This window comes from Terasakiella sediminum (genome assembly GCF_033100395.1).
In the GTDB taxonomy this organism is placed as follows: Bacteria; Pseudomonadota; Alphaproteobacteria; order Rhodospirillales; family Terasakiellaceae; genus Terasakiella.
Genome location: NZ_JAWLVJ010000016.1, coordinates 57,672 through 103,382, shown reverse-complemented (window position 1 = coordinate 103,382; position 45,711 = coordinate 57,672). Strand labels below are relative to the sequence as shown.

Below are 45,711 nucleotides of genomic sequence, written 5' to 3'. Positions count from 1 at the left end.
AAACCATGCTCGATACCGTGCATCTGCAATACTTTAATAAACGCTTCTTCTGTTGTCATTTTAACCATGACGTGTGGTCTCCTGTGTGAAATTTAGGTCGTTGTCAGGCGCACCACGCCTGTGATGTGCCAAATTCGTTTTAGGGTTGGCCGGGCTGGGAGGCGCCCGACCGATTGAGTTAAAGGTAGTCGTCGCGCATTGCATACCAGACGTAGAGAAAACGCTGACCAATCCGGCGGAAAGGTGCAAAAATCTCGTAAGGCAGCGGGCTGTTGTAGATTGGAAGATCTTTTGGAACTTCCTTACCTGCGACCAATTGGGCCATCCGGCGGCCCGCATGTGCCGATGACATCACCCCATTGCCGCCATAACCAAAGGCGTAATAGATGGTTTCATCGGAATTGGGTTGGAAGACGCGTGGCATCATGTCGTGGCTGACATCCACCCATCCCCACCAGGAATAATCAATATCAATTCCTTTTAGCGCAGGGAATTTCGCATCTTTACCTGCCACAAGACGTTCAAAATGCTTGCGGTTGGCTGCATCTGCGCCTGTGATGGCGCTGCGACTGCCAATCTGCAGACGATTGTCGGGCAGCAGGCGGTAATAGTGACGCAATGTGCGTGTATCTGTCAGGATCAGGTTGGTTTTGAAACCGCAGGCTTCAATTTCTTCATCCGTCAAGGTACGGGTCACCATGTTGTTTGACATGATCGGCATAAAACGGTTTTTCAGTGTTTTATGCAGGCTCTGTGTTGTATAGCCACCTGTCGCAACAGCAACTGCACGGGCACGCACGATCCCGCCAGGGGTTTTCAGGTGATGGACACCATTGATGGTTTCCCACCCTTCAACCGGGCTGGAGGTATGGATTTTTGCGCCAAGTGCACGGGCTTTTTTGTGATAGCCATAAGCCACTTTGACAGGTTGAACGCCTGTGCCTGTGGGTTCCAGCATGGCGCCAAAACCGCTTGCATCTTTTACAAAATCAGAATGCAGTTCCTCTTGGGACACAATTCTGGATTTGTAGCCGAAGTGCTTGTTCATCACATCGATTTCCGCTTCCAGGGTCTTCATGACCTTGGGACGATGCGCGATGTAAAGGTGACCGCCATCAACCGCATCACAATCGATATCCTTGATCAGGTCTTCGAACGTCTCAAAGCCTTCCTGGATGTCTTTGTGAAGCTGTTTGGCTGTATCCAAGCCCCATTTTTTGATCCACTGGGATCGTTTGAGGCGGCCGGAATTCAGCTGTGCCTGACCGCCGTTACGGCTGGTACAGCCCCAGCTGGACTGATTGGCTTCCAGAACATGGGCTTTGATGCCATGTTCCTGTGCCAAAAAGATCGCACAAGCCAGACCTGTAAAGCCCGCCCCGATGATGGCAACATCTACATCAACATCTTGTGTGATGGGACCGTCATCTTCGGGTGTCTCACCGCCATGGGCCACCCAGTAGGTGGGGGCGTAATCCTGATTGTGACCTGGTGTTTTCTGGACGAGGGGGTCAAAGTGTGGATCGTAAGCGTTGGTGCTTTTCTGTGCTTTATGCATTGTATCCATGACTTCCTCCCTTTCAACGAGTTAGAATTTGTAAAAAGGCTGAACTTATTTGGTGCTCAGTAAAGGACGGTCTTTGCGGAAAGCGCGTTTGGATGCGATCTTGCCGTCACGGAAGGTGAAAAGGTCAACGCCTTCAGCTTCAACGCGCGAGCCATCATCTTTGGTGCCTTTAAAAGTCCATTCGGAAATGCCGCGATCACCGGAAGCGAAATGTACGCAGTCGGCCCATTCAACATCTTTGAATGTGGCAAATACACCGCGAAACGCATCGCCGACTTCTTGCTGGCCACTAAAGCGAACGCCATAAACTTCTGGACCGCCTGCACCGTCAAAAACGATGTCATCTGTCATATGCGCCATTACGCCATCTGCATCGTGGCGGTTAAATGCATCAAAAACAGCTGCCAGTGTGTCAACGTTTGCTTGATCTTCTTTTGTCATTTTTTTGTTTCTCCAACAATGTATGCTGCACCAAGGGGCGCAATGAACCGTTATCAGAGCGCCAGTTCCGAAAAGACGGGTTTGTCGTTCTGTTGGCTATACGTTACGTGTTGGAAAAAAATCTCGGTAGCACCAGTTCATTTCTACTGATGAGACCAGCCGGACCAGATTGGAAAAGCCAATGAGACCAGTTAGATATGACTAGGCCTGAACCGCGATGGTGATGGCCGAAAAGATCAATAAAATTGCTGCAATGCGGCGAAGTGTCAGGTCACTGATTTTGGGCGGAAAATTCTTGGCGAGCCAGGTAAAGCCATAGGCGATAGGCAGCGCCAGCAGCACGGTGGTCCAGACGGTTTCTGAAAGACCTTCCACAGCGACCCCGAGACCAAGTCGGGTAGAGGCCAGGACAATAAAAATGGTCAACAGGCAATCGCGGATGGTTTTAACAGGCAGGTTCTGGCGGTAAAATTGGAAGATGAGTGGCGGGCCGGAGATGGCAAAAAGTCCCCCCAACAGTCCGGCCAGTCCGCCAAAGAAACCGAAGACAGGCAGACTGGAAATACTTTTTCCCTGTTTTGGCGGGACAAACAGCAGAAGGCTTGCCAAAATAATGATGATGCTGAGGATGTATTTAATCAACGTGATGTTATTGGCATCCAGAAAGGCAAGAAGCTGATAGCCGACAAAGAGAAAAGGCAGGCCACAAATCAGAATAAGCAGGACCAACTTTTTATCCGCATGACGTTCTCTATTCAGCAAGGCGGTCGTTGTGTTGACAACGGCCAGAGCGCTGGAAATCAAAGTGGCGGATTGAAGGTCGAGCAGGTTAAAGACCGTGATAAAGCTGATAAAGACAAGACCGAAGGCAAAGCCAGTGATGGTCTGAATATAGCACCCCAACGCGACGCCTGCGAGCAAGGGGAGGATGTGGAAGATGTCGGATAACACGTTAAAACCTGCAATGGGGACTCTAAAGCGCTCAGATAATGCCTTTGGGTGAGAAAGAAAAGAGAATAATTTTAAAATTCGCAAAAAATCATCAGGGCTGAAATTTACGTAATAGTTGGTATATCAGACTACAGTTAAGTGCGTAAAAGTGATTTACTTACAAATGCTTATGTCGGTATTACGGCGTAATATGTCGAGATTTCGACATAGATAATCCTTTGATTTGTAATGATTTTTTCTGACCAATTGGTTAAGTCCGATATGTGTTGGGTTTTCGACACAATCTGGATTCTTAAATGTCGTGAATTTCGACGTATTTTATCATAATTATTTGAAAATAAACAATAAATGTAAACTGGCACGCTCCTTGTTATATGGGGCCCTAACGCATCAACAACAAAAATAATGCGTTACGGGAGGAATGAACCAATTATTCAGCCACGACATCAAATTTGATGTTGGGTGGGTGCCTCCCTCTTACGTTCCTCAGGGTTCTGGGGTGATTTTAAATTGACGTTAGAGGTTTTTATAAATGTCAAATCGCAAAACACAGATTTCACGCATTAAGACAACATGTGCCGCCCTTGCACTAGGCGCCATGAGCATGACAGTGACTGCAACCGCACAAGCCGCAGATAAAGTTCTTTTGAAAACACCAATCGCTTTTGGGTCTCATCTGCCCGGTCTGGGCACGCCGATCAAGCGCGTGGCAGATCAGCTAAAAGCCATGTCTGGCGGTTCCATCAAGATGAAGGTTTATGAACCGAAAAAACTGATCGCCCCGTTTGAAATTCTGGATGCTGTATCTACTGGCAAGATTAATTCAGGTTATGCAACGGCGGGTTATTGGTCCGGTAAAATGAAGGCAGCAGCTTTGTTTTCCGCGGTACCTTTTGGTCCGGAAGCGGGTGAATATATGGCGTGGCTTTACTATGGCAATGGTCTGAAACTTTATCAGGAAATGTATGACAATGGCGGCTATAACGTCAAAGTCCTGCCTTGTGCCATTATCGCACCTGAAACATCCGGCTGGTTCCCGAAACCGATTGAAAAGCCTGAAGACCTGAAAGGCATGAAAATGCGCTTCTTCGGTCTGGGGGGGGAAGTGATGTCCAAAATGGGCGTTTCTGTTTCTCTGTTGCCAGGTGGCGAGATTTTCCCGGCCCTTGAAAAGCAGGCGATTGATGCAACGGAATTCTCAATGCCAGCTATCGACAAGCTTTTGGGCTTCCACAAACTGGTGAAATACAACTACTTCCCAGGCTGGCACCAGCAAGCCACTGTTTTTGAACTGCTGATCAATGGCGATACCTGGAAAGGCATGGATGCATCACAACAGGCTGTCGTTGAAAATGCATGTAAAGCATCCATGGCAGAATCCTTTGCAGAAGGCGAAGCCATTCAGTTTACCCAAATGCAGGAAAATGTTGAGAAAAACGGCGTGAAAATTATGCGTTGGAACGACGAAATGCTCGCCGCCTTTAAAGGTGCGTGGGATGAAGTTGCAACCGAACAGTCACAGGATGCCGGCTTTAAAAAGGTCTATGACGATCTCACAACATTCCGCAATGGCTATGCGATCTGGAAAGAGAACGCTTTCTTGCCACGCAAATAAGTTGATCACGTAAGTCGCTTTCCTCTGCAACTTACCGGGCCGCGGGTTTACACGACCATCCAAGGAGCTCGCGGTCCTAAACTTGATGGGGTGTTATGCATCTCCCTAGTTATAACACCCCCTTTTTCTCATCAGACCAGAAGAAATCACTTCCTCGATAAGAGGGGGAGAGACGGGGTTTATCCCTCTTATCGAATAAGTGAAAAATAATCAGGAGGCTTAAGCCATGGGACAACCGAACGATCTGCCGCATCCACATGTGGCGGAAAAGGTCGATGAGCTCAAGATGCATGAGGATGCGGTTCGTGTAGCGCTGCCAGATGCCATCGACACATTCATCCGTTATATCGGCAATGGGGTTTGCGGGATCAATGCGCTGTTGATCGCTGCCATTATCGGCAATGTGGGATTGAGATATGGCTTTGCCAACGGACAGATCTGGCTGGAAGAACTGCAATGGCACTTTTATGCCATAGGCGTGATGATGGGATTGTCCTATGCGCAGGTGAATGACAGTCACATCCGTGTAGATATTCTGCATGCGCGCTTTTCTGACAAGACCAAACGCATCATCGAAATTGTCGGGGTTATCCTCTTGGTGCTGCCGTTCATCTGGGTTGTTTTTTATCACAGTCTTGATTTCGTTTCTGACGCCTGGCGTACGAACGAACGGTCAGATGCGCCTTTGGGTCTGCCATTTCGCTGGGCCATCAAGGCGGTGATCCCGTTGTCCTTTGGTCTGCTGGGGCTTGCCATTCTTTCAAGGCTTTATCGTGACATCTATATTCTGGTGAAAGGGCGCTAGACCATGGAAAACGAAATTCTCGTGGCGGCGATGTTCGCCAGTTTTATTATTTTCTTATTTATGGGCATTCCGGTTGCTTATGTTCTGGGCGGTGTCGGTGTGCTGTTTGCCGGAATTGGTTATTTCGCCGATATTTATCTGGATACCCTGACCGGGCTTGATTTCTTGACGCTTGGCCTTGTGGTCAACAGGGTCTTCAAGATCATGGACAACTGGGTTCTGGTTGCATTGCCGATGTTTATCTTTATGGGCCTGATGCTGGATGAATCGGGCATTGCGGAACGCTTGATGAAATCCATGCAGGAACTGTTTGGCAAGGTCCGTGGTGGGCTTGCTATTACGGTCACCTGTATCGGGATTATCCTTGCAGCCTCTACCGGGATTATCGGGGCATCCGTCGTTTTGTTGGGTCTACTTTCCCTGCAGCCCATGTTGCAACAGGGCTACAACAAGCAGCTGGCGGTTGGGACCGTTGCAGCATCTGGCTGTTTGGGTATTCTGATCCCGCCATCCATCATGTTGGTGATTATGGCGGATCAGTTGGCCCTAAGCGTGGGTGATTTGTTCATGGGCGCGGTCTTCCCGGGGCTTTTGCTGGGCGCGCTTTATATCATCTATATCCTGATCTATGGCTTTGTGAACCCGAAGGGGGCACCGCTTTCTGATGAACGCCGTGATCTGGAATTGCATGTTCTTTGGGATGTGGCAAAGGCTGTGCTGCCTGCCTTATTGCTGATCTTTGCTGTCTTAGGGTCTATTTTTGGCGGACTGGCGACACCGACGGAAGCATCCGGTGTGGGGGCGTTAGGCGCAACACTGCTGGCGGGTTTTTATCGCAATCTGAGCTTTAAAGTCTTTTTTGAAGTCTTAAAAGCAACCTTTAATACGACTTCTTACATTTTTGCGATTTTCCTGGGCGCAACTTGTTTTGCACTGGTTCTTCGTGAATTGGGTGGGGACGAGATTATTGAAGGAATGATCACCGGGCTGCCTTTCGGACCCTATGGCATCATCTTTGTAATCCTTGGGTTTGTGTTCCTGCTGGGCTTCATTCTGGATTGGATCGAAATCACCCTGATCGTTCTGCCCTTGCTGGCCCCTGTGATTTCAGCGCTGGGTATGGATGTCCCCGGTTACGGCGTTGTGGATAATCCTGATCTGGTCTGGTTCGTTATGTTGGTTGCGATCACGCTTCAGACCAGTTTTTTAACCCCGCCTGTTGGATTTGCGCTCTTTTACCTGAAAGGGGTGTGTCCGCCCAGTATCAAGCTGATGGACATTTATAAGGGTGTGGTTCCATTCATTATCCTGCAGTTGATCGGTCTGTTTATCGTGGCTTTCTGGCCTGTGATTGTGACCTGGCTGCCAAGCGTTGCCTATAATTAAGGAGGGGATGATGACTGATAAAATTGTTTCTCTGACCAATGCGATTTCCAAGATCAAAAATGGCGATACCATCTGTACGTCGGGTTTTGTGGGGATCGGCACGCCGGATTATCTGATTTCCGGGCTGGAACTGCGCTATATCGAAACGGCACGCCCGCAAAATCTGTCGCTTGTCTTTGCAGCAGGTCAGGGCGATGGCAACAAGCTGGGGCTGAACCGTTTGGGTCATGAAGGCTTGTTAAAGCGTGTCATCGGTGGGCATTGGGGGCTGATCCCGAAGATTGGGCAGTTGGCCCTGGATAATAAGGTGGAAGCGTACAACCTGCCGCAGGGCTGTATCTCTCATCTGTTTCGCGATATTGCGGGTAATAAGCCGGGCACTTTTTCCAAAGTCGGTTTACAGACTTTCGTTGATCCCCGTTTTGAAGGCGGCAAAATGAACACACTGACCAAGCAGGACTTGGTCGAGGTTCAGGAAATCGCCGGGGAAGAATGGCTGTTCTATAAATCCTTCCCCATTGATGTGGCCCTGATCCGTGGCACTATTGCGGATGAAGCGGGTAACCTGACCATGAGCAAGGAAGCCCTGACACTGGACAACCTTGCCATGGCGATGGCGGCGAAAAATTCCGGCGGGATCGTGATTGCGCAGGTGGAACAGGTGGCCGAAAAAGGATCGCTCAACCCACGCGAAGTCGAAGTTCCCGGTATCTTGGTCGATTATGTGGTGCAGGCCCCGGAAGAACTGCATGACCAAACCTATGCCACCCATTATAACCCGGCCTTTTCCGGTCAGGTACGTGTACCCGCGAACAACGGGGCTGCCATGAAACTGGATGCCCGCAAGATCATTGCCCGACGTGCGGTGGAAGAATTGCCACAAACAGGGGTGATCAATCTGGGCATTGGGATGCCGGAAGGCTTGGCATCTGTTGCCAATGAAAAAGGCGTGCTGGATGGTCTGACGCTGACAACAGAACCGGGCACCATCGGCGGTATCCCACAAAGTGGCTTGAATTTTGGCGCGGCTGTCAATCTGGAAGCCTTGGTTGATCAGAACCAGCAATTTGATTTCTATGATGGCGGCGGGCTGGATATGGCGTGCCTGGGCATGGCCGAAGTTGATGGCGCTGGCAATGTGAATGTCAGTCGCTTTAATGGATGTTTGGCCGGATGCGGCGGGTTCATCAATATCTCGCAAAATTCAAAAAAGGTTGTGTTCGTCGGCACCTTTACCGCAGGTGGCTTGCAAATTGATATTCGCGATGAGGCCTTAAGCATCTTGCAGGAAGGTCGCGCGCGCAAGTTCGTGGAAACGGTGGAACAAACCACCTTTAACGGTGGCTTTGCCAAGGTTAATGACCAAACCGTCATCTATATCACGGAGCGCTGCGTCTTTGAGATGACCCGAAATGGTCTGAAATTGACTGAGATTGCACCGGGCATTGACCTTGAAAAAGACATTCTCAGCCAAATGAATTTTACCCCGATTATCGACAATCCAAAAACAATGGATGCGCAGCATTTTTGCTGAAGCTGAAACCCAAGTTACGTACAGAAACAACGTCCATAAAACATATAGACTGGGAGTTTTTACGACATGCACAAGATTTACAAACGCTTGTTTGGGGCAGCCTTTCTTGCCCTCACCGTTGTGGCTTTGCCCATCGGGCAGGCGATGGCTGAAAAGGTTGATTTACTGACAGAAAAGCAAGTATTCAGCCTTGGTGACTACAAGACTGTGAGCGGTGAGACCATCAAGGACGTCAAAGTCGGTTATGAAACCTATGGCACGCTGAACAAGGATAAAAGCAACGCCATCCTGATTGCCCATTTCTTTTCCGGCAATTCTCATGCGGCAGGGAAATATGCAGCCGAAGACGCCAAGCCCGGATACTGGGACAATGTCATTGGTGCTGGCAAGATCATTGATACCAATAAGTATTTTGTCATCAGTTCTGACACATTGGTGAATTTGGGTGTACATAACCCCAAGGTCATCACAACAGGGCCAGCCTCCATCAATCCAGAAACAGGCAAGCCCTATGGCCTGTCTTTCCCGCTGGTGACCATGGAAGATTTTGTTCATGTGCAAAAGGCACTGGTTGACAGCCTTGGCATCAAAAAACTGCACGGTGTGGCAGGCGCATCCATGGGATCGTTGCAAACCATGACATGGGCAGCGACTTATCCCGATATGGTTCCCCGGGCCATGGCGGTGATTTCACCCGGTGCCAGTGGTCATCCTTATCTGATCAGCATGCTGAAACGCTGGGCTGATGTGATTAAGTTGGACCCGAACTGGCAGGGTGGGAACTATTATGGCAAGGACCGTCCGCTGAAAGGTCTGAGCCTTGCGTTACAGTCCGTAACTTTGGATGCCTTCCAACGCCCCTGGGTACAAAAGCATGATGTGAAATGGGCGGATGAAAAAGCCAATCCGGCCGTGGAGATGAAAGCACGCTATGCAGTTGAAAAAATGCTGGATGATCGCGGTGATGCGCGTGCTAAAGGATCAGATTCCAATCACTTCCTCTATCTGGTCAAGGCCAACCAAAGCTATGATATTCGCGAAAAAATTGCCGATATCAAAGCCAAGTTTCTGTTTCTGCCAGCTGAAGGCGATTTGATCTTTCCACCGTCTGAAGCTGAAGCTTTTGCCGAGACACTGAAAAAGCAGGGTAATGAGGTTGATCTGCAGGTCCTGAAAGGCCCGCTGGGTCATATCAACGGTATTGTCTTTATGCCGCAGGCCGAAGCCAAAATTAAGAAATGGCTTGAGTAATCCGACGACAGACAGAGGGGCTGAGATGTTTTATCAGATTTTTCAGCCCCTTCTACTCAGTAACCCTGATTTATTTCAATTGAAACTTTGGGCATACTTCAAAGATAGTGACGAGAAATCATGAGATATCCTTTGATCACACCGGACCATAAATTTGAGGACTTTATCGAAGAATTTAAACAGCGCGGCATGCAGTCGTTGTTTGAAGTCTTTGAAAGTGCCTGCATGGGGGCGGTGGCTGTTGATCTGGATGGCAAGATCATCTGGATTAGTGACCAGTATCGCGACCTTTTGCATAAGCATAATAAAAATACCGTGATTGATCTGGGCGCACCCATTCAGGATCTGGTGCCCAACAGCCTGTTGCAGGAAACCGCACGCAAAGAAAAACCCATGCTGCTGGACCTGATGCGTCTGGGCAAGGAGTGGGTGATCGTCACGCGTGTGCCGCTGTTTGATGAAAAGAACGTCTGTTTCGGGGCCATGGGCTTTATTCTGATGAACAATCAGGAAAGCCTGAAACCACTGTTATCCAAGGTCGAACGACTGCAAAAAGAACTGACCCAGACCCGTCATCAACTGGCAAACAGTTCACGTCAGGCCAAATATACCTTTTCCAGCTTTATCGGATCATCCCGTGTGGTGCGTGAAACCAAGCTGTTGGCGCGAAAAGCAGCCCAAGTTGAAAGCCCGGTTTTATTGTTGGGTGAAACGGGCACAGGTAAAGAACTGCTGGCCCATTCCATCCATTCTACTTCCCTTCGTGCAGGTGCGCCGTTTGTCTCCATCAATGTGGCGGCCATTCCGGAAAATCTGCTGGAATCAGAATTTTTCGGCACAGCGCCCGGGGCCTATACCGGGGCGGAACGAAAAGGGCGTGATGGCAAATTAAAGCTGGTGGAAGGCGGCAGTCTGTTTCTGGATGAAATTGGCGATATGCCCCTAAGTCTGCAATCCAAGTTGCTGCGCGTCTTGCAGGAAAAAGAATTTGAACCGGTCGGGTCGAACAAGGTGATCAAGGCAGATTTCCGCGTGATTGCTGCGACTAGCCGGGATTTGGCCGAAATGGTCCATAATGGGGAATTTCGTGCTGACCTTTATTATCGTCTGAACGTCCTGCCCATCAATATCCCGCCATTGCGTCAACGCCCGGGTGATCTTGCCTTGCTGTGCGCGCATTTTCTGGAAGAAGCCGCCCATACCATCGGGGATGACCCGTTTGATATGAGTAAGGAAGCGCTGGAAGTCTGTTCTGCCTATGACTGGCCGGGCAATGTGCGTGAATTGCAAAATGTGATGGAACGTCTGACAACGGTTGCGACCAGCCACGTATTTTCGGCCAAGGACATCATTTCCGTTCTACCCATCAGTCAGAAGGTGGCACAGGATGCAACCCGCGACGTGGCAGAGGTCGGGCCACTGGATCAATTGATTGAAGAAACCGAACGTACAGCCATTTTGCGCGCGCTGACCCTTTGTAATTACAACAAACAACAAGCGGCCAAGCAGCTGCAGATTTCCCGGGGGCGTCTTTATGACAAGATGAAAGCGCTGAATATCCCGGTTGATAAAACGTAAAAAAAGGGGAAGGTTTATCATGCCACATATTGCCCGTTTGATTGAACGTCATGCAACTTATCGCCCTGACTACGAAGCCATTGTCTTTGAAGGTCAGCGTCTGACCTATCAACAGTTTTTCGCCCGGATCAACAAGCTCAGTCACGCATTAAAGGCGGACGGGTTTGTCAAAGGCGACAAGATCGCAAGTGTCCTGCCCAACAAGCTGGAACTGCTGGATTTCTATTGGGCCTGTGCCCAGTCTGGCTTGGTTATGGTGCCGCTCAGCCCCTTGATGCAGGCAACGGGACTTGCCAAGCTTTTGGACGGGGCTGGGGCAAAGATGGTTGTGACGTGCCAGACCTATCTGCCCCTGGTTCTGGAAGCCGCAAAGATTTATCAGATTGAACGCATCCTTGTTGTGGATGGGGATGCACCAGCTGGCACGCAGGCTTATGGCGAATATGTTTCAGACGCACCGGATCACGCATTCGATGGCGTCGAAATTGATGATGATGATCTCTACAATATCATCTATTCCAGCGGCACCACAGGGGAGCCCAAAGGCATCCAGCACACCCATTTTATCCGGGCGATGTATTGCACGCTCTTTTCCCAAAGCTTTCGCTTTACGCCTGAAAGTGTCTGTCTTCATACAGGGGCCATCATCTTTAACGGGGCCTTTGTGCCCCTGATGCCGACTTTTTATAATGGTGCGAAATATATTATGCATCCGGCCTTTGACATCGAAAAGGTGGTGGCAACAATTGAGCGGGAAAAAGTCACCCATATCATGATGGTGCCCGCGCAAATTCAGGCGTTACTGGACTATCCTGACATCAAAACAGAGATGCTGGAAAGTCTGGAAATGATTATGTCGTTGGGCGCACCCTTGCCGCTGGAACATAAAGAAGCGCTGGACCGCCTATTGCCCGGTCGTTTTTATGAACTTTATGGGCTGACCGAAGGGTTTGTCACCATTCTGGACAAGACGGACTTCCATAAGAAATCAGGCTCCGTCGGGTCCTGTCCACCGTTTTTTGAAATCCGTATTTGTGATGAAGACGGACAAGATGTGCCAATAGGCGAGGTTGGTGAAATCGTCGGGCGATCCCCCATCATGACGCCAGGCTATTACAACAAGCCGGACCTGACCGCAGATACCATCAAGGATGGCTGGCTCTTTACTGGGGATCTGGGGCGGCTGGATGAAGAGGGCTATCTCTATCTGGTGGACCGCAAGAAAGATATGATTATTTCCGGTGGAGTGAATGTGTACCCCAAAGATATTGAAGAGGTCGTCGCTTGCCACCCTATGGTCAATGAGGTCGCAGTCTTCGGGACTGCGGATGACAAATGGGGAGAAACGCCGGTTTGCGCCGTGATTTTAAAACGTGATCAGTCCATAGCTGCTGAGGCTCTGAAAGAATGGGTCAATGTGCGGGTGGATGCCAAATTCCAACGGGTCAAAGAAGTCCGGATTTTCGAAGACTTCCCCCGCTCGGTTGCAGGGAAAACACTAAAACGGGAAATGAAAGAGGCTTGGTAAAGCCTATCCCCCACTAAATCCATCGGAGAATTGAAACATGCAGAATGTTTATATTTTGTCTGCTGTACGCACGGCTATTGGCGCGTATAGCGGCAGCTTGAAAAATGTCCCCACCTGTGATCTGGCAACAACGGTGATTGCAGAAGCGATTGATCGGGCCAAACTTGATCCTAAAACGGTGGAACAATGCGTGCTCGGCAGTGTGCTGCACGGTGAAGCACGCGATATGTATATCTCCCGCGTGGCGGCCATCAATGCCGGGATGGCTGAAAGTTCGCGCAGCCTGACGGTTAATCGTTTGTGTGGCAGTGGCCTGCAGGCCGTCCTCACCGCAACTCAGCAGATCCAGCTGGATGATGTCAATATTGCCGTTGCAGGTGGTGCAGAGAGTATGAGCCGTGCCGGTTACCTGATGTCGGCACATCGCTGGGGCAAGCGCATGGGCGATGATGCGATCATTGATATGATGGTTGGTGTGCTGACTGATCCATTTGGTCACGGTCATATGGGGGTGACGGCAGAAAATATCGCTAAGGCTGATGAGATTGGGCGGGACCGTCAGGATGCTTTTTCCCTTGAAAGCCATCATCGGGCTGAACGTGCGATTAAGGAAGGACGTTTCAAGGATCAGATTGTCGATGTGGTAGCCGATCAACGCAAAGGCACGATCTTTAATGTGGATGAACATACCCGCCTGGGTGCGCAACTTGCGGATTTTGAAAAATTGCGCCCGGTCTTTCAAAAAGACGGCACGGTCACCGCAGGCAACGCGTCTGGCATTAACGACGGGGCTGCGGCAATCACGCTGGCTTCTGAAAAAATGGTGAAAGACCAGGGACTGACCCCAGAAGGGCGGATTGTGTCTTATGGCAATGCTGGTGTGAAGCCGGAAGTGATGGGACTGGGACCCGTCGAAGCGGTACAGCAGGCATTAGCGCGTGCTGATCTCAGCTTGTCTGACATTGATGTGATTGAATCAAATGAAGCTTTCGCTGTGCAGGCATTAGCCGTCAGTGACCAGCTGGGCTTTGATTCGGAAAAGGTCAATATCAATGGCGGGGCCGTGGCCCTTGGTCATCCGGTTGGCGCAACAGGGGCGATTTTGCTGGTGAAAGCCCTTTATGAATTGAAACGCACAGGCGGCCGATATGGGCTGATTACCATGTGTATTGGTGGCGGTCAGGGCATTTGTCTGATCATTGAAAACTGTTAAGGAAAGAAGAGAATGACACAAGTTTCAGAACAAAAAACAGCCTTTGTTACGGGTGGTGCGCGCGGTATTGGTGCAAAATGCGCCCATGATTTAAAGGCGGCTGGTTTTCAGGTGGTGATCGGTGATATCGACCCGGATCAGATACATGCCTTTGAAAAGGAAACAGGTATTCCTGGCGTCGTTGTTGATGTGGCGTCTTTTGAAAGTGTAGTAGCAGCACAAAAAGAGATTGAAGAAAAATGGGGTCGTGTGGAAGTGCTGGTCAATAATGCCGGGATCACGCGCGATGGTTTTATGCATAAGATGGATCCAAAGCAATGGCAGTCCGTAATTGATGTCAATCTGGGCGGCGTGTTCAACACATCGCGCGTTTTTAGCCCATCCATGCGTGATGCAGGCTGGGGTCGGATCATTAACATCAGTTCCATGAACGGGCAGCGTGGCCAGTTTGGACAGGGGAATTATGCGGCGGCAAAGGCAGGCATTCTGGGCTTTACCCGATCGGTTGCGCAGGAATTGGCTAATAAAGGCATTACCGTCAATGCCATCTGTCCCGGTTTTATTGAAACCGAAATGACACAAGCCATGCCCGCAGATATTCTGGAAGCTGAGGTCAAGAAAATCCCCTGTGGACGTATGGGCGTGCCCAATGACATTGCCGCCGCCGTGGTTTTCCTTGCATCCGACAATGCTTCCTTCATCAATGGGGCGACTTTTTCGATCAACGGTGGGCAGTATATGGCTGCCTAAATCGATTTCACCCAATCCATGAAGGCAGCGACTTTCTGCATGTCTTTCTTTTTGGGTGTGGTCACCAGATAATACCCCCTTTGGCTCTGGATTGCTGGGCCGAAGGGGGAGAGCAGCTGCCCGCTTGCCAATTCATCCCGGATATACATGTCCGGGATGATGGCAACGCCAAGGCCGGAAAGGGCTGCGCGGATCATCATGGAAAAAGTTTCAAAATTCGGCCCGCTGACCATGGTTTTGGGCGTGATGTTCTGTGCCTCAATCCATTCCGGCCAGGCGTACTGGCGGGTCTGAAGGTTTAAGAGTGTGTAGTTTAATGCGGTTTCCGGAGTGATCTCTGTCTCCTTCAAAATCAGGGTAGGAGAACAGACAGCTACCACGGTTTCTTCAACCAGTTTTGTGGCTTCCACATCGTCCCAGTTGCCATCGCCATGCTGAATGGCAATGTCTATATCCTGCGCCTTGAAATCAAAAGGGCCGAGACCCGTCACCATATTAAACTGAATTTCCGGATGCTTTTGTGTGAAATCATGTAAATGCGGGATCAGCCATCGCGACCCGAAAGTAGGGAAGGTGCCGACATTTAACCGCGTGTCATTCTGATCTTTGGTCAGGATTTTTAATGTTTCCTGCTCTAACCCGGTTAGATGTTCCTCAATAGCCTTGGCATATTTGCTTCCTTCATCGGTCAAAACCAATCGTTTTTTCACGCGGTGAAACAAGTCTGTCTGCACGAATTCTTCCAGATTGCGCACCTGTCGGCTGACCGCACTTTGGGTGAGGTTCAATTCTTCAGCTGCACGGGTGAAGTTTAGATGACGTGCCGAAGCATCAAAACAGATGAGGGAGGTGAAACTGGGCAAATGGCGTCGCATGATAAAATTAGCCTTGTCATTCATAAAATGAATGAAGTTGTGAAAAAATGTCGCTTTTAATACAGGTTATCATCATCTAAATGAATGATAAATGATTTCTCTTCCAAGGATGTAAAAGATGGCAAGCAAAGTTGCTTTTAAGTGGGATGACCCGTTTCTGTTTGATGATCAGATCAGCGAAGAAGAACGCATGGTGCGTGATAGTGCGCGTGCGTTTTGTGACGACAAACTGATGCCGCGCATCCTGGAAGCCAACCGTAACGAAAGCTTTGATCGCGAGATCATGAATGAATTTGGCGAGCTGGGCTTACTTGGTTGCACCATCCCGGAAAAATATGGCTGTGCTGGCATGAGCAATGTTTGCTACGGGTTGATTGCACGCGAAGTTGAGCGGGTGGATTCCGGCTATCGTTCTGCCATGTCGGTTCAATCCTCGCTGGTGATGCATCCCATCCATGCTTACGGATCAGAAGAACAGCGCGAAAAGTATTTGCCGAAACTGGCGACCGGGGAATATGTCGGCTGTTTCGGCCTGACAGAACCGGATCACGGATCGGACCCCGGCAGTATGAAGACGCGCGCGGTCAAGGTTGATGGTGGCTACAAGCTGACCGGAAACAAAATGTGGATTACCAATTCCCCCATTGCCGATATCGCCATTGTCTGGGCCAAGCTGGATGGCGTTATCCGTGGCTTTATTGTGGAACGTGGCACCGAAGGTTTCTCCACCCCAAAGATTGAAGGCAAGATGAGCCTGCGTGCGTCCATTACGGGGGAGATTGTGCTGGATGACGCCTTTGTACCCGAAGAAAACTTGTTACCGAATGTCAGAGGTCTGGCAGGTCCCTTTGGCTGTTTGAATAAGGCACGTTTCGGGATTGCCTGGGGTGCGTTGGGGGCAGCAGAATTCTGCTGGCACGCGGCTCTGCAATATGGGCTGGACCGTAAACAGTTTGATCGCCCGCTGGCACAGAACCAGCTTTATCAGAACAAGCTGGCCGGCATGCAGGTGGAAATCACTCTGGGTCTTCAGGCCGCCCTTCGTGTTGGTCGCTTGATGGATGAAGATAACTGCGCAGTTGAAAATATCTCCATCATCAAAAGCAATAACGTCAACAAGGCGTTGGAGATCGCACGGATGGCGCGTGACATGCATGGCGGCAACGGGATTTCAGATGAATTTCATGTCATCCGCCATATGGTCAATCTGGAAACGGTCAATACCTACGAAGGCACCTATGATATTCACCGCCTGATTTTGGGTCGGGCACAAACAGGTTTGCAGGCGTTCTTTTAATGGCAGGCCCACTATCACATATCCGCGTGCTTGATCTGTCACGCATTCTGGCTGGCCCATGGGCATCCCAAACGCTGGGCGATATGGGGGCGGAGATCATCAAGATTGAACGTCCCCATGCCGGTGATGATACCCGGCGATGGGGGCCACCTTATGTGAAAGATCAGAACGGGCAAGATACGGATGATGCAGCCTATTTCATGTCGGCTAATCGCAATAAACGGTCCGTTGCGATTGATATGGCAACCGAGGAAGGCCAGAAGCTGATCCATCAGCTGGTGGCGGAATGCGATGTGGTGATTGAAAATTTTAAGGTCGGTGGTCTGAAAAAATACAAGCTGGACTATGAAAGCCTGAAGCAGGTCAAACCGGATATTGTCTACTGTTCTATCACAGGGTTTGGGCAAACAGGTCCTTATGCCAACCGGGCAGGCTATGATTTCCTGATCCAGGGAATGGGCGGGTTGATGAGTGTGACGGGCGAAGCCGACGGCGGACCAGTCAAGGTCGGTGTGGCTTTGTCGGATGTAATGACCGGACTTTATGCGGTGATCGGCATTCAGGCGGCCCTTGCACATAGGAACCGCACAGGGGAAGGCCAGCATGTGGATTTGTCTTTGCTGGACGTGCAGGTGGCAACGCTGGCCAATCAGTCCATGAATTATCTGACAGGGGGGATCGTTCCGGGCCGGATGGGCAATGCGCATCCCAATATCGTGCCCTATCAGGCATTTGCCACATCGGACGGGCATATGATTTTGGCTGTGGGCAATGATAGCCAGTTTGCAAAATTTTGCGAAGTTGCCGGACTGGATGATGTGGGCGGTGATAACCGTTTTAAAACCAATGCAGGAAGGGTGGAGCATCGCGAGACCCTGATCCCGTTGTTACAGACGCGGATTGCCAAAGATAAGCTTGATTGGTGGATTGCTGAACTTGAAACGGCGCAAGTTCCGTGCGGTCCCATCAACACTATCGACCGCGTGTTTGCTGACCCGCAGGTGCAGGCCCGTGATATGCTGGTGGAACTGGATCATCCCGTTGCAGGGAAAGTCCCACAGGTCGGTTCACCCCTGAAGTTTTCAGAAACGCCTGTGGTGTATGAAGAAGCCCCGCCCGTTCTGGCTCATGATACAGCCGATGTGTTGCGTGAAATTCTGGATTTAAGCGATGCCGAGTTGGATGAGCTTGCGGTGAATAATGTGGTTCAGCTGAAAACCAGATAAGCACTCAGGCCGATGGACATGACGGTTTGCGATGCCGCCGTGATAACCAGACATTTGTTCAGTTCTGTTTTTTCAACCACGCTCAGTATTTTCTTGATAGCGATGATGGCGATGATCATACCTGCAAAGGGCAGGATCATCAGTTCACTGACCGGGGTGATGGAAACCAGAACCGGGTAGGGCAACAGGATCAGCAGGACGTATAGCCATCGCGCACCCGTTGATCCGATCATAATCGCCAGTGTCTTGCGCCCGGCAGTGGTGTCATTTTCCAGATCACGATAGTTGTTGAGCAAAAGAACCGCACAGGCCGGGCTGCCGACAATCAGGCCGTAGGTGAGTGTGCCCTGAGACCATATTCCTGTGATTAAATAGTAACTGACAGACACCGCAATCAGCCCGAAAAAGACCAGCACGAATACTTCGCCAAAGGGACTGCGTGAAATGGGATAGGGGCCGCTGGAATATCCATAGGCCGCAAGCAGCGAGACAATTCCGATCATCATAATCGAGATACCACCCACAAAGACCAGATAGGCCCCACAAAGGGCAGCAATCGCAATAAACAGATGGGCGGCGTTTTTGGTTTCTTCAGCTGTTGCCAGTCCGGCTTGCGTGATGCGAAGGGGGCCGATACGGGCCGACGTATCGGTTTTGTTGATAAAATCCTGTGCATCATTATGCAGGTTAGTGGCAATCTGAATGGCACAGGCCGACAGGATAATCGTGGCCAAGGCCAGATAATTAATGCTGAGTTGTTCAGACAAAGCAAGGGCAAAGGCCACCAGAACAGGCATCAGCGACATGGTCAGGGTTTTGGGCCTGATACCCAGCCAGAGGACGGATGCTTTTGGGAGATGCATTGTTTTTCTTCTTCTTTTCAGGACCCTTTGCGCGACAGGGTGAACACCATAACCGATAACACCGCACAGCCAAAGATAATATAGGCCATGGGCATTTGTGTGCCATCATTCAGCAAGGAAACCAGAAATCCGCTTAGGCTGCCAAGCCCAAACTGGAACAGGCCGAAGATGGAAGAAGCGGTCCCAGCAAATTTCCCAAACGGTTCCAGCGTGCCGGAAATGCCGTTGGCCGCCATGGGGCTCAAGCACCCGACGAAGAAAAACAACGGGATCGCCAGACCCCAGACGCCACCAATCCCCATAATGCTGTTGAAGAGCAGGACGACCGCACTGATAATCAGCACCCAGATATTATAAATCATCAGTTTGGGCAGGGGCGTGTGGCTTGCAATGCGGCGATTGAAGAAAGAAAAGATCGCCATGGACAGAATATTGGCCGCAAAAAACAGGGCATATCCGCTGGGCTTGATGCCGAAGATGTTCATGTAAATAAAGGGCGTCGCTGTGATATAGGCAAACATGCCTGCAAAGCCGAGACTTGCACTCAGGATATAACCCATTGCTTGTTTATGGCTCAGGACCTCGCGGGTGGCCGTGATCAGAAACGACAGGTTCAGCGTGACCCGTTTGTCTTTTGCAAGGGTTTCAGGCACAAACAGAATAATCAGAAAACACCACAGGCACGCATAGGCACTGAGCGTCCAGAAGATGGCGCGCCAATCCCAGATATCCAGTACTGCAGCCCCGATCAGGGGGGCGGCCATGGGCGCAGCGGTCAGGACCAGCATCAGCAGAGAAAGAGCCTTGGTCAGTTCCGGTCCGTGATAGACATCGCGGATAACGGCCCGACCCAGAACGGAACCGGATGCGCCAGCCAATCCTTGGATCAGGCGGTAGAATGTCAGATCGTGAATGTCCGTGCTTAAAGCACAGAAGGTGCTGATCAGCCCGTATAAAGTCAGACCGATCAAAATGACCGTGCGGCGTCCCAGACTGTCTGAAAGCGGGCCATAGATCATTTGTCCAAAGGCAAACCCGAAAAGAAAGGTCGCCATGGTTTGTTGCACAGCGCTTTCCGCCACGCCAAGGTCATTGGCGATGGACGGAAAGGCGGGCAGATACATATCCAGTGATAAAGCGGCATTCCCCGTCATCACAGCCAGAATTGGGATGGCGAGTACGCTCAAACGAGGAGATGCCGACATTAAATTATCCCTGATTACTGTTGAGCGCGGACCACATTTCCTGATCGCGTTCATCAGTCCAGATGGTCGGGCGTTCCATGCCACCGGCTTCGTCGTAAGCACGCGAAACGTCAAACGGCATGCAGTGTTCGTAGATCACCCAGTCACCGTATTTCGGATCCATACGTTCTTTACACAGGTTGAAGGCACCTTGCAGGTCTTTCCCGGCTTCGCGTGCTTCTTTTGCGCTTTCGTACAAATCTGTGATGAAAGCCTGTGTTTCAGACATGGCTTCTTCGCACAGCTCTGGCGTATCCAAAGCGTCACCACGACCCGGAACCAGTTTTTGTGGTTTTAGCGCACGAAGGGCGTCAAGTGTTGTCGGCCAGTCACGAAGGTGCGCATCACCTGTGTAAGGGGTTGCGCCAAATTCGACCAGATCACCTGCATATAGGATTTTCTGTTCCGGTAGCCAGGCGATGGTGTCACCTTGTGTGTGACCACGACCAGGCGACCAGATTTCCACTGGGCAGTTACCCAAATCGATGGTGATCTTGCCATCAAAGACGATGGATGGCCATGTCAGACCAGGGATGGTTTCAGCACCCTGGAACAGACGCGGGAAACGACCCAGTTCGCTGTCATAGTCAAACTGGCCACGCTCTTCGATCATTTCGTAGGTGGCACGCGATGCAATGATGTTTTCAGCCTCATAAGCTGCTGCACCCAATACGCGAACTGCGTGATAGTGGCTCATCAGGATGTATTTGATCGGCTTGTCTGTAACTTCACGGATGCGTTTAACAACATCCTGGGCCATGAAAGGTGTGGCCTGTGTGTCGATTACCATGACCCCGTCATCACCGATGATGACACCAGTGTTGGGGTCACCTTCGGCAGTGTAGGCATAGGCACCTTCGCCCAGTTTGGCAAAAGTTACTTTCTTTTCACCAAGATCGCCTGTGGAGGCAAATGTTTTCGTCATTTTATTCTTACTCCAGATAAGAGTGTTTGAGGGGTTTATGCAGCAGAAACGTCTTTTGCTGCGATTTGCATGGCTTCGCTCAAAACTTCCATGTCACCAATATGATTGGCGAGAAGAAGGATGAGCTTGGCATTTAAAGAACGGCTTTGTTCGTCGCTCAGGTCACGATGAAGGTCGATCAGTTCCTGATAAAAATCATCCGGGCGGGCGATATTTGCTTTTGTGTTCAATGGCATGTTTCTATTCCTTCCTTAAGCTTGGGCTGTTGCGCGTTTAACGGCAGCTTCGATGTAGCCCTGGTCGAAGGTGCGCCAGCGTGCAGCCACATGCTGGTCGGGACGGATCAGATAAGTTGTGCTGTCTTTACCGTCATAACGTTCTTTCAACAGGCCTTTCGGATCTTCGATGTCATGGCCGACAACCACAACATCACATTCGATGCCCGCAACATTCATGGTGTCCATACGCAGATTTTCATCAAAGCTTAGGACAACAAAGCGGGAATTGCCGATGTGGTTCAGGAACCAGCCCTCAATGCCATTCACCTTGATCGGTGCATCGGTACAGTTGGTGCCCGGTGACATCTTGCCAGTGAATTCATCGCTATCCGGTGTGTTCAGAGAGCTGTTTTCATAAGGCGTTGGCATGGACAGACGACCGGAATTTACCAGTGGACGGGCAAATTCATAGTCTTCGGCCAGATCAAGTGTGGCATCACGAAAAGCACGTGAGACACCGCTTTTCGGTGAAATGAAGTCAGTGGAACGTGATGAATTCATCAGGTTATCCGCTGCAGCAAAGACACGTTCTTCGCTGTAGGTATCCAGCAGGCTGTCAGGTGCTTTACCGTCCATGACCAGTTTCAGCTTCCAGGTCAGGTTATCGATATCCTGCACTCCGGTGTTTGCCCCGCGTGCCCCGAAGGGGGAAACCTGGTGGGCGGCATCACCTGCGATAAAGACGCGGCCACAGCGGAAGTCGTTTAGCTGGCGACAGGCAAACTGGTAAACAGAGACCCATTCCAGTTCAAACTCTTTATCCTCACCCAGCATGGCTTTTAGACGCGGGATAACTTTTTCCGGTTTCTTTTCTTCTTCCGGGTCGCAATCCCAACCTAGCTGGAAGTCGATGCGCCAGACATCATCAGATTGCATATGCAGCAGGACAGATTGTTCCGGGTGGAAAGGTGGGTTGAACCAGAACCAGCGTTCCGCCGGGAAGTCTGCTTTCATCACGATATCGGCGATGAGGAAACGGTCTTCGAAGAAACGGCCTTCAAAGTTCATGTCCAGCATGTCGCGGATTTTGGAATTGGCACCATCACAGGCCACTACATATTCCGCTTCCATGGGGTAGACACCATCTTCGGTTTCCACCTGCATCTTCACATGATCATCATTGTTTTTGATGCTGATGACGCGGGAATTCCAGCGGAACTCGATCAGGTCGCCATATTGACGCTTACATTCATCAATCATGTATTCTTCAAGGTAATACTGTTGCAGATTGATAAAGGCCGGGATTTTGTGGTCATCTTCGGGCAACAGGTCAAATTGATAGACCAGGTCTTCTTCGCGAAAGACCTTGCCGACTTTCCAGACAACGGATTTGTCGATCATGCGTTCGCCCACATTCAGGCGGTCCCAGATTTCAAGCGGGCGTTTGGCGTAACAAACCGCGCGTGAACCAACGGAAACGGTGTTGCTGCGGGTCAGAACCACAACCGGAATGCCTTGCTTGGCGAAATCAAGCGCGGTGGTCAGGCCAACTGGCCCTGTCCCGATAACAACAGCCTTGTGGCGTTTTACGTTGCCTGTCTTTTGTTCTTCAGACTGGGTGTATTCAAATTCTTTATATTCATATGTATTGAACATTTTTTCATACTCTTTCGACTGCTTATTCAGGGCTGTACTGGACGACTTTCTGGTCGATGGCACCAAAGATGCTGTCACCGTTATCGTCTTTCATCTCGATGCGGATGGTGTCGCCAAACTTCATGAAAGAAGTGCTCGGCGCGCCTGAATTAATGGTTTCAATCATGCGGATTTCAGCGATGCAGGAATAGCCTACGCCGCCTTCGTCAACAGGTTTTCCCGGGCCATCATCCAGTTTGTTGGAAATGGTACCCGACCCGATGATCGCACCGGCACCCAAGGGCCGCGTTTTGGCGGCATGTGCCACAATCGTCGGGAAGTCGAAAGTCATATCAACGCCACAGTTTGCTTTACCAAACAGATTGCCGTTTAAAGTTGTCAGCATGGGCAGATGCACCATGCCGTCTTTCCAGTTGTCGCCCAGCTCGTCCGGTGTAATGGCAACCGGGGAAAAGGCGCTGGAGGGTTTGGACTGGAAGAAGCCGAAGCCTTTTGCCAGTTCCCCCGGAATAAGCCCACGAAGGGACACATCATTGACCAGCATGATCAGTTTGATGTGATCAGCGGCTTTTTCCGGTGTGACAGCCATAGGCGTATCATTGGTGATGACAGCTACCTCGGCTTCGAAATCAATGCCGAAATCTTCGCTTGCCAGCGGGATATCTTTGCGTGGACCGATAAAGCTGTCGGAACCGCCCTGATACATCAGCGGGTCGGTCCAGAAACTGTCTGGCAGTTCTGCATTACGGGCTTTGCGCACCAGTTCAACGTGGTTGACGTAAGCAGACCCGTCCGCCCATTGGTAGGCACGTGGCAGCGGAGATTCGCAGTCGTTCTGGTCAAAAGTCTGGCCTTCAACCTTCCCTGCGTTCAAATCTTCATAAAGCGCCTGAAGCTTGGGGGAAGTTTCGTCCCAGTCATCAAGGGCAATCTGCATGGTCGCAGCAATGTCGCCAGCAGAAACATAAGAGGCCAAGTCTTTGGAGACCACAACCAGTTGTCCGTCACGTTTGCCGTTGGATAATGTTGCAAGTTTCATTGTCAGTAGCCCTTATTTCTCGCTGAATTCTTTTTCGTGCATCCATTTGGCATGCTCGGGCGCACGTTTTGTTTTTGCCCATTCGTTCAGCATGTCCCATTTCACGTCATCCAGACGTTTGCTCATATCCGGTGTGCCTGTGTTGGCGGCCAGTTCCAGACGGTGACCGTTCGGGTCAAAGAAATAGATGGATTTAAAGATGGTGTGATCGGTCGGGCCAACGACATCAATGCCGTTAGCTTCCAGCTTTTCTTTGGCAGCCATCAGTTCGTCCATCGAATCAACCTGCAGGGCCAGGTGCTGGCACCATGCAGGGGTGTTGGGGTCACGGCCCATTTCCGGGGAGTTTGGTAGTTCGAAGAAAGCCAGGATGTTGCCTGCGCCTGCATCCAGGAAGATATGCATATAAGGATCAGGGGCCTTGGTGGATGGAACTTCGTTTTCCGCAATGGCCAGAACAAAGTCCATATCCAGGTACTTGCCATACCATTCAACGGTCTCTTTGGCATCTTTGCAACGATAGGCAACGTGGTGAATTTTTTGAATAGTCATAAGAAACTCTTTTCGCAATGTGGGTTTTACGAAAATCAGATCATTTGCAGACGATTTCCCGCGATCTGCTTTTGTGCGCTCTTTAATAATAGTTACATGTGAAACTAAATCAAGCTTTATTTTCATCTGAAACAAATAATTTTTATTTCCTTATTTTGTAATGGTTTAGGTGTCAATCGGACAGGGAAGGCAAAAAAATACCTTGATTTTAGTTTCAGTTGAAATTAAATTAGTTTCAAATGAAATGAATTAAGAAGTTTCAGAGAATAACCACACACAAGAAAATTGGATTTCGTGCGCAAAATGATTTCCTTTTTGAACTTACAGGTCACTCCAAGAGTTGAGGTTTTATACACATGAGACGCCTATTTATCGCCGCTATGGCTGCTGCCAGTGTTTTCAGTTTTTCTGCACAGGCAGACGTCATCAAATTGAAGCTGAGCCATTTCCTGCCATCCTCCCATCCGACACAAAAAGATTTTCTGGAACCATGGGCGGCAGAACTTGAAAAACGCACAAACGGTAAAGTTAAAGTTCAAATCTATCCAGCAGGTTCTGCTTTCGGTCATGTTGCCAAGCAGTTTGATCAAGTCCGCGCCGGCGTTGTTGATATCGCCCACGGTCTGACAGGTTTCCCCCGTGGTCGTCTGCCTCGCACATTGGTAACGGACCTTCCGTTCCTGGTAAAATCTTCTGATGCGGCGTCTAAGACGCTTTGGGATCTGTATCCAACATATCTCGCGCCTGAATATAAAGGCATGAAGATGCTGGCCATGCACGCTCATAACGCTGGCTTGATCCACACAAAAGGCAAGAAGGTAGAAAGCATTGAAGACCTGAAGGGGCTGCGTCTTCGCACACCTAGTCTTGCCATTTCAAACATGCTGAAGCACCTGGGCGCGATGCCTGTTGGTCTACCACCTACCCAGGTATATGAAAACCTGTCCAAAGGCGTGATTGACGGTAACGTGTTCCCATATGAAGCAGTAAATAGCTTCAAGCTTTTTGAAGTGCTGGATCACCACCTTGATGCCAAGGCTTATACAACGTCTTTCTACTTCGCGATGAACGAGAAAAAATATAACTCCCTTCCAGAAGACGTGCGCAAAGTGATTGACGAGCTTTCCGGTCAAACACTGGTGAACAAGTTTGGCCCATGGTGGACCAAGTGGGACCAGCCTGGCATTCAGGCCATTAAAGAAAAAGGTAACTCTGTAACGGTTCTGAGTGACGAACAACGTGCTGCATGGCGCAAAGAGCTGGAGCCAATGATCGACGCTTACCTGGCTGACATGGAGAAAAAGGGCGTATCCAACGCACGTGAAATCTATGCCAAGGCCCAGGAGCTGGTCGCCAAATACGAAAAATAATCAACTTCTCCTGCGATTATTTTTCAAGAAAGTGAGAGCCTTTGACGGCTTGTCCCCTTCCAAAGGCTCTCACACCTTATTTTTAAGGAAAAGGCAAATCCATTATGATTATGCTGTTTAACAAAATCCTTTTTCTCACCACCAAATATGTTGCCTATATCGGGATGCTGTTTTTACTGGCCGCTGTCCTGATCACGACGACCGATGTGGTGATGAGAAAAGTGGACGGCCAGGGCGTCTATGGCGCGATTGATTTGATCCAGTTGATGGTTCTGTCTGCCGCCTATCTTTCCATCCCCTATACCTTCATGACCCGCGCCCATGTGGCGGTCTCGATGATTACAGACCGGCTGTCGCGTCGCGGTCAGGCCATGACGCAAGTGTTGGCCATGGTTCTTGCTTGTCTGTTCATGTGTGCCATTGCCTATTACGGCTATCTGTGCGCTTTGGAACAGGCGGAATATGGCGATGTCTCCATGATCTTTGGATTGCCGATGATTTATTACTGGCTCCCGCTGATTGTCGGTAGTGCCTTGTCTACGGTTGTGACGCTGCATATTGCAGTGGAAAGCCTTTACGTTGTCATCACAGGCCATAGCGGCCACTTCACGGTGGAGGAATAATCATGTCTGCTGGTGCAATTGGTTTTATCGCTTTTGTCGCCTTGTTCGGCCTGATGGCCTTGCGGGTGCCCATCGCCATCGCCATGGGCGTTGTCGGCGTGGTTGGTGGCTGGGCCATCAACGGGTTTGAAAGTGCGGCCTTCATTATGGGGTCTGTCCCGTTTGAAGCGGTCTTTCCTTATTCCTTATCTGTTATACCCCTCTTTATTCTGATGGGTGTGTTTGCCGCACGCGCCGGATTGTCGCGTGCCTTGTTTGATGCGGTTCATGCCTTTATCGGTCATTATCGCGGCGGTCTTGCCATGGCCTCTGTTGGCGCGTGTGCGGCTTTCGGGGCGATCTGTGGATCATCTTTGGCGACAGCGGCCACCATGTGCCGCGTTGCCATGCCGGAAATGCGTCGTCGCAAGTATGATGATGGTCTGGCAAGTGCGACTATTGCAGCGGGTGGTACGTTGGGTGTGTTGATCCCACCCAGTGTGATCATGGTGATCTATGCGCTTTTGACCGAACAATCTATCGGGCGCATGTTTGCAGCCTCCCTGATCCCCGGTATCCTTGCAACGCTTCTATATATGCTGGCGATTTGGGTCAAGACGGTCCGTAAACCTGAACTGGGTCCGGCGGACGATAAAGTTGACTGGTCTGGCCGGATCAAAGCCATGATGAATGTCTGGTCCGTAGTTTTGTTGTTCGGTGTTGTGATCGGCGGGATTTACATGGGCTGGTTTTCTCCCACGGAAGCTGCGGCCATCGGGGCGGCGGGTGCTTTCTTCCTTGCCCTTGCGCGCAGACAGCTGAACATCAAAGTGATCTTTGAATGTATGGGTGAAACAGCCACCACCAGCGGTATGATCTTTATGATTTTGGTGGGCACTGCCGTCTTCAATTACTTTGTTGAAACCACAGGCCTGCCTCAGGCATTGGTGGCAACGGTGAGTGATTTGGGATGGAACCCCTATATTATCCTGATCTTGCTGGTGATCTTCTACATCATTCTGGGCTGTTTCATGGATGCTTTGTCCATGATCCTGCTGACCCTGCCGTTTGTCTATCCAATGATCACCGCCCTTGGGTTCGACCCCATCTGGTTTGGTGTGATCATGGTATCGGTTGTGGAAGTCGGCCTGATCACCCCGCCTGTCGGCATGAACCTGTTTGTCATCATGGCAAGCACACCGGGCCTGCGCCTGCAAACCATCAGCCGGGGCGTTGTTGCCTTCCTGCTGGCCGATGTGATGCGCCTTGCCCTGCTGATCCTGTTTCCGGCCCTGTCGTTGTGGCTGCCAACTCTGATTATGGATTGATCCCATGGAAGTTATTGAATGGAAAGAGGAATACAACATCGGTATTCCCCAGATCGACAAGCAGCACAAAAAGCTGGTGGCCTTGATCAACCGTTTGTCAAAAGCTGAAACCGAAGGCGGCATGATCGCTTATGTGTTTGATGACCTTGATCTCTACGTCAAAGAACATTTCCGCGCTGAAGAAGAACTGCTGCGCGCCTTTGAATATGAAGATTTTGACGCCCACAAGGAAGAACACCGCACGTTTGAAGGCTGGCTGTCAGCTGTGCGCCAGTCGTTCAATCTGGGCGGGTCATCTTCCCATCTGATCGCAGAAAGCATGAATGCGTATCTGCGCAACTGGTTGATCAATCATATCCTGGAATCGGACATGGCTTATCGCGACACACTTACAATCACTGAAAAGAAATAAACTAAAGAGAGTGACAATGAAATTATTTACCTACTGGCGCTCTTCTGCAGCCTACCGCGTTCGCATCGGGCTGAACCTGAAAGAAACCGATTTTGAATCGATCTATGTTCATTTGGTGAAAGATGGCGGTGAACAGCTAACAGAAGCCTATCGCGCGATCAATCCCCAGGCGCTGGTCCCATCGATTGAACTGCCAGACGGGCAATATCTGACCCAGTCCATGGCTATTCTGGAATATCTGGATGAAACTCTGGGTGGGCATGATTTATTGCCCGCTGATGCGCTGGATCGTGCCTATGTGCGCGCCCTGTCACAATCGGTTGCCTGTGAAATTCATCCACTGAATAACCTGAGGGTGCTTAAGTATCTGAGCACCAGCCTGAAGGTGACAGATGAAGATAAGTCTGCCTGGTATCGTCATTGGGTGGAAGTCGGCCTGCATGCTTTTGAAGAAACGTTGATCAGAACCGACAAGATGGGAGATTTCTGTTTCGGTGATAAACCGAGCCTGGCGGACATCTGTTTGGTTCCGCAGGTATACAACGCGCGTCGTTTTAATGTTGATTTAACCCCATATCCGCATATCATCCGCATCGATAAAAATTGCCAGTCTCTGGAAGCCTTTGCAAAAGCGGCACCGGAACAACAAGGCGATGCAGTTTAAAATGATATAAATGGGATTAAATATGTTCAAAGGTAAAACGGCGCTGGTGACAGGATCAACAGCGGGGATCGGACTAGGGATCGCAGAAGTGCTGGCAAAAGCTGGCTGTAATGTGATCCTGAATGGGCGCAAAAAAACAGATGACGTCGAAGGTCATGTTGAAAGGTTCAACAAGGAATATGGCGGCAAAACAATCTTTTTAGGCGCAGACCTGTCTGACGTTTCTGCCATTGAAAAATTGATGCTGGAGGCGACCAAAGAATTTGGTGGCGTAGATATTCTGGTCAATAACGCTGGTATCCAGCACGTATCACCTTTGGAAGAATTCGCTCCTGAAAAATGGGATCAGGTGATTGCTTTGAACCTGTCTTCCTGCTTCCACACCATGCGTCTGGCCCTGCCTTATATGAAAGAACAAAACTGGGGGCGTATCATCAATGTGGCCTCTGCCCATGGTCTGGTGGGGTCGGCCAATAAAGCAGCTTATGTGGCGGCAAAACACGGTGTGCTGGGAATGACCAAGGTTTGTGCGTTGGAAACGGCTGAAACAGGCATCACCGCCAACAGCATCTGCCCGGGATGGGTGCGCACCGAACTGGTGGAAAACCAGATCAAGCAACGGGCCGATAACAGCGGGCGAACCATCGAAGAAGAAGCCCATGATCTTCTGTCTGAAAAGCAACCCTCCAAACAGTTTGTAACGACCGAACAACTGGGTGAAGCGGCCAAATTCCTGGTGTCTGATGCCGCAAGTCAGATGACGGGCACAACCATGACCATGGATGGTGGCTGGACGTCGCAGTGATATCGGACTAGGTTCTTACTTTGATGAAAGGACCTGATCTGAATGTCTGAAGCTGTATTCCTGCAAGGTAACCTGATGCGCCATATCGCTGTGATGTCATTCACAGCATCCGTTGGTATTCTTGCGCTTTTTGCTGTCGATTTTGTGGATGTGATGTTCATTTCCATGCTGGGGCAGAAAGAACTGGCCGCAGCAGTGGGCTATGCCGGGTCTTTGTTGTTTTTTACCAATGCGATCTGTATCGGACTTTCCATTGCTGCCGTGTCGCTGGTGGCGCGTACACTTGGGGCAGGTCAGCCTGGAAAAGCAAAAGAATATGCCACATCGGTTGCCTTGTTGACCGTTGGTGTATCCATTTTGATTCCGTCCTTTGCCGTGCCAAACCTGCCATTTCTGTTAGGCGTTTTGGGGGCAGAGGGTGAAACGCTTGAATTCGCCATCAGCTATAGCCAGATCATCATGCCGACCATGTGCTTTATGGGTATGGCGATGACGACCATGGCGATCCTGCGTGCCCATGGGGCAGCGCGGGTATCCATGAATGTGACCTTGCTGGGTGGGGCGGTAAATGCGTTTCTGGACCCCATCCTGATCTTCTGGGCGGGCTTTGGGCTGGAAGGGGCGGCTTATGCGTCTGTGATTGCGCGCGCCTGTATGATGGTCTATGGCGTCTGGGCGGTGACGTCCAAATATAACGGATTTGCTAAACCTTCCCTTGCGACCTTCAAAAGTGATTTTAAACCTGTTTGGGCGATTGCCGCGCCTGCGGTCATGACCAACCTTGCCACCCCTGTGGGCAATGCGATTGTGACGCGGGAAATGGCGCAGTTTGGATCAGAAGCGGTTGCAGCCATGGCGGTGATCGGGCGGTTAACGCCACTGGCCTTTGCCGTTGTGCTGGCATTATCCGGGGCCATCGGGCCGATTGTGGGGCAGAATTTTGGGGCGAAGAAATATGATCGGGTGCGTAAATCCTTCATCAATGGTCTGATCTTTGTCGCGGGCTATGTCGCTATTGTCTCCGTCATCCTCTATGTCCTTCGTCAACCCATCGGATATATGTTTGATGCAACGGGCGAGATGGCGATGCTGATCTATCTCTTCTGCGGGCCGCTTGCATTGCTGCAGTTTTTCAACGGGGCGATCTTTGTCTGTAATGCAAGCTTCAACAATCTGGGCTATCCGCTGAATTCCACCTATCTGAACTGGGGACGCCATACGCTGGGCACCTGGCCGTTTGTTCTGATCGGGGCAAGCTTTATGGGGTCAGCGGGTGTGTTGATTGGGCAGGCCGTTGGCGGTGTCTTTTTCGCATTGGTTGGAATGTTCGTCACATGGCGTTTGATGGGCAAACTGATCCCGGCATGCGAAGAAGATGAACTATGTGATGAAAAGCGCCTGCATCAGGTGACGGGTCAGCGGAGTTGGTAGTCTGAAAGTGAGCGCCCAAAGCCGCGGAAAAACTCCCGTGATTTCCACGACTTTGGGGCTTTTGATCCGGCCATGTACCTATGGCACGGAAACCACGGCGGATCAACAAATAAAGATGCTCAAAGGTAGCGGGAGGAACCGGATCAGTGCCACCTTTGAGCACCTGGTAACGTCTGCCTTGGGTCAGACGTTACTTATTCTAGGCAGCATCAGTTTCCTTGATCTGAAAGGTCGGGATGCGCGAATTATCCATGGGCAGAACGCGCGATTTCAACGCATCATTGCACATCAACCCGCTTTGCGTATCCAGCGTTGCCGCAACGGCTGAGGCATTGACCGCAGCCATGCTAAGTGCTGTCCAGACCGTCTTTTTATCGGCCAACGCATAGGCAATCGTTGCGTTAAACGCATCCCCTGCGCCAATGGTGGCTTCGACCACGCATGGGATAGCCGGGCGAAACAGGATGGCATTGTCGCTTGCCAGATACGCGCCTTCTGATCCATTGGTGATGACCACATATTTGCAGCCCATCCCCATGATCTTTTCAGTAAAATCAGGAAGCGAAACCTTGGATGATTTTTCTCCCAGTCCTTCGCGATAAAGAACGGGATCACCGGTGTTACAATCGGGAAAATGCGGGGAGGGGGTGAGAAAACCTTCTGCCAATGCTTCCGATTCTTCCTTGTTGATCGCCAACAGATCTACCCATTTCAGGGCTTCGATCAGTTTTTCTTTACGTCTTCTGATTTGGCGAATGCCGGGGTTACAGGCCACAAAGGCCCCAGATTTTTTGGCAAGTTCGACAATCTTTGGAAAGACGGCGGCAGAGGCTGCGCTTAGGGTCGAGACATAGACCATATCAATCCCGTCAAACATGCTTTGTGTGATCTCCTGATCTTTCAGGGACGTGTTGGCCCCGCGATTGACGAATATCCCGGCGTTGCGGTCGTGGGAGCAGACAACGACGGATTTACCCGTTGATTGATCAGGTTCTTTCACGACAAAATCCGTGTTGATGCCTTCTGAATTCAACCGGGAAAGAATGGATTGCCCATCCAGATCATCCCCGATTTTCAGAACTGCCGAGACTTCCCCGCCCAATCGCGCCATACAGACGGCAGCATTGGTTGCGCCACCGCCAACATGGGTGTCGATGCGGCTGGCTTCGACCTTTTTTCCCTGTTCCATCATCAAGAAGGAATTGGTGGCGTTTTTCATGCTGATACATTCAATGTCGTCAGGCTCAATTGATGTGATTACATCAATGGTGGCCCCGCCGATTACCAAGGCTTTCATGTGATAAATCCTTCTTTGACATCGCGGTTGATATATTTCTGCCAGTTTTTTTCCTGACTTTCTGGTGTGCGCGACGCTATGCGGAAGAAATCAGGATTGGTGATGATCAGGTCTGCTGTCGCGGGATTGCAGGCCAGGGCCACGTCATAAAGGGTGGACATGCGCACCAGAGCTTTCACATCCACATCATGGGGTTGGGCTGTCATGGGGTCCTGAAAGAAGACCAGCGCATCCAGCTTGCCCTCGCAAATCAAGGCGCCGAGCTGTTGATCTCCACCCAGTGGGCCGGATTTAAGTGCGGTGATTTCAAGGTCTGCATGGGCATCGCTCAGGATGCGTGATGTGGTCCCGGTTGCAAAAAGATTGTTGGGGCGCAGGTGGTTTTTGTTTTTATCCACCCAGCCTGCCAGCAAGTCCTTCATCGCATCATGGGCGACCAGACCGATATTTAACGGACGAACGATCATGCGGCTGCCCCCACCTTGGCGATGCGCAAGATGTTGGTCGATCCGGCGTTACCGAACGGCACACCTGCAGTAATCACGACAGTATCGCCTTTGGATACCACATCTTTGCTTTGGGCGACTTCAAGCGCGGTCTGCACCATCTCACGCATATCGGTTGCGTCCGGGCAAACGATGGCATGCACCCCCCAGACGAGGCAGAGCGCACGCGCGATCTGTACATCGGCGGTGAGGGCTGCGATCTGTGCTTCCGGGCGTTCGCGGGCGGCACGCAGGGCCGTTTTACCGGATGTGGAATAACAGATGATCGCTTTTGCATCCATGGTGGCTGCCACCTGACGGGCAGCCGCACTGATGGCATCGGTGTTGTTATGTTCCGTGCCTTTGCGGGAAGCTTCCATCAGCCGACGGTGCAGCGGGTCGGCTTCGACCTCTGCCACAATGCGCGCCATTAAGGATACGGCTTCCACCGGATAATCCCCGGCGGCTGTTTCCGCCGACAACATCACAGCATCCACCCCGTCATAGATGGCGGTTGCCACATCGGATGCTTCGGCCCGTGTTGGGGTGGGGGCGCTGATCATGGTTTCCAGCATCTGGGTTGCGACAATCACTGGGCGACCACGATTTCGCGCGGCTGAAACGATTTTTTTCTGAATGGCTGGAACTTTTTCTGGTGGTAGTTCTACGCCTAAGTCTCCACGCGCCACCATGACCGCATCGGATTGTTCAATGATATTATCCAGATGAACTAGGGCGGTTGGTTTCTCAATCTTGGAAATGATCTGGATGCGCGGACCAGTGAGTTCGCGCAGTTCCTTTAAATCATCCGGGCGCTGTACGAAGGATAAGGCCACACTGCCGATCCCTTGGTCTAGACCAAAGGCCAGATCGTCTTTGTCTTTATCGGTCATGGCGGACACATTGATTTCTGCATCGGGCAGGCTGACACCTTTGCGGTCTGACAGCACACCTTCAACTTCGGCCACAGCGATAATGTGATCCTCGGCAACTTCGGTCACCTGCATGATCATTTTGCCATCATCAATTAACAGACGATGACCAACGGAGACAGCCTGAATAATTTCCGGATGCGGCAGGCAGACCCGTTCATGATCACCGGGCTGATCGGCCGTCAAATCGAATTTAAAGGGATCTCCCGCTTTTAAGTGGACTTTGTCATATTCAAAGGTGCCCAGACGGAATTTTGGGCCTTGCAAGTCCATGAATAGACCAAGTGGACGGCCCAGTTCTTTTTCGGCCAGGCGTACGGCTTTGATGCGTGCGCCATGTTCTTCATAGCTGCCGTGGGAAAAATTCAGGCGAAAGACGTTGGCACCTGCCTTGGCGAGGTCCAGAATTTTTTCAACGGTGCTGGTTGAAGGGCCTAATGTGGCAATGATTTTGGCTTGTTTGGTGAGTTGATAACTCATGTGTTACTTCCCAATGCGTTGCAATGTGCGCACGGACTTGGACTTCACCCAGTCCGTAACCAATGCGTCAAAGGCGATAAAATGGTTGGAGGCCAGATGCACATCAAAGGCTGCCCGGTCTGTGTAAATCTCATACAAAAAGAAGGTGGATGAACTTTCCGGGTCACGACAGACATCAAAGATATGACAACCGGGTTCTTTCAATATTGAATTTTCAGCTTGTTCGAGCATGGCGTGATGGAACTGATCTTCCAATCCGGGTTTGATTTCAAAATCGACGAGAACGACGAACATGATTATGCCTCTTCTTTTGTGACAAAAGCTTTACCGCTTCCGTACCCTTTATTGAACTTTGCAAGGGCTTCTTCCATATGGCCCTCGCCCAAAACGACCGCACCGCCTGCGACCATGGTGCGCCAGTAGACGTCACACAGGGTTTCGACTTCCAATGCCATGGACAGCGCCTGTTTCAGGTTGCCGCCTACCGCGATTTGCCCATGATTGGCCAAAAGGCAGGCTTTGCGCCCGTCCAGTGCTTTCACCGCGACATCGGATAAAGCTTGTGTGGCGAAGGTTTCATATGGGGCACAGCGGATGGTGTCACCGCCCGTTACCCCGATCATGTAATGAAAAGGCGGCACGTCTTTCTGCATGCAGGCAATCGTCATCACTGCCTTGCCATGGGTATGGACGATGGCGTTGACTTCGGGGCGGGCTGCAAAGATATCTTCGTGAAAGCGCCATTCGCTGGACGGTTTGCGCAATCCATTGAGGCTTTCATGAGAACCATCGGGGCGTTTAAGCACCACATCTTCTGGTGTGATGTCTTCATAGGCCATGCCGGACGGGGTAATGAGGAAGCCTTCATCCACCCGCACTGCTGCATTACCGGACGTTCCCTGATTGATGCCCATCTCGTTCATTTTCAAAACGGTCTGGATCAGCTCGTTTCGTAAATCTAGATATTGCATCACGCGCCCCCATCTAATTGATTAAGGGCCTTAAGGAAGAAATCTTCCCCGCCAAAATTGCCGGATTTAAGGGCAAGGGCCAATGGTTGATCGCCAATGCTTTTGGTCCAGGGCACACCCGGATCAATCTGCGGGCCAATTTCCATCTGGCGCACATTTAAGGCATTGATCACTGCACCGGATGTTTCCCCGCCTGCGACAACAAAGCGGCGAACACCTATGTCTTTCAGACGGCGTGCAATCTCACTGATGACTTTTTCGACTTTTGATCCCACCTCAACCCGGCCACGTTTTTGCTGAATTTCGGAAACAACATCTGGATCGGCGGAGGAATAGAACAAGACGGGTGTGCCGGACTGAATATGTGCTTCTGCCCAGGCAACGGCTTCATCTGCGACAGGTTTATTATCCAGAATATTCAAAGCATCCAGACGGAAACTTGGCATATGATCCTGCGCATAATCAACCTGTGCCCGTGTGGCTTCGGAACAGCTGCCAGAAAGAATAATGCTCGGACCATCCGGGGCATCAAAAGGCACATCGCCTGTATTTTGCGGTAAAAGACCTGCTTTGCGGTAATTATCCGGCAATCCTTGGGCAACAGCTGAACCCCCGGTGATCAATGCCATGTCGTCGCAGGCCTGACCAATGGTGCGTAAGTGATCGTCGCTGATCGCATCCATGATATAAATGGTGCGGTTTTGTTTGTTATCCTGCATGGCTTTGTGGGTCGCGCCATGGCCTTTTTCGATGGTCTCATAGTAAATATTGCTGATGGTCGATTTGCTTTGTTTAGAGAGCACGCGTTTCAGGTTTGGGTCCCGCATGGGGGTGAGCGGGTGATTGCGCAGGGAACTTTCAGACAGCAGTCCATCATTCACAAACAGATAGCCACGATAAACCGTGCGTCCGTTTTCCGGGAAAGACGGGCAGGCGATGGTTTGTTCGGTGTCCAGATTCTCCATCAAGGCATCTGTCACAGGGCCGATATTGCCGTCCGCAGTTGAATCGAATGTGGAGCAATATTTAAAGAAGATTTGCTGTGCACCCGCTTTCTTCAACCAGTCACAGGAGGCTACGGACATTTTGATCGCATCGTCTGTCGGGATCGTGCGTGATTTTAGCGCAATGACAACAGCATCGGCATCGGGCACAGGCGTGTCGGGTTTGGGGACGCCCACGATCTGGACAGTTTTCATCCCTTCGCGGACCAAAATCATGGCAAGATCGGTGGCCCCGGTTAAATCATCGGCGATACAGCCCAAGGTGATTTTCATCGTTTTTACTCTTTTAAGATTTTACGCGTGCAATGACTTCGCTGGTCACTGCTTTGGTGCCCATGTCGCCGCCAAATTCCATGGGGCGAATGGCGTTGGCTTCAAAGCCCTGATAAACTGCACTTTCAATCAGTTGTGCCGCGTGGGACAGCGCATCGTTGCCGGATTTGTCCGCCAGATAATCCAGCATCAGGGCACCGCTTAGGATGGCAGCAAGCGGATTGGCTTTATCCTGACCCATAATGTCCGGGGCACTGCCATGGGCGGGTTGAAAGAGACCGTGATGATCACCAATTTCTCCGCAGGCCGCCATACCCATGCCGCCAACAAGACCACCGGCTTGATCAGATAGAATGTCGCCGAACATATTTTCCGTGACGACGACATCGAAATCCCAGGGGCGGCGGATGAAATCCAGGGCCTGCGCGTCCACATAGTTATAGGATTTTTCGATATCGCTATAGTGAACGCTTTGTTCATCAAAGATTTTGCGAAAAAACGCCATGGATTTAAATACATTGGCTTTATCCACGCAGGTGACCTTGCCTGTCTTGCCACGCTCTTTACGTTTGCGTGCCAGTTTGAAGGCGAAATCATGCAGTTTTTCAGTGGTGGAACGGGTAATACGCATTACGTCTTGCACTTCATCGTTATTTTCCACCGGGCAGCGATTATGGACGGCGGCTGAATAAAACAGCCCTTCGGTTGATTCGCGCAAAATTACCATATCAATGGATTGTGCGCGTGGATCGGCCAGTCGTTGCGGGGCGTTTGGATAAGCACGGACCGGGCGCACACCGCCATAAAGCTGGAAGCGGTCACGCAGACGCAGGTGTGGGGAAATCTCTGTGCCGTTTTCATAGCGGATGGAGGGCAGACCAATTGCGCCCAAGAAAATGGCATCAGCTTCACCTGCGGCTTCTTCACCGCCATCTTCGATGTCTTTTCCGGTCTCTTTATAATAACCGGCACCTGCATCAATATAATTATAGGCCAGCGAAAAACCACCGATGCGATTTTGCGCGGCATCGATGACAGCAAGGGTGGCTTCTGTGACGTCAATGCCGATTCCATCACCTTTGATGGCGGCAATTTGATAAGTCGAAGAGCTCATAATACGTTCCTAATTCTATTCTTGTTTTGTTAGGTCAAAAAGGATGGGTGGCAACCTGGAGGGGGAAGCCACCCACCAAGGGGAGACGACTCTAAATCTGGTCAAAAATCCCAGAAATTTTGTTCCCATATTCAGATGAAAAGAGGTGCGAAAAATTTCTTTTTAAATTTTTTTGCGAATTCTTCTGAAAATCCGTGAACATGGATGTTTTTCCAAAAAGTTAAAATAAACAGTAAGTTAGGCTGGTTTATGCGGTCCGTTTCCTGCCCGTCTTGAAACTTATTTAATATGTTTGTTTTGCATTTGTCAATGTATACATTAAAAAATTAATTGACAAATATTTTAACGCATCTATCTTAAGGTGGACTTGTTGCTGTTGCTTAAGACGGCATTTATTTTTCAAAATTTGACGGTTAACTCGCCGCACCTCGGGAGGTAAAAGATGTTAAAAAGTTTATTCACGCTGACGACTGGGACTGTTACAGGCGCTGCATTGCTGGCTTCGGCTTTTGTCATGTCAACAGATGCAAGCGCAAAGACGCTTCGCTTTAGCCACACAGACAACCCTGGTGGTTCACGTCAGGCAGCAGCAGAAGTTTTTGCCGAAAAAGTTAAAGAATATACCAATGGTCGCCACACGGTTCGCATCTACCCGGCTGGTCAGCTGGCAAACGATCCAAAAGCGATTGAACAGCTGCAACTGGGTGGTGTTGATTTCACCGTTTCGGCCACTGGGTCTTATGCGACACATTTGCCAAGCCTGAACCTGACAGCTATGCCTTTCCTGGTGGATACGTATGAACAGGGCTGGGAATTTTATGACAATTCAGATTGGCTGAAGGCTGAATTTGCCAAACTCCCAGAAAAAGGTTTCCGCGTTCTTTCCACATGGGAAGCAGGTTTCCGTTCCTTCACAACAACCATGCCTTTGAATTCACCAGCTGATGCAAAAGGCAAAAAAATGCGTGTTTATCCAAACGATATGATCCGCTGGACCATGGAAGCCATCGGTTTCCAAACCGTGGTTATGCCAATCACTGATGTGTATCTGTCCATCCAGCAAGGTGTTGTGAACGGTCAGGAAAACCCGGTTGATACCATCAAGTCCCTGCGTTTCAACGAAGTTGCGAAAAACATTACACTGACACGTCACGTCTACAGCCCACTGCCACTGACAGTATCTGAAGCGACCTGGCAGGCTTTCTCAGCTGAAGATAAAGAAGCGATCATGAAAGCTGCCAAAGAATCTTCTGCTTTCAGCCGCAAGCTGGTGAAAGATTCCGTCAACAGTCAGCTGGAAGAAATGAAGGGTGCGGGTGCGACGATCATTTCACCTGAAATCGGTCCATTCCGTGATGCTGTCGCGTCTGTTTATAAAAAAGCAGAAGGCATCTACGGCGATGAAGTTGCAAAGGTACTGGCTTCTGCAAAAGTCATTCGTGAAAAACTCCCAGCAAAATAAGCCCTCTTTGAAAAGTGTCTGCACTTTCCCCGGTGCAGGCACTTTTTCCATCTAGATAATTGGGAGCACCATTGTGGACTACCGAGATAGATATCCCACCGTACTCGGACTCGTAAGCAAGCTGATAGATGCATGTCTTGTAAGCGGTGGAACGATCGTACTTTTCCTTATTTTCATCAATGCCGTTTTACGTGGCGCAGCTGGATTTGATCTGGCCTGGTCACTGGAAGTAACAGCCTTTCTTTTATTGTGGCTGACTTTCCTTGGATGTGCGGCAGCAACAGCAAGAGGCGCACATATGCGGGTCACCGAAATTGTGGCCAATCTGGTGCCAGAAAAGCTGCAGCCTGTCCTTGAATTGATGATCAGCGTTGTGATCGCGGTGTTGCTCTGCTCACTGATTTACCAAGGCTATAACATCTCTGCACATACCTGGGCACAAAAGACAACCGTGCTTTATTGGCCCGTTGGATTGCTTTATGCGTCCCTGCCTGTCGGTATGTTGCTTACCCTAATTTTCCATCTCTATAACGTCATGCTTGATATCAAAAAAAGCTTCTTGGTCGTGGGCGGTAAAATCAAAAAATCCGATGACCCTAGCTGGGAGGATTTCGAATGATTTTGCTGTTTATCTGCGCGGTTTTCCTCGCCACAATTTTCCTCGGTGTACCGTTGGTATGGGCCATTCTTATCACCGCAATTACGCCGATCTTCGTCTTTGATCTGGGCTATCCGCTGCAAGCTGTGTTTCTGAACTTCATTGGTGGTGTTGAACCCAACCACTTTATTGCCATTCCATTGTTCATCGTTGCTGGTGAACTGATGGGCCGGGGCGGTGTTGGCCAGCGTATTATTGACTTTGCCAAAGCTGCGCTGGGCTTCCTCCCCGGTGGTCTGGGTTGTGTCGTTGTGGGGGCATCCATGTTGTTTGGCGGTATTTCTGGTTCCGCTATTGCAGATTCAGCAGCCATCGGATCGGTCATGATCCCGAATATGGCCAAGCAGGGCTATAAGAAAGCCTTTGCTGGTGGCCTTGTGGCTGCAGCAGGCACCATCGGTATCATTATTCCGCCTTCCATCCCGATGCTGATCTATGGCTTTGTGGGCAATGTTTCTGTGGCTGACCTGTTCCTTGCAGGCATGATCCCGGGGCTGATCTTCGGTCTGTTCTTTATGGGTGTCTGTTATTATATCGGTAAGAAAACACAGTGTGACCCAGGTGGTCATCGCACCACACCGCGCGAGTTGTGGATTGCGTTCTACCGTTCTGCACCAGCCCTGTTTATGCCGATCCTGATCCTTGGTGGTATCTTTGGCGGGATTGTAACGCCGACAGAAGCAGCAGCCGTTGCAGTGGTTTATGGTCTGGTAGTGACTGTTGGTTTCTATCGTGACTTTGCGATCAAGGATTTGCCGAAACTGGTTATTGACTCGTTTGTCACTAGTGCGATTGTTATGGTCGTGATTGGTGCAACAAGCGTTCTGGGCTGGCTGATCACGCTGGAACAATTGCCACAAATTCTGGCTGAGTTCGTACAAAGCGTATCATCTAACCAATTGATGTTCCTGTTGCTGGTAAATGTTGTGATGTTGATCCTTGGTCTGGTTCTGGACCCTGTGCCTGCCATCCTGCTGACGGCACCGCTGTTTATCCCGACAGCTGCAAGCTTCGGCGTTGATCCGGTGCACCTTGGTGTTATCATGACCTGTAACGTGGCTGTTGGCCTGTTCACACCGCCGGTTGGGGCAACATTATATGTGGCCTCCAGAATATCCGGTGTGGGTGTTTTGTCCATCGCGCGTGCCATGGCCCCGCTTTATATGGTTGCAATCTCTGCACTGTTGGCTGTGACCTACTTCCCGGCGCTGTCCATGACAATGGTTCATATGTTCAGATAGGATGATTGAAGAATGATTGACTTAAATACAATTGAACGCGTAAGTGCAGAACTCAATCGTCCGGAATGTGTCCTTGCCACGTCCAACGGCCGTCTTTATACGGCTGACTGGCGCGGCGGGGTCGGGATTACCGAAGCCGATGGGTCACAATGGTATCTTTTGCCCAATGAAGACCTGGGCCTTCGCCCCAACGGTATCTGCCTGATGGAAGACGGCTCCGTCCTAGTTGCTCATCTGGGTGATGAAGACGGCGGGGTCTACCGGATTGCGGAAGATGGCACAACGACGCCATTTTGTGTGGAAGTTGATGGGATGGCCCTGCCGCCCACCAACTACCCCCATCTGGATGCAAAAGGGCGGGTGTGGATTACAGTTAGCACCCGTCAAGTCCCCCGCGCGTTAGGCTATAACCAGACTGTGAAGGATGGCTTCGTCGTTCTGGTCGATCAGGGCAAGGCCCGCATTGTGGCAGATGATCTGGGTTATACCAATGAATGTCTGGTTCATCCCGATGGCAAACGCCTGTTTGTAAATGAAACCTTCGGGCGCAAGCTGGTCAGCTTTGATATTGCGGAAAATGGTGATTTATCCAACAAAACCACCATCTGTGAATTTGGTTTGGGCACGTACCCAGACGGCATGACCTTTGACACCGACGGTGGCATCTGGATCACATCGATTGTGTCAAATCGCGTTATCCGCATTGATCCGGACGGGTCACAGGAAATCATGATTGAAGATTGTTCCATGGACCATCTTGAATGGGTGGAAGAAGCCTTCCTTGCTGGTGAAATGGGGCGTCCTCATCTGGACAATGCGCAAAGTAAAAAGCTGAAGAATGTTTCCAGCCTTGCCTTTGGTGGATCTGACCTGAAAACAGGTTACCTCGGTTGTCTGCTGGATGATTGTGTCTATACATTCAAGGCCACCCACACAGGCTTTGCCCCGACACATTGGAATTTTGAAGGACCAAAACGCCATGGATAAGTTACGTATTGCAACGGTGGGAACGGGCTATTTTAGCCGTTTTCAATATGCCGCCTGGGCGAGATTGGAAGAGGTCAAGCTGGTCGGTGTCTGTAACCGCACCGCTGGCCCGGCTAAAGAGCTGGCCGAACAATATAATATCGAAGGTGTCTATCAGGATTTCGAACAAATGCTGGATGAGGTCAAGCCCGACCTTGTGGACATCATCACACCGCCAGCAACCCATGTGGAATATGTGAAAGCAGCGATTGCACGCGACATTCCGGTCATTTGTCAGAAACCTTTTACGCCGTCCTATGAAGAAGCCAAAGACCTGGTCCGTCTGATTGAAGAAAAGCAGGCCAAAGTGATCATTCACGAAAACTTCCGCTTTCAGCCCTGGTATCAGAAGATCAAGGCTGTGCTGGATGAAGGGTTGTTGGGTAAGCTTTATGAGATTTCATTCGCGCTTCGACCCGGTGACGGGCAGGGGCCAGAAGCCTATATGGACCGTCAGCCTTATTTTCAACAAATGGAACGTTTGCTGGTTCATGAAACAGCGGTGCATTTAATCGATGTATTCAGATACCTTTTTGGTGATGTGAAATCCATTTATGCCGATCTGCGCCGGGTTAATCCGGTGATAAAAGGCGAAGATGCAGGGGTTATCCTGTTTGATTTTGAAAACGGGGCCTGCGGTCTGTTTGATGGCAATCGTTTAAGTGATCACAAGGCCAAGAACCGCCGCCTGACCATGGGTGAAATGCGGATTGAAGGGGAAAACGGCACTGTCTCATTAAATGGTGATGGGGAGTTGTACTATCGAAAACACGGTGAAAATCAAGACGTTGCTTTGGATTATAACTGGATCGATCGTGATTTCGGTGGTGACTGTGTTTATAACCTTCAACGTCATGTCGTGGACCATTTTGTCCGTGGCACAGAACTTATGAATTTGGCCAAGGACTATCTGGTCAATATTGAAATTGCAGAAGCGAGCTATATCTCCAACGACAAAGGGATGAGGATCAACTTTGAATAAAAGAAATCATGACTTGATTTAGACACGCCAGTTGCTAGAAAATCATATTATCAAGGAGGAATTCGACAATGGCTACAGCAGCAGTAAAAAAACTAAAAAGCAAGACACCCAAGGTGCCAATTGCTGAACAGGCTTATGCTGAGCTTAAACGCCGCATCCTTGAAAATGAACTGCCAACAGGTCACCAGCTGATGGAAGGTGAAGTTGCCGACTTGCTTGAAATTAGCCGCACACCGGCCCGTGAAGCCATGATGCGCCTTGAAACCGAAGGGTTGGTCGAGGTCCGTCCGCGTCACGGGATGAAGGTGAAACCTGTTTCTGTTTCAGATATGAAAGAGATTTATGCCCTGTTGACGGGGCTGGAATCGACAGCTGCCTGGCAGGCCGCGATGCGTGATCACACGGATGAAGAAATTCAGGCCTTGCGTGACAGTGTGGATCAGATGGATGAAGCCTTGAAAGCACAGGACCTGGATGCCTGGGCCAATGCGGACGCCACCTTCCACAGGTTGTTGGTGGAAATGAGCGGTAATCAGCGCCTGATCGAACTGGTCAGCCGTTTTATCGACCAGTCCCACCGGGTGCGTAAATTGACGTTACGTCTGCGCCCCATGCCTGCGCAATCGAATGAAGATCATTCCAATGTGGTGGACGCGATTGTTGCCAAAAATGCTGAAGAAGCCCGGCGTATTCACCGAATTCACCGGGAAAAGGCAGGTTTCCTGCTGGTGGAGCTTCTGGAAAGTCATGGTCTGACGCAGCTTTAAGGCTGCGCGCACCTTAATAAACCGAATTTAAGAATTTTACCTGATCTGCTGATTATCAGTGTTTCAGCGTGAGCCTTTTATTGTCTGAACTTAACGAACGCGATGTTCTATTTTTAAGGAGACTTCCATGTCTTTTCGTATTGCCATCAATGGCTTTGGCCGCATTGGCCGCTTGTGTTTACGTGCCCTGATCGAAAGCGGGCGTGAGGATATCGAGGTGGTGGCCATCAATGATCTCGGCCCCGTCGATACCAATGCCCATTTATTGAAATATGACTCTGTCCATGGCGTCTTGCCAGCGGACGTCAGTTCCACACCCGAAGCCATTGTGGTAAATGGTAAACCCATCACCTGTCTTGCGGAACGTGATCCGGCAAACCTCCCGTGGGATGCTTTGGGTGTGGATATCGTTTATGAATGCACGGGTATCTTCGTATCCAAAACGCAAGCCGAAGCACACATTCAAGCAGGGGCGAAGAAGGTTCTGATCTCTGCACCGGGCAAAGAAGTCGATATGACGGTTGTTTACGGGGTGAACCACGACAAGCTGACGGCAGAGCACAAGGTGGTTTCCAACGCATCCTGCACAACAAACTGCCTGGCCCCGGTCGCAGATGTGCTGCACAAGGCCGTGGGGATCAATAAGGGATATATGACCACGGTGCATTCCTACACAGGGGATCAACGCATGGTGGATACGCTGCATGGTGATCTGCGCCGTGCACGCGCTGGTGCTATGTCTTTGATTCCGACATCGACGGGGGCGGCTAAAGCTGTCGGGCTTGTTCTGCCGGAACTGGCGGGCAAGCTGGATGGTTCGGCCATTCGTGTGCCCACACCCAATGTATCGATGGTTGATTTAACCTTTGAAGCCGCGCGTGAGACAACGGTGGACGAGATAAATCAGGCGATTGTGGCAGCGGCCAATGGGCCCTTGAAAGGCGTTTTGGGGGCTTATGATGCGCCCCTTGTGTCCATTGACTTTAATCACAATTCAAATTCATCGGCCTTTGATCTGACTCAGACGACGGTGATGGAAGGCAGCTTTGTACGTATTCTGTCCTGGTATGATAATGAATGGGGCTTTTCCAACCGTATGTCCGACACGGCCGCTGTGATGGCTGAGGTTGGGCTTTAAAAGACGGAAATGCCTGAATGGTCGGTGAACCATTCTAACGCCTTGGTCCCCACACAGGAATTGCCATATGTATCCAGTTCCGGGGACCAGACAGCTACGGTGAACTTGCGGGGGTAGACTGCCAATATGCCCCCGCCGACGCCACTTTTTGCAGGCAGGCCAACGCGGAAGGCAAAGTTCCCCACCGCATCATAAAGCCCACAGGTCATCATCAGGGAATTGATCCGTTTGGTGTTGCGCGGACCCAATATTTGTTTGCCCGCGATATCTGAATATCCTTCCAGCATCAAAGGGGTGCCAGCACGCGCCAGATCAAGACAGCTTGTGGTCAGGGAACATTGGCGAAAATAAATATCCAGCAGGTCATCCACCGGACTGTCGATATTGCCAAAGCTTTTCATAAAATGGGCAAGCGCTGCGTTTCGATGCCCATGCGCCTTTTCTGACAAGGCCACAACTTCATCAATCCGGTTGGTTTTATTGCCACTGAGTTTGCGATAAAAATCACTGATCCGGCGCGATGCGTCCGCACTGCGGCTGGCAATGATATCGGTGATGACGATGGCGCCTGCATTGATAAAGGGATTACGCGGAATGCCTTTTTCATGTTCCAGCTGGATCAGGGAATTAAAGGCATTGCCCGATGGTTCACGCCCTACACGGTCCCAGATTTCATCGCCTGACAATTCCACCGCCTGCATCAGGGTGAAGAGTTTGGAAATGCTCTGGATGGAAAACTGCTGGGTGGCCTGACC

The 45,711-nt window shown here is 50.5% G+C and carries 44 protein-coding genes (1 of these 44 cut by a window edge); 25 read left to right on the top strand and 19 right to left on the bottom strand.

Going from position 1 to position 45,711, the window contains the following annotated elements; genetic code table 11:
• Positions 1-178: 178 nt before the first annotated feature.
• From RYZ26_RS13500 to RYZ26_RS13490, 3 genes are all read right to left on the bottom strand, one after another.
• Positions 179-1,567, bottom strand: coding sequence for an NAD(P)/FAD-dependent oxidoreductase (locus RYZ26_RS13500; RefSeq protein WP_317683754.1), 1,389 nt, complete (start codon positions 1,565-1,567; stop codon positions 179-181).
• Between the two features lie 45 nt (positions 1,568-1,612).
• Positions 1,613-2,008: a nuclear transport factor 2 family protein gene (locus RYZ26_RS13495; protein ID WP_317683753.1), complete on the bottom strand. Its 396-nt coding sequence runs from the start codon at positions 2,006-2,008 to the stop codon at positions 1,613-1,615.
• A 201-nt stretch (positions 2,009-2,209) separates the two neighbouring features.
• On the bottom strand, positions 2,210-2,959 hold the full coding sequence (locus RYZ26_RS13490) for a TSUP family transporter (RefSeq protein WP_317683752.1): 750 nt from the start codon (positions 2,957-2,959) through the stop codon (positions 2,210-2,212).
• Positions 2,960-3,491: 532 nt separating this feature from the next.
• On the opposite strand from RYZ26_RS13490, the gene RYZ26_RS13485 reads away from it, so the two are divergent.
• The 9 genes from RYZ26_RS13485 (at position 3,492) to RYZ26_RS13445 (ending at position 14,619) form a co-directional block, all read left to right on the top strand.
• The gene (locus RYZ26_RS13485; RefSeq protein ID WP_317683751.1) at positions 3,492-4,574 is read left to right on the top strand and encodes a TRAP transporter substrate-binding protein; all 1,083 of its coding nucleotides are present in this window, start codon (positions 3,492-3,494) and stop codon (positions 4,572-4,574) included.
• 226 nt (positions 4,575-4,800) lie between these two features.
• Positions 4,801-5,379 (top strand): TRAP transporter small permease subunit, encoded by a 579-nt coding sequence (locus tag RYZ26_RS13480; protein WP_317683750.1) that lies wholly within the window; start codon positions 4,801-4,803, stop codon positions 5,377-5,379.
• Positions 5,380-5,382: 3 nt separating this feature from the next.
• Positions 5,383-6,765, top strand: coding sequence for a TRAP transporter large permease (locus RYZ26_RS13475; RefSeq protein WP_317683749.1), 1,383 nt, complete (start codon positions 5,383-5,385; stop codon positions 6,763-6,765).
• Positions 6,766-6,775: 10 nt separating this feature from the next.
• Positions 6,776-8,299: an acyl CoA:acetate/3-ketoacid CoA transferase gene (locus tag RYZ26_RS13470; protein WP_317683748.1), complete on the top strand. Its 1,524-nt coding sequence runs from the start codon at positions 6,776-6,778 to the stop codon at positions 8,297-8,299.
• 66 nt (positions 8,300-8,365) lie between these two features.
• Positions 8,366-9,550 carry an E22 family MetX-like putative esterase gene (locus RYZ26_RS13465; RefSeq protein ID WP_317683747.1) on the top strand — a complete coding sequence of 395 codons (1,185 nt, stop codon included), beginning with the start codon at positions 8,366-8,368 and terminating at the stop codon, positions 9,548-9,550.
• A 120-nt stretch (positions 9,551-9,670) separates the two neighbouring features.
• On the top strand, positions 9,671-11,128 hold the full coding sequence (locus RYZ26_RS13460; protein ID WP_317683746.1) for a sigma-54 interaction domain-containing protein: 1,458 nt from the start codon (positions 9,671-9,673) through the stop codon (positions 11,126-11,128).
• Positions 11,129-11,147: 19 nt separating this feature from the next.
• Complete coding sequence (locus tag RYZ26_RS13455; protein WP_317683745.1) at positions 11,148-12,656, top strand: class I adenylate-forming enzyme family protein; 1,509 nt, start codon at positions 11,148-11,150, stop codon at positions 12,654-12,656.
• Between the two features lie 37 nt (positions 12,657-12,693).
• Complete coding sequence (gene bktB / locus RYZ26_RS13450; protein WP_317683744.1) at positions 12,694-13,869, top strand: beta-ketothiolase BktB; 1,176 nt, start codon at positions 12,694-12,696, stop codon at positions 13,867-13,869.
• A gap of 12 nt (positions 13,870-13,881) precedes the next feature.
• Complete coding sequence (locus tag RYZ26_RS13445; RefSeq protein ID WP_317683743.1) at positions 13,882-14,619, top strand: beta-ketoacyl-ACP reductase; 738 nt, start codon at positions 13,882-13,884, stop codon at positions 14,617-14,619.
• On the opposite strand, the gene gcvA is transcribed toward RYZ26_RS13445, so the two are convergent.
• Entirely contained in the window at positions 14,616-15,494 is an 879-nt protein-coding gene (gene gcvA, locus RYZ26_RS13440; RefSeq protein WP_317683742.1) for a transcriptional regulator GcvA, read from the bottom strand. The genes RYZ26_RS13445 and gcvA overlap by 4 nt on opposite strands.
• Positions 15,495-15,612: 118 nt before the next feature.
• Between gcvA and RYZ26_RS13435 the strand changes: the two genes are divergently transcribed.
• Positions 15,613-16,791 carry an acyl-CoA dehydrogenase gene (locus tag RYZ26_RS13435; RefSeq protein ID WP_317683741.1) on the top strand — a complete coding sequence of 393 codons (1,179 nt, stop codon included), beginning with the start codon at positions 15,613-15,615 and terminating at the stop codon, positions 16,789-16,791.
• Positions 16,791-18,017, top strand: a complete 1,227-nt coding sequence (locus RYZ26_RS13430) for a CaiB/BaiF CoA transferase family protein (RefSeq protein WP_317683740.1) — start codon at positions 16,791-16,793, stop codon at positions 18,015-18,017. Before RYZ26_RS13435 ends, RYZ26_RS13430 begins: the two co-directional genes overlap by 1 nt.
• On the opposite strand, the gene menA is transcribed toward RYZ26_RS13430, so the two are convergent.
• From menA to RYZ26_RS13395, 7 genes are read right to left on the bottom strand one after another with little or no spacing between them, the layout of a single operon-like run.
• Entirely contained in the window at positions 17,999-18,880 is an 882-nt protein-coding gene (gene menA, locus RYZ26_RS13425) for a 1,4-dihydroxy-2-naphthoate octaprenyltransferase (RefSeq protein WP_317683739.1), read from the bottom strand. The two genes, RYZ26_RS13430 and menA, sit on opposite strands and share 19 nt — an antisense overlap.
• A gap of 17 nt (positions 18,881-18,897) precedes the next feature.
• Entirely contained in the window at positions 18,898-20,085 is a 1,188-nt protein-coding gene (locus tag RYZ26_RS13420; RefSeq protein WP_317683738.1) for a Bcr/CflA family multidrug efflux MFS transporter, read from the bottom strand.
• A 4-nt stretch (positions 20,086-20,089) separates the two neighbouring features.
• On the bottom strand, positions 20,090-21,049 hold the full coding sequence (locus tag RYZ26_RS13415) for an MBL fold metallo-hydrolase (RefSeq protein WP_317683737.1): 960 nt from the start codon (positions 21,047-21,049) through the stop codon (positions 20,090-20,092).
• A gap of 35 nt (positions 21,050-21,084) precedes the next feature.
• Positions 21,085-21,285 carry a DUF2783 domain-containing protein gene (locus RYZ26_RS13410; RefSeq protein ID WP_317683736.1) on the bottom strand — a complete coding sequence of 67 codons (201 nt, stop codon included), beginning with the start codon at positions 21,283-21,285 and terminating at the stop codon, positions 21,085-21,087.
• Between the two features lie 15 nt (positions 21,286-21,300).
• Positions 21,301-22,923, bottom strand: coding sequence for an FAD-dependent oxidoreductase (locus RYZ26_RS13405; RefSeq protein WP_317683735.1), 1,623 nt, complete (start codon positions 22,921-22,923; stop codon positions 21,301-21,303).
• 22 nt (positions 22,924-22,945) lie between these two features.
• Positions 22,946-23,962, bottom strand: coding sequence for a fumarylacetoacetate hydrolase family protein (locus RYZ26_RS13400; RefSeq protein ID WP_317683734.1), 1,017 nt, complete (start codon positions 23,960-23,962; stop codon positions 22,946-22,948).
• Between the two features lie 12 nt (positions 23,963-23,974).
• Positions 23,975-24,514, bottom strand: a complete 540-nt coding sequence (locus RYZ26_RS13395; protein WP_317683733.1) for a VOC family protein — start codon at positions 24,512-24,514, stop codon at positions 23,975-23,977.
• A gap of 356 nt (positions 24,515-24,870) precedes the next feature.
• Here RYZ26_RS13395 and RYZ26_RS13390 point away from each other — a divergent pair, with 356 nt between their 5' ends.
• From RYZ26_RS13390 to RYZ26_RS13360, 7 genes are all read left to right on the top strand, one after another.
• Positions 24,871-25,884, top strand: a complete 1,014-nt coding sequence (locus tag RYZ26_RS13390; RefSeq protein ID WP_317683732.1) for a TRAP transporter substrate-binding protein — start codon at positions 24,871-24,873, stop codon at positions 25,882-25,884.
• A gap of 104 nt (positions 25,885-25,988) precedes the next feature.
• Entirely contained in the window at positions 25,989-26,507 is a 519-nt protein-coding gene (locus RYZ26_RS13385) for a TRAP transporter small permease (RefSeq protein WP_317683731.1), read from the top strand.
• Between the two features lie 2 nt (positions 26,508-26,509).
• A complete protein-coding gene (locus RYZ26_RS13380; protein WP_317683730.1) occupies positions 26,510-27,814 on the top strand; it encodes a TRAP transporter large permease in 1,305 nt (434 codons plus the stop codon).
• 4 nt (positions 27,815-27,818) lie between these two features.
• Positions 27,819-28,226: a bacteriohemerythrin gene (locus RYZ26_RS13375; RefSeq protein ID WP_317683729.1), complete on the top strand. Its 408-nt coding sequence runs from the start codon at positions 27,819-27,821 to the stop codon at positions 28,224-28,226.
• 16 nt (positions 28,227-28,242) lie between these two features.
• Positions 28,243-28,890 carry a maleylacetoacetate isomerase gene (gene maiA / locus RYZ26_RS13370; RefSeq protein WP_317683728.1) on the top strand — a complete coding sequence of 216 codons (648 nt, stop codon included), beginning with the start codon at positions 28,243-28,245 and terminating at the stop codon, positions 28,888-28,890.
• 22 nt (positions 28,891-28,912) lie between these two features.
• Entirely contained in the window at positions 28,913-29,695 is a 783-nt protein-coding gene (locus tag RYZ26_RS13365) for a 3-hydroxybutyrate dehydrogenase (RefSeq protein WP_317683727.1), read from the top strand.
• Positions 29,696-29,737: 42 nt separating this feature from the next.
• Positions 29,738-31,126 carry an MATE family efflux transporter gene (locus RYZ26_RS13360; RefSeq protein ID WP_317683726.1) on the top strand — a complete coding sequence of 463 codons (1,389 nt, stop codon included), beginning with the start codon at positions 29,738-29,740 and terminating at the stop codon, positions 31,124-31,126.
• 199 nt (positions 31,127-31,325) lie between these two features.
• On the opposite strand, the gene RYZ26_RS13355 is transcribed toward RYZ26_RS13360, so the two are convergent.
• The 7 genes from RYZ26_RS13355 to RYZ26_RS13325 are packed head-to-tail and all read right to left on the bottom strand — an operon-like array spanning position 31,326 to position 37,682.
• Positions 31,326-32,423, bottom strand: a complete 1,098-nt coding sequence (locus RYZ26_RS13355) for a carbohydrate kinase family protein (protein WP_317683725.1) — start codon at positions 32,421-32,423, stop codon at positions 31,326-31,328.
• Positions 32,420-32,890 carry a methylglyoxal synthase gene (locus tag RYZ26_RS13350; RefSeq protein ID WP_317683724.1) on the bottom strand — a complete coding sequence of 157 codons (471 nt, stop codon included), beginning with the start codon at positions 32,888-32,890 and terminating at the stop codon, positions 32,420-32,422. The genes RYZ26_RS13355 and RYZ26_RS13350 overlap by 4 nt, the downstream gene beginning before the upstream one ends.
• Positions 32,887-34,320 (bottom strand): pyruvate kinase, encoded by a 1,434-nt coding sequence (gene pyk, locus RYZ26_RS13345; protein ID WP_317683722.1) that lies wholly within the window; start codon positions 34,318-34,320, stop codon positions 32,887-32,889. The genes RYZ26_RS13350 and pyk overlap by 4 nt, the downstream gene beginning before the upstream one ends.
• Before the next feature lie 3 nt (positions 34,321-34,323).
• Positions 34,324-34,614: a putative quinol monooxygenase gene (locus RYZ26_RS13340; RefSeq protein ID WP_317683721.1), complete on the bottom strand. Its 291-nt coding sequence runs from the start codon at positions 34,612-34,614 to the stop codon at positions 34,324-34,326.
• A gap of 2 nt (positions 34,615-34,616) precedes the next feature.
• On the bottom strand, positions 34,617-35,291 hold the full coding sequence (locus tag RYZ26_RS13335) for a class II aldolase/adducin family protein (protein ID WP_317683720.1): 675 nt from the start codon (positions 35,289-35,291) through the stop codon (positions 34,617-34,619).
• The gene (gene otnK / locus RYZ26_RS13330) at positions 35,291-36,568 is read right to left on the bottom strand and encodes a 3-oxo-tetronate kinase (protein ID WP_317683719.1); all 1,278 of its coding nucleotides are present in this window, start codon (positions 36,566-36,568) and stop codon (positions 35,291-35,293) included. Before otnK ends, RYZ26_RS13335 begins: the two co-directional genes overlap by 1 nt.
• A gap of 13 nt (positions 36,569-36,581) precedes the next feature.
• Positions 36,582-37,682, bottom strand: coding sequence for an isocitrate/isopropylmalate dehydrogenase family protein (locus RYZ26_RS13325; RefSeq protein ID WP_317683718.1), 1,101 nt, complete (start codon positions 37,680-37,682; stop codon positions 36,582-36,584).
• 442 nt (positions 37,683-38,124) lie between these two features.
• Between RYZ26_RS13325 and RYZ26_RS13320 the strand changes: the two genes are divergently transcribed.
• The 7 genes from RYZ26_RS13320 to gap all read left to right on the top strand — a co-directional run bounded on the left by RYZ26_RS13320 (position 38,125) and on the right by gap (position 44,956).
• Positions 38,125-39,144, top strand: a complete 1,020-nt coding sequence (locus RYZ26_RS13320) for a TRAP transporter substrate-binding protein (protein WP_317683717.1) — start codon at positions 38,125-38,127, stop codon at positions 39,142-39,144.
• Positions 39,145-39,217: 73 nt separating this feature from the next.
• Positions 39,218-39,763 carry a TRAP transporter small permease gene (locus tag RYZ26_RS13315; RefSeq protein ID WP_317683716.1) on the top strand — a complete coding sequence of 182 codons (546 nt, stop codon included), beginning with the start codon at positions 39,218-39,220 and terminating at the stop codon, positions 39,761-39,763.
• Positions 39,760-41,043 carry a TRAP transporter large permease gene (locus tag RYZ26_RS13310; protein ID WP_317683715.1) on the top strand — a complete coding sequence of 428 codons (1,284 nt, stop codon included), beginning with the start codon at positions 39,760-39,762 and terminating at the stop codon, positions 41,041-41,043. The genes RYZ26_RS13315 and RYZ26_RS13310 overlap by 4 nt, the downstream gene beginning before the upstream one ends.
• Positions 41,044-41,055: 12 nt before the next feature.
• Entirely contained in the window at positions 41,056-42,030 is a 975-nt protein-coding gene (locus RYZ26_RS13305; protein ID WP_317683714.1) for an SMP-30/gluconolactonase/LRE family protein, read from the top strand.
• Positions 42,023-43,051 carry a Gfo/Idh/MocA family protein gene (locus RYZ26_RS13300; protein ID WP_317683713.1) on the top strand — a complete coding sequence of 343 codons (1,029 nt, stop codon included), beginning with the start codon at positions 42,023-42,025 and terminating at the stop codon, positions 43,049-43,051. Before RYZ26_RS13305 ends, RYZ26_RS13300 begins: the two co-directional genes overlap by 8 nt.
• Positions 43,052-43,119: 68 nt before the next feature.
• Positions 43,120-43,818 carry a GntR family transcriptional regulator gene (locus RYZ26_RS13295; protein ID WP_317683712.1) on the top strand — a complete coding sequence of 233 codons (699 nt, stop codon included), beginning with the start codon at positions 43,120-43,122 and terminating at the stop codon, positions 43,816-43,818.
• Between the two features lie 127 nt (positions 43,819-43,945).
• Positions 43,946-44,956, top strand: coding sequence for a type I glyceraldehyde-3-phosphate dehydrogenase (gene gap, locus RYZ26_RS13290; protein WP_317683711.1), 1,011 nt, complete (start codon positions 43,946-43,948; stop codon positions 44,954-44,956).
• Here the strand turns inward: gap and RYZ26_RS13285 are convergent.
• On the bottom strand, positions 44,953-45,711 hold the 3' portion of the coding sequence (locus RYZ26_RS13285; protein ID WP_317683710.1) for a glutaminase. The gene runs 156 nt beyond the window's last position; only the last 759 of its 915 coding nucleotides appear in the window; its start codon lies beyond the right edge, outside the window; the stop codon is at positions 44,953-44,955. The genes gap and RYZ26_RS13285 overlap by 4 nt on opposite strands.

Coding starts and splice junctions, on each gene's coding strand:
- RYZ26_RS13455 (WP_317683745.1), top strand. CDS start 11,148: ATGCCACATATTGCCCGTTTGATTGAACGTCATGCAACTTATCGCCCT.
- RYZ26_RS13320 (WP_317683717.1), top strand. CDS start 38,125: ATGTTAAAAAGTTTATTCACGCTGACGACTGGGACTGTTACAGGCGCT.
- otnK (WP_317683719.1), bottom strand. CDS start 36,568: ATGAAAATCACCTTGGGCTGTATCGCCGATGATTTAACCGGGGCCACC.
- RYZ26_RS13415 (WP_317683737.1), bottom strand. CDS start 21,049: ATGACGAAAACATTTGCCTCCACAGGCGATCTTGGTGAAAAGAAAGTA.
- RYZ26_RS13390 (WP_317683732.1), top strand. CDS start 24,871: ATGAGACGCCTATTTATCGCCGCTATGGCTGCTGCCAGTGTTTTCAGT.
- RYZ26_RS13430 (WP_317683740.1), top strand. CDS start 16,791: ATGGCAGGCCCACTATCACATATCCGCGTGCTTGATCTGTCACGCATT.
- RYZ26_RS13375 (WP_317683729.1), top strand. CDS start 27,819: ATGGAAGTTATTGAATGGAAAGAGGAATACAACATCGGTATTCCCCAG.
- RYZ26_RS13305 (WP_317683714.1), top strand. CDS start 41,056: ATGATTGACTTAAATACAATTGAACGCGTAAGTGCAGAACTCAATCGT.
- RYZ26_RS13475 (WP_317683749.1), top strand. CDS start 5,383: ATGGAAAACGAAATTCTCGTGGCGGCGATGTTCGCCAGTTTTATTATT.
- RYZ26_RS13395 (WP_317683733.1), bottom strand. CDS start 24,514: ATGACTATTCAAAAAATTCACCACGTTGCCTATCGTTGCAAAGATGCC.
- RYZ26_RS13365 (WP_317683727.1), top strand. CDS start 28,913: ATGTTCAAAGGTAAAACGGCGCTGGTGACAGGATCAACAGCGGGGATC.
- RYZ26_RS13470 (WP_317683748.1), top strand. CDS start 6,776: ATGACTGATAAAATTGTTTCTCTGACCAATGCGATTTCCAAGATCAAA.
- pyk (WP_317683722.1), bottom strand. CDS start 34,320: ATGAGTTATCAACTCACCAAACAAGCCAAAATCATTGCCACATTAGGC.
- RYZ26_RS13335 (WP_317683720.1), bottom strand. CDS start 35,291: ATGCAATATCTAGATTTACGAAACGAGCTGATCCAGACCGTTTTGAAA.
- RYZ26_RS13360 (WP_317683726.1), top strand. CDS start 29,738: ATGTCTGAAGCTGTATTCCTGCAAGGTAACCTGATGCGCCATATCGCT.
- RYZ26_RS13480 (WP_317683750.1), top strand. CDS start 4,801: ATGGGACAACCGAACGATCTGCCGCATCCACATGTGGCGGAAAAGGTC.
- RYZ26_RS13495 (WP_317683753.1), bottom strand. CDS start 2,008: ATGACAAAAGAAGATCAAGCAAACGTTGACACACTGGCAGCTGTTTTT.
- maiA (WP_317683728.1), top strand. CDS start 28,243: ATGAAATTATTTACCTACTGGCGCTCTTCTGCAGCCTACCGCGTTCGC.
- RYZ26_RS13310 (WP_317683715.1), top strand. CDS start 39,760: ATGATTTTGCTGTTTATCTGCGCGGTTTTCCTCGCCACAATTTTCCTC.
- RYZ26_RS13340 (WP_317683721.1), bottom strand. CDS start 34,614: ATGTTCGTCGTTCTCGTCGATTTTGAAATCAAACCCGGATTGGAAGAT.
- RYZ26_RS13410 (WP_317683736.1), bottom strand. CDS start 21,285: ATGCCATTGAACACAAAAGCAAATATCGCCCGCCCGGATGATTTTTAT.
- bktB (WP_317683744.1), top strand. CDS start 12,694: ATGCAGAATGTTTATATTTTGTCTGCTGTACGCACGGCTATTGGCGCG.
- RYZ26_RS13325 (WP_317683718.1), bottom strand. CDS start 37,682: ATGAGCTCTTCGACTTATCAAATTGCCGCCATCAAAGGTGATGGAATC.
- RYZ26_RS13300 (WP_317683713.1), top strand. CDS start 42,023: ATGGATAAGTTACGTATTGCAACGGTGGGAACGGGCTATTTTAGCCGT.
- RYZ26_RS13380 (WP_317683730.1), top strand. CDS start 26,510: ATGTCTGCTGGTGCAATTGGTTTTATCGCTTTTGTCGCCTTGTTCGGC.
- RYZ26_RS13295 (WP_317683712.1), top strand. CDS start 43,120: ATGGCTACAGCAGCAGTAAAAAAACTAAAAAGCAAGACACCCAAGGTG.
- RYZ26_RS13420 (WP_317683738.1), bottom strand. CDS start 20,085: ATGTCGGCATCTCCTCGTTTGAGCGTACTCGCCATCCCAATTCTGGCT.
- RYZ26_RS13445 (WP_317683743.1), top strand. CDS start 13,882: ATGACACAAGTTTCAGAACAAAAAACAGCCTTTGTTACGGGTGGTGCG.
- RYZ26_RS13465 (WP_317683747.1), top strand. CDS start 8,366: ATGCACAAGATTTACAAACGCTTGTTTGGGGCAGCCTTTCTTGCCCTC.
- RYZ26_RS13385 (WP_317683731.1), top strand. CDS start 25,989: ATGATTATGCTGTTTAACAAAATCCTTTTTCTCACCACCAAATATGTT.
- RYZ26_RS13355 (WP_317683725.1), bottom strand. CDS start 32,423: ATGAAAGCCTTGGTAATCGGCGGGGCCACCATTGATGTAATCACATCA.
- RYZ26_RS13500 (WP_317683754.1), bottom strand. CDS start 1,567: ATGGATACAATGCATAAAGCACAGAAAAGCACCAACGCTTACGATCCA.
- menA (WP_317683739.1), bottom strand. CDS start 18,880: ATGCATCTCCCAAAAGCATCCGTCCTCTGGCTGGGTATCAGGCCCAAA.
- RYZ26_RS13400 (WP_317683734.1), bottom strand. CDS start 23,962: ATGAAACTTGCAACATTATCCAACGGCAAACGTGACGGACAACTGGTT.
- gap (WP_317683711.1), top strand. CDS start 43,946: ATGTCTTTTCGTATTGCCATCAATGGCTTTGGCCGCATTGGCCGCTTG.
- RYZ26_RS13405 (WP_317683735.1), bottom strand. CDS start 22,923: ATGTTCAATACATATGAATATAAAGAATTTGAATACACCCAGTCTGAA.
- RYZ26_RS13350 (WP_317683724.1), bottom strand. CDS start 32,890: ATGATCGTTCGTCCGTTAAATATCGGTCTGGTCGCCCATGATGCGATG.
- RYZ26_RS13485 (WP_317683751.1), top strand. CDS start 3,492: ATGTCAAATCGCAAAACACAGATTTCACGCATTAAGACAACATGTGCC.
- RYZ26_RS13460 (WP_317683746.1), top strand. CDS start 9,671: ATGAGATATCCTTTGATCACACCGGACCATAAATTTGAGGACTTTATC.
- RYZ26_RS13435 (WP_317683741.1), top strand. CDS start 15,613: ATGGCAAGCAAAGTTGCTTTTAAGTGGGATGACCCGTTTCTGTTTGAT.
- gcvA (WP_317683742.1), bottom strand. CDS start 15,494: ATGCGACGCCATTTGCCCAGTTTCACCTCCCTCATCTGTTTTGATGCT.